This is a genomic window from Corynebacterium sp. HMSC073D01 (genome assembly GCF_001815555.1).
Classification (GTDB): domain Bacteria; phylum Actinomycetota; class Actinomycetes; order Mycobacteriales; family Mycobacteriaceae; genus Corynebacterium; species Corynebacterium glucuronolyticum.
Map to the genome: position 1 here is coordinate 55,723 of NZ_KV821069.1, position 56,995 is coordinate 112,717.

At 59.9% G+C, this 56,995-nt stretch carries 57 protein-coding genes; 24 read left to right on the forward strand and 33 right to left on the reverse strand.

The features are described from left to right. Positions 1-59 precede the first annotated feature (59 nt). Both HMPREF3044_RS09365 and HMPREF3044_RS13560 read right to left on the reverse strand, forming a co-directional pair. Positions 60-572, reverse strand: coding sequence for a hypothetical protein (locus HMPREF3044_RS09365; protein WP_050765599.1), 513 nt, complete (start codon positions 570-572; stop codon positions 60-62). 1 nt (position 573) lies between these two features. Beyond that, the gene (locus HMPREF3044_RS13560; protein WP_005390294.1) at positions 574-699 is read right to left on the reverse strand and encodes a hypothetical protein; all 126 of its coding nucleotides are present in this window, start codon (positions 697-699) and stop codon (positions 574-576) included. A gap of 171 nt (positions 700-870) precedes the next feature. Between HMPREF3044_RS13560 and HMPREF3044_RS09370 the strand changes: the two genes are divergently transcribed. From HMPREF3044_RS09370 to HMPREF3044_RS13655, 3 genes are all read left to right on the forward strand, one after another. Beyond that, positions 871-2,067 carry a diacylglycerol/lipid kinase family protein gene (locus HMPREF3044_RS09370; RefSeq protein WP_070741143.1) on the forward strand — a complete coding sequence of 399 codons (1,197 nt, stop codon included), beginning with the start codon at positions 871-873 and terminating at the stop codon, positions 2,065-2,067. Positions 2,068-2,785: 718 nt separating this feature from the next. Continuing rightward, complete coding sequence (locus HMPREF3044_RS09375; protein WP_034989373.1) at positions 2,786-3,043, forward strand: WhiB family transcriptional regulator; 258 nt, start codon at positions 2,786-2,788, stop codon at positions 3,041-3,043. A 155-nt stretch (positions 3,044-3,198) separates the two neighbouring features. Further along, a complete protein-coding gene (locus HMPREF3044_RS13655; protein WP_145493031.1) occupies positions 3,199-3,273 on the forward strand; it encodes a 50S ribosomal protein bL37 in 75 nt (24 codons plus the stop codon). A gap of 142 nt (positions 3,274-3,415) precedes the next feature. Here the strand turns inward: HMPREF3044_RS13655 and HMPREF3044_RS09380 are convergent, their stop codons facing one another. The 3 genes from HMPREF3044_RS09380 to HMPREF3044_RS09390 form a co-directional block, all read right to left on the reverse strand. Then, positions 3,416-3,709 carry a hypothetical protein gene (locus HMPREF3044_RS09380; RefSeq protein WP_070741146.1) on the reverse strand — a complete coding sequence of 98 codons (294 nt, stop codon included), beginning with the start codon at positions 3,707-3,709 and terminating at the stop codon, positions 3,416-3,418. Between the two features lie 772 nt (positions 3,710-4,481). Beyond that, entirely contained in the window at positions 4,482-4,790 is a 309-nt protein-coding gene (gene rsrA / locus HMPREF3044_RS09385) for a mycothiol system anti-sigma-R factor (protein ID WP_005390301.1), read from the reverse strand. Continuing rightward, positions 4,790-5,392 (reverse strand): sigma-70 family RNA polymerase sigma factor, encoded by a 603-nt coding sequence (locus HMPREF3044_RS09390; RefSeq protein ID WP_005390302.1) that lies wholly within the window; start codon positions 5,390-5,392, stop codon positions 4,790-4,792. The genes rsrA and HMPREF3044_RS09390 overlap by 1 nt, the downstream gene beginning before the upstream one ends. Before the next feature lie 84 nt (positions 5,393-5,476). Between HMPREF3044_RS09390 and ybaK the strand changes: the two genes are divergently transcribed. Further along, complete coding sequence (gene ybaK, locus HMPREF3044_RS09395; protein ID WP_005390304.1) at positions 5,477-5,956, forward strand: Cys-tRNA(Pro) deacylase; 480 nt, start codon at positions 5,477-5,479, stop codon at positions 5,954-5,956. 226 nt (positions 5,957-6,182) lie between these two features. Here ybaK and HMPREF3044_RS09400 read toward each other — a convergent pair whose 3' ends face one another. Continuing rightward, on the reverse strand, positions 6,183-6,932 hold the full coding sequence (locus HMPREF3044_RS09400) for an SOS response-associated peptidase (protein WP_070741148.1): 750 nt from the start codon (positions 6,930-6,932) through the stop codon (positions 6,183-6,185). A gap of 94 nt (positions 6,933-7,026) precedes the next feature. Between HMPREF3044_RS09400 and aroA the strand changes: the two genes are divergently transcribed. The 6 genes from aroA (at position 7,027) to HMPREF3044_RS09435 (ending at position 13,582) form a co-directional block, all read left to right on the forward strand. Further along, positions 7,027-8,229 (forward strand): 3-phosphoshikimate 1-carboxyvinyltransferase, encoded by a 1,203-nt coding sequence (aroA, locus tag HMPREF3044_RS09405; RefSeq protein WP_246821002.1) that lies wholly within the window; start codon positions 7,027-7,029, stop codon positions 8,227-8,229. Beyond that, the gene (gene rsgA / locus HMPREF3044_RS09410; RefSeq protein ID WP_005395080.1) at positions 8,219-9,220 is read left to right on the forward strand and encodes a ribosome small subunit-dependent GTPase A; all 1,002 of its coding nucleotides are present in this window, start codon (positions 8,219-8,221) and stop codon (positions 9,218-9,220) included. Before aroA ends, rsgA begins: the two co-directional genes overlap by 11 nt. 701 nt (positions 9,221-9,921) lie before the next feature. Next, complete coding sequence (locus tag HMPREF3044_RS09420; protein WP_005390309.1) at positions 9,922-10,863, forward strand: metal ABC transporter substrate-binding protein; 942 nt, start codon at positions 9,922-9,924, stop codon at positions 10,861-10,863. A 156-nt stretch (positions 10,864-11,019) separates the two neighbouring features. Further along, the gene (locus tag HMPREF3044_RS09425; protein ID WP_231286087.1) at positions 11,020-11,862 is read left to right on the forward strand and encodes a metal ABC transporter ATP-binding protein; all 843 of its coding nucleotides are present in this window, start codon (positions 11,020-11,022) and stop codon (positions 11,860-11,862) included. After that, entirely contained in the window at positions 11,859-12,737 is an 879-nt protein-coding gene (locus HMPREF3044_RS09430; RefSeq protein ID WP_005390311.1) for a metal ABC transporter permease, read from the forward strand. The genes HMPREF3044_RS09425 and HMPREF3044_RS09430 overlap by 4 nt, the downstream gene beginning before the upstream one ends. Then, entirely contained in the window at positions 12,734-13,582 is an 849-nt protein-coding gene (locus HMPREF3044_RS09435) for a metal ABC transporter permease (protein ID WP_005390312.1), read from the forward strand. Before HMPREF3044_RS09430 ends, HMPREF3044_RS09435 begins: the two co-directional genes overlap by 4 nt. Here HMPREF3044_RS09435 and HMPREF3044_RS09440 read toward each other — a convergent pair. The 11 genes from HMPREF3044_RS09440 to HMPREF3044_RS13565 form a co-directional block, all read right to left on the reverse strand. Continuing rightward, positions 13,557-14,063, reverse strand: a complete 507-nt coding sequence (locus tag HMPREF3044_RS09440) for a DUF6912 family protein (RefSeq protein ID WP_070741156.1) — start codon at positions 14,061-14,063, stop codon at positions 13,557-13,559. The two genes, HMPREF3044_RS09435 and HMPREF3044_RS09440, sit on opposite strands and share 26 nt — an antisense overlap. Further along, positions 14,063-14,473, reverse strand: a complete 411-nt coding sequence (locus tag HMPREF3044_RS09445) for an HAD family hydrolase (protein ID WP_034989323.1) — start codon at positions 14,471-14,473, stop codon at positions 14,063-14,065. The genes HMPREF3044_RS09440 and HMPREF3044_RS09445 overlap by 1 nt, the downstream gene beginning before the upstream one ends. Before the next feature lie 907 nt (positions 14,474-15,380). Continuing rightward, positions 15,381-17,972: a preprotein translocase subunit SecA gene (gene secA, locus HMPREF3044_RS09455; RefSeq protein ID WP_005395055.1), complete on the reverse strand. Its 2,592-nt coding sequence runs from the start codon at positions 17,970-17,972 to the stop codon at positions 15,381-15,383. A 236-nt stretch (positions 17,973-18,208) separates the two neighbouring features. Continuing rightward, positions 18,209-18,886 carry a ribosome hibernation-promoting factor, HPF/YfiA family gene (gene hpf / locus HMPREF3044_RS09460; protein WP_005390318.1) on the reverse strand — a complete coding sequence of 226 codons (678 nt, stop codon included), beginning with the start codon at positions 18,884-18,886 and terminating at the stop codon, positions 18,209-18,211. Positions 18,887-19,085: 199 nt separating this feature from the next. Continuing rightward, positions 19,086-19,484, reverse strand: a complete 399-nt coding sequence (locus HMPREF3044_RS09465; RefSeq protein ID WP_246820997.1) for a ComF family protein — start codon at positions 19,482-19,484, stop codon at positions 19,086-19,088. Between the two features lie 504 nt (positions 19,485-19,988). Further along, positions 19,989-21,692 carry an MtrAB system accessory lipoprotein LpqB gene (lpqB, locus tag HMPREF3044_RS09470; protein ID WP_070741161.1) on the reverse strand — a complete coding sequence of 568 codons (1,704 nt, stop codon included), beginning with the start codon at positions 21,690-21,692 and terminating at the stop codon, positions 19,989-19,991. After that, positions 21,685-23,490 (reverse strand): MtrAB system histidine kinase MtrB, encoded by a 1,806-nt coding sequence (gene mtrB, locus HMPREF3044_RS09475; protein WP_070741164.1) that lies wholly within the window; start codon positions 23,488-23,490, stop codon positions 21,685-21,687. Before mtrB ends, lpqB begins: the two co-directional genes overlap by 8 nt. Before the next feature lie 6 nt (positions 23,491-23,496). Next, positions 23,497-24,177, reverse strand: coding sequence for an MtrAB system response regulator MtrA (gene mtrA, locus HMPREF3044_RS09480; protein WP_070741167.1), 681 nt, complete (start codon positions 24,175-24,177; stop codon positions 23,497-23,499). Positions 24,178-24,943: 766 nt separating this feature from the next. Continuing rightward, positions 24,944-25,561, reverse strand: a complete 618-nt coding sequence (locus HMPREF3044_RS09485; RefSeq protein ID WP_005395044.1) for a dTMP kinase — start codon at positions 25,559-25,561, stop codon at positions 24,944-24,946. Between the two features lie 313 nt (positions 25,562-25,874). Further along, positions 25,875-26,240 carry a hypothetical protein gene (locus tag HMPREF3044_RS09490; RefSeq protein WP_005390325.1) on the reverse strand — a complete coding sequence of 122 codons (366 nt, stop codon included), beginning with the start codon at positions 26,238-26,240 and terminating at the stop codon, positions 25,875-25,877. Between the two features lie 122 nt (positions 26,241-26,362). Beyond that, positions 26,363-26,497 carry a hypothetical protein gene (locus HMPREF3044_RS13565; RefSeq protein ID WP_005390326.1) on the reverse strand — a complete coding sequence of 45 codons (135 nt, stop codon included), beginning with the start codon at positions 26,495-26,497 and terminating at the stop codon, positions 26,363-26,365. Positions 26,498-26,609: 112 nt separating this feature from the next. Here HMPREF3044_RS13565 and HMPREF3044_RS12970 point away from each other — a divergent pair, with 112 nt between their 5' ends. Beyond that, a complete protein-coding gene (locus HMPREF3044_RS12970; RefSeq protein ID WP_034989320.1) occupies positions 26,610-27,230 on the forward strand; it encodes a hypothetical protein in 621 nt (206 codons plus the stop codon). Positions 27,231-27,622: 392 nt separating this feature from the next. Here the strand turns inward: HMPREF3044_RS12970 and manA are convergent, their stop codons facing one another. From manA to HMPREF3044_RS09515, 4 genes are all read right to left on the reverse strand, one after another. After that, positions 27,623-28,765, reverse strand: a complete 1,143-nt coding sequence (gene manA / locus HMPREF3044_RS09500) for a mannose-6-phosphate isomerase, class I (protein ID WP_005390328.1) — start codon at positions 28,763-28,765, stop codon at positions 27,623-27,625. A gap of 3 nt (positions 28,766-28,768) precedes the next feature. Beyond that, positions 28,769-29,617, reverse strand: a complete 849-nt coding sequence (locus tag HMPREF3044_RS09505) for a hypothetical protein (RefSeq protein ID WP_070741172.1) — start codon at positions 29,615-29,617, stop codon at positions 28,769-28,771. Beyond that, positions 29,598-30,980 carry a phosphomannomutase/phosphoglucomutase gene (locus tag HMPREF3044_RS09510; protein WP_070741175.1) on the reverse strand — a complete coding sequence of 461 codons (1,383 nt, stop codon included), beginning with the start codon at positions 30,978-30,980 and terminating at the stop codon, positions 29,598-29,600. Before HMPREF3044_RS09510 ends, HMPREF3044_RS09505 begins: the two co-directional genes overlap by 20 nt. A gap of 96 nt (positions 30,981-31,076) precedes the next feature. Beyond that, entirely contained in the window at positions 31,077-31,571 is a 495-nt protein-coding gene (locus tag HMPREF3044_RS09515) for a DUF3499 domain-containing protein (RefSeq protein WP_081446527.1), read from the reverse strand. A 42-nt stretch (positions 31,572-31,613) separates the two neighbouring features. Here HMPREF3044_RS09515 and HMPREF3044_RS09520 point away from each other — a divergent pair, with 42 nt between their 5' ends. After that, a complete protein-coding gene (locus tag HMPREF3044_RS09520; RefSeq protein WP_210400547.1) occupies positions 31,614-32,063 on the forward strand; it encodes a metallopeptidase family protein in 450 nt (149 codons plus the stop codon). 78 nt (positions 32,064-32,141) lie between these two features. On the opposite strand, the gene HMPREF3044_RS09525 is transcribed toward HMPREF3044_RS09520, so the two are convergent. The 4 genes from HMPREF3044_RS09525 to HMPREF3044_RS09540 form a co-directional block, all read right to left on the reverse strand. Next, a complete protein-coding gene (locus tag HMPREF3044_RS09525; RefSeq protein ID WP_196793961.1) occupies positions 32,142-32,390 on the reverse strand; it encodes a WhiB family transcriptional regulator in 249 nt (82 codons plus the stop codon). A gap of 517 nt (positions 32,391-32,907) precedes the next feature. Beyond that, positions 32,908-33,996, reverse strand: a complete 1,089-nt coding sequence (locus HMPREF3044_RS09530) for a mannose-1-phosphate guanylyltransferase (RefSeq protein ID WP_070741183.1) — start codon at positions 33,994-33,996, stop codon at positions 32,908-32,910. A gap of 22 nt (positions 33,997-34,018) precedes the next feature. Next, complete coding sequence (locus HMPREF3044_RS09535) at positions 34,019-34,906, reverse strand: glycosyltransferase family 2 protein (protein ID WP_005390336.1); 888 nt, start codon at positions 34,904-34,906, stop codon at positions 34,019-34,021. Next, entirely contained in the window at positions 34,903-35,766 is an 864-nt protein-coding gene (locus HMPREF3044_RS09540) for an SDR family oxidoreductase (RefSeq protein ID WP_070741184.1), read from the reverse strand. The genes HMPREF3044_RS09535 and HMPREF3044_RS09540 overlap by 4 nt, the downstream gene beginning before the upstream one ends. Before the next feature lie 69 nt (positions 35,767-35,835). Here HMPREF3044_RS09540 and HMPREF3044_RS09545 point away from each other — a divergent pair, with 69 nt between their 5' ends. From HMPREF3044_RS09545 to HMPREF3044_RS09560, 4 genes are all read left to right on the forward strand, one after another. Next, positions 35,836-37,395, forward strand: a complete 1,560-nt coding sequence (locus HMPREF3044_RS09545) for an LCP family protein (protein ID WP_040428911.1) — start codon at positions 35,836-35,838, stop codon at positions 37,393-37,395. 5 nt (positions 37,396-37,400) lie between these two features. Beyond that, positions 37,401-38,000, forward strand: coding sequence for a TIGR03089 family protein (locus HMPREF3044_RS09550; protein WP_005390339.1), 600 nt, complete (start codon positions 37,401-37,403; stop codon positions 37,998-38,000). 9 nt (positions 38,001-38,009) lie between these two features. Beyond that, complete coding sequence (locus HMPREF3044_RS09555) at positions 38,010-39,053, forward strand: ABC transporter ATP-binding protein (RefSeq protein ID WP_070741186.1); 1,044 nt, start codon at positions 38,010-38,012, stop codon at positions 39,051-39,053. A 75-nt stretch (positions 39,054-39,128) separates the two neighbouring features. Continuing rightward, on the forward strand, positions 39,129-40,391 hold the full coding sequence (locus HMPREF3044_RS09560) for an ABC transporter substrate-binding protein (protein ID WP_070741188.1): 1,263 nt from the start codon (positions 39,129-39,131) through the stop codon (positions 40,389-40,391). Between the two features lie 42 nt (positions 40,392-40,433). Here the strand turns inward: HMPREF3044_RS09560 and HMPREF3044_RS09565 are convergent, their stop codons facing one another. Next, positions 40,434-41,297, reverse strand: a complete 864-nt coding sequence (locus HMPREF3044_RS09565) for a patatin-like phospholipase family protein (RefSeq protein WP_005395028.1) — start codon at positions 41,295-41,297, stop codon at positions 40,434-40,436. A gap of 59 nt (positions 41,298-41,356) precedes the next feature. On the opposite strand from HMPREF3044_RS09565, the gene HMPREF3044_RS09570 reads away from it, so the two are divergent. Next, complete coding sequence (locus HMPREF3044_RS09570; protein ID WP_005390343.1) at positions 41,357-42,385, forward strand: carbohydrate ABC transporter permease; 1,029 nt, start codon at positions 41,357-41,359, stop codon at positions 42,383-42,385. Further along, positions 42,382-43,203 (forward strand): carbohydrate ABC transporter permease, encoded by an 822-nt coding sequence (locus tag HMPREF3044_RS09575; protein ID WP_005390344.1) that lies wholly within the window; start codon positions 42,382-42,384, stop codon positions 43,201-43,203. Before HMPREF3044_RS09570 ends, HMPREF3044_RS09575 begins: the two co-directional genes overlap by 4 nt. Before the next feature lie 51 nt (positions 43,204-43,254). On the opposite strand, the gene HMPREF3044_RS09580 is transcribed toward HMPREF3044_RS09575, so the two are convergent. The 6 genes from HMPREF3044_RS09580 to HMPREF3044_RS09605 all read right to left on the reverse strand — a co-directional run bounded on the left by HMPREF3044_RS09580 (position 43,255) and on the right by HMPREF3044_RS09605 (position 47,844). Continuing rightward, a complete protein-coding gene (locus HMPREF3044_RS09580; RefSeq protein WP_005390345.1) occupies positions 43,255-44,409 on the reverse strand; it encodes an HNH endonuclease signature motif containing protein in 1,155 nt (384 codons plus the stop codon). Positions 44,410-44,487: 78 nt separating this feature from the next. Continuing rightward, positions 44,488-44,940 carry a YdcF family protein gene (locus tag HMPREF3044_RS09585; RefSeq protein ID WP_070741192.1) on the reverse strand — a complete coding sequence of 151 codons (453 nt, stop codon included), beginning with the start codon at positions 44,938-44,940 and terminating at the stop codon, positions 44,488-44,490. A gap of 1 nt (position 44,941) precedes the next feature. Further along, positions 44,942-45,439 (reverse strand): 5-(carboxyamino)imidazole ribonucleotide mutase, encoded by a 498-nt coding sequence (gene purE / locus HMPREF3044_RS09590; RefSeq protein WP_070741196.1) that lies wholly within the window; start codon positions 45,437-45,439, stop codon positions 44,942-44,944. Next, the gene (locus HMPREF3044_RS09595) at positions 45,432-46,580 is read right to left on the reverse strand and encodes a 5-(carboxyamino)imidazole ribonucleotide synthase (protein WP_256381092.1); all 1,149 of its coding nucleotides are present in this window, start codon (positions 46,578-46,580) and stop codon (positions 45,432-45,434) included. The genes purE and HMPREF3044_RS09595 overlap by 8 nt, the downstream gene beginning before the upstream one ends. A 10-nt stretch (positions 46,581-46,590) precedes the next feature. Then, positions 46,591-47,049 carry a hypothetical protein gene (locus tag HMPREF3044_RS09600; RefSeq protein ID WP_005390352.1) on the reverse strand — a complete coding sequence of 153 codons (459 nt, stop codon included), beginning with the start codon at positions 47,047-47,049 and terminating at the stop codon, positions 46,591-46,593. Positions 47,050-47,052: 3 nt separating this feature from the next. Continuing rightward, positions 47,053-47,844, reverse strand: a complete 792-nt coding sequence (locus tag HMPREF3044_RS09605) for a biotin--[acetyl-CoA-carboxylase] ligase (RefSeq protein ID WP_070741203.1) — start codon at positions 47,842-47,844, stop codon at positions 47,053-47,055. Between the two features lie 234 nt (positions 47,845-48,078). On the opposite strand from HMPREF3044_RS09605, the gene HMPREF3044_RS09610 reads away from it, so the two are divergent. The 5 genes from HMPREF3044_RS09610 (at position 48,079) to HMPREF3044_RS09630 (ending at position 53,431) form a co-directional block, all read left to right on the forward strand. After that, positions 48,079-49,707, forward strand: coding sequence for an acyl-CoA carboxylase subunit beta (locus HMPREF3044_RS09610; protein ID WP_005390354.1), 1,629 nt, complete (start codon positions 48,079-48,081; stop codon positions 49,705-49,707). A gap of 33 nt (positions 49,708-49,740) precedes the next feature. After that, positions 49,741-50,022: an acyl-CoA carboxylase subunit epsilon gene (locus tag HMPREF3044_RS09615; RefSeq protein WP_005390355.1), complete on the forward strand. Its 282-nt coding sequence runs from the start codon at positions 49,741-49,743 to the stop codon at positions 50,020-50,022. 284 nt (positions 50,023-50,306) lie between these two features. Further along, positions 50,307-52,331: an OPT family oligopeptide transporter gene (locus HMPREF3044_RS09620; RefSeq protein ID WP_005390356.1), complete on the forward strand. Its 2,025-nt coding sequence runs from the start codon at positions 50,307-50,309 to the stop codon at positions 52,329-52,331. A 76-nt stretch (positions 52,332-52,407) separates the two neighbouring features. Further along, on the forward strand, positions 52,408-53,022 hold the full coding sequence (locus HMPREF3044_RS09625) for a Maf family protein (RefSeq protein WP_034989308.1): 615 nt from the start codon (positions 52,408-52,410) through the stop codon (positions 53,020-53,022). 10 nt (positions 53,023-53,032) lie between these two features. Next, the gene (locus HMPREF3044_RS09630; RefSeq protein WP_070741205.1) at positions 53,033-53,431 is read left to right on the forward strand and encodes a DUF3151 domain-containing protein; all 399 of its coding nucleotides are present in this window, start codon (positions 53,033-53,035) and stop codon (positions 53,429-53,431) included. Positions 53,432-53,502: 71 nt separating this feature from the next. Here HMPREF3044_RS09630 and HMPREF3044_RS09635 read toward each other — a convergent pair whose 3' ends face one another. Then, on the reverse strand, positions 53,503-55,557 hold the full coding sequence (locus HMPREF3044_RS09635) for a bifunctional metallophosphatase/5'-nucleotidase (RefSeq protein WP_070741208.1): 2,055 nt from the start codon (positions 55,555-55,557) through the stop codon (positions 53,503-53,505). Between the two features lie 247 nt (positions 55,558-55,804). Here HMPREF3044_RS09635 and HMPREF3044_RS09640 point away from each other — a divergent pair, with 247 nt between their 5' ends. Continuing rightward, on the forward strand, positions 55,805-56,650 hold the full coding sequence (locus HMPREF3044_RS09640; protein WP_070741209.1) for a sulfurtransferase: 846 nt from the start codon (positions 55,805-55,807) through the stop codon (positions 56,648-56,650). Positions 56,651-56,995: the final 345 nt, after the last annotated feature.

Genomic DNA, 56,995 nt, shown 5'->3' on the forward strand with positions numbered 1-56,995 from the left:
GGCACAGCCACCGCGGACCCGAGCAGGCACAGTCACCGCGCACCCTGATAGCGCGCTTCCTAGTAGTTGTCCTGTGCCCAGCGAAGCGTGCGGGGGTGGAAGCTAAGCACCAGCGAGGCAATCGAAGCGCCGGCCAGCAGCACAATCCAGATGACCTTGCCCGCCGTGAAAGCGTAGTAAGCGCAGCCGAGCAGCAGGATGTTGATGAAGACGATGAGCCCTCTGCCCCATTGGCCACCGCGCAGAAGGTTAACCGACGCGGTGATGAGGCCACCGAAAAAGATGAGGAACATGATTGCGGTGCCGATGCCGACCAGGCCAGCACTCGAGCTTTCAGACACGATCGAGGTCTCCTCAACCCCCATGAGCTCCCTGACGATGAGGAAGATGCCGTACCCCACCCCGACAAGGCCCTCAACCAGAGCGATGTAGCATGCCACGGCGAGGGTGGTGGGCAGACCAGCGCGACCGTTCAGACGACCGGCGGCGGTAGCACTTCCACTTCCCTTCGTGCGACTCGGCTCAGGAGTTGTGGGCATAGCGTTATCCTTCGGTGCATTCACACACCGCATATTACCGGCCTGCCCGCACAGCGGTGCGAATACAACAGCGGATGGCGTGGGGGCCGGCAACGGAGAAGCCCTCCACCGCACAGAAGAAAATGCGCCACACGTCGTAATCCTCCTCTTGGGCACCCATTTTTATCTCAAGCGCGACCGCATTCCGGAATCCGGTGCCCGATGTACGGAAACTTCACCTGGGAAAATTCCACGCTGAAGAGTGCAGGATAGGGGACGAATTCACGTACGGTGACCTGCGTAGGCAAGCCCACAACTCGCATAAACCGACAAATTAGATAGGCTGTGTGTCATGAGGGTCCTTTTAATCTCCAACCCGAACTCAACCTCACTTAACGGCGAGGTTCCCCGCGAGGTAGTCCCGGCACTCATGGAGGCGACGGAACTCATCTCCTGCTTCACGGAGTACGCCGGCCACGCTGAGGATATCGCTCGCGGACTCACACGCGAGGACGCAGACGTGGTCATCATTATGGGTGGCGACGGATCCGTCAACGAGGTCATTAACGGCCTGCTTGGACCGGATGTGGAAAACCGCCCAGCACCCGAGGAACTGCCCCGTCTCGCCGTAATCCCCTCCGGTTCTGCCAATGTCTTCGCCCGCGCGCTAGGCTTCCCCAACGACCCGGGCGCAGCCGCTCGAAAGCTCGCTGGCCTCCTATCTTCTGGTACTACACGGCGACTCCCCGTTGGGCGCGTCGCCGGGCGGTGGTTCATCGTCAACGTCGGATTCGGGTTGGACGCGGCTGTAATCAAGGGCATGGAGAAACTCCGCGGTCGCGGAATTTCAGCCACCGCAGGTGTCTATGGTGTGATCGCCACGAAAGCCTGGCGACAGCTGCGCCGATTCCCACCGAATATCTCCATCACGATCCCTGGGGAAGCGCTCCACGCAACTGCACCCGAGGATCCCTCAACTGAAGACGTAGCGACAGAAGACACAGCCGAAGGCGAAGCTCCTTCGACCAGCTCGCGATCGGGCGCACACCGTTTCCCTGCCGCTGCGTACGAGGAAGAAGCGACACGCGGTTCCCACCTCTACCGTGGTGACGCCCCCCACGAGGGAGATGTCACACTGCCCGATATTCCGTTTACCGTTGTGACGAACACCAACCCGTGGACGTACGCCGGTGCGCTTCCGATTATCACCAACCCGGAGCAAAGCCTTGACAAAGCACTTTCCCTCTACGCGTTGCAGGATATTTCTGGGGTCGGTGGCTTGGGGGCGCTCCTGCACACCGTAGGTGTCGCACGGCGATACCTGCATGGGTTTGACTTTCACGATCGCGAATTCCGCCTCGACGATGTATCAACGATCCATCTCTCGAGCGTGGATCCCCTGCCTGTGCAGATCGACGGCGAGTCAGCCCCTGAAACGACTCACCTCACTGTAACCTCGATCCCGGATTGCCTCGATGTCATTGCCGATCCGTCAGACCCCTTCGACGACGTCATCGGCGAGGCTCTGGAAAACAGCCTTCCCCTGTAACACCGTGGTTCAGTGAGCAACTCGGCGAGACGGCGAGACGGATACAGGACGCACCCGACGGTACGCCAGACCCATGTTCACAACCCATCGCACTTTTACTTAGGAAAACTTAACCACGGCGTGACTTATCTGAGAATCGTCAAAGATTTTACTTTCCTTGGTAAAACTAGCCTTTTTGGGGCGTATTTCGCCCGATTTTGGGGGGTAAACGGCGTTCGAGTTAGGTCCACCTAAGAACTTTAGGGATAAAGATACGTAACCGCGCGACCAGGCACTTTCGAGATCGAAAAATACCTAAACCTCCGATTCGGTAGGTTAGATTGTTAAACAATCATGGCATGGAGCTAGGGGCATTAACCTGGCTGTTTAACGATTTGTTTACTCAAAGTATGGACGCATTTTGTGTGATTTCTATCACTTTTTGCAAATAACTCTAGCTTTCTAGCGACAGACGTGACAAGATAGCCGAGTACCGCAAAGCGGTGGATGTCAATTCGCCGTTACAGTCTGGAAACCAGATTGAGCATCGGTGGTCATCGTTGTCGCCCCAAAGCGGCGATGGATACGCTAGTGCGAACCACCAGACGCTGAGAACACGTTGATGTTTTCCTCCCTTAGCAGGGAGCATTCAGTGTGCCCGGATAAAAGAGCCGGGCTTGAAAAAGTAAGACTGGCTGCATGAGAAAAACCTAAGTAAAACCACAAAGGAGAAATGATTATGGATTGGCGCCACCAGGCAGTGTGCCGCGACGAGGACCCGGAGCTCTTCTTCCCGGTAGGTAACTCCGGCCCGGCTCTCGCACAGATTGCAAAGGCAAAGGTTGTGTGCAACCGGTGCCCCGTTACCTCCCAGTGCCTCAAGTGGGCTCTGGAGACCGGCCAGGATGCCGGCGTGTGGGGTGGCATGAGCGAGGAGGAGCGTCGTGCCCTCCGTCGCCGCAAGAACCGCGGTCGCCGTCGCGCCGCCGCCATCTAAGACATCACGTACTCCACCGGTTTTGGCCCCCTATTTGGGCGTAACGCCTGCCTTCCACTAGAGTAGGCAGGAGTTTCACCCGCGAGATGTTTGCCTTCGGACGCATCGGCCGGGCCTAGCAATGTTTACTCACGTTTTTTAAAAAGGAGACCACTATGAGCAAGCGTGGACGCAAGCGTCGCGATCGCCGTAAGAAGGGCGCAAACCACGGAAAGCGGCCAAACGCTTAAACCGTACGTCAGCGGGCACTCAGCAGATATCTGCCGAGTGCCCGTTTTTCATTGTGCCCGACCGACGTAGCCCGCTGAGCCCGCTAGCCTCAATGAGCCACCGAGGCCGACTATGCGCCAAGACGTGCTCACCGTACTTTCTCTAGTTCTTCTCCTTCTGCGTCTTCTGGCTCAGGTCTGTGCTTTTCGACGCTCTGCGGTGTCCCAGTACGAAAGGTGCGGCGGTGGCAAAGAAATTTAGGAGGAAGCACCACGGCACGGCGGTATGCGACAGCGCCCCGTCGGTCGGTGGCACACGCTGGAGCCAGATCACGAGCCCTACTGCGCCCACAGTAAATAGGGCGAGACATATTTGGGAGCTCCTGCGTTTGCGTAGCACCCCGCGTTCAGACAGGAAGAAGACAACCGGGGCAAGGATCGCGAATGCAGTCCACATATTTCAGGACTCCTTTTCTAGGGAACAAAGGCACATCGTGACAGGTCAGTACGCTGTCGGTGAGGCAGTTGGTTAATTTCAGCACTGGAAAAGAAAGTCGGTGCGCCGAGACAGCAGAAGCCCGAAGATCCAATGGCGCTGACGGCGAAAACCTACCCTCGCCAGGAGCTGGTGCCGACACCACCTCACAAGCGATACATTTTCATCCTAGCAACACATTCGCCCTTAGAATTCGCGCATGTCCGCCAGCTCCAACACGTGCCTTTTTCAACAAACGTACTCTACCTAGCAGGCTTTTCTTCCAGCCCTGCCACCCCTAGCGGACGTTCCAGCGGACGTTCCAGCGGACGTTCTAGCGGACGCGCTAACGAGCGCGGTGAAAATGGTGCTGTCCTCTTCTCCCTTCGTCTGAACTGCTACGACCGCTTGCGCTGCACGGGATACACGGGAACATCGAACGTGGCCCTTCGCGGGTTGCCGGACTGTGTGGCGGGATGTTCTTGCACCCCACGGCGGGGATAGAGGTGGTCAGCACAAAATGCCTTCACACCGACTGCAGGTGGTTTACAACCAATGTGGTTCTCATCCACCTAAAGCGGTATGGAGGCATGACAGTCCGGGGGGTACGGCGGCGTGGAGGTGTAGAGGTGCGGGTAGCCCAGCTGCATTTGGCTTCTTCCTCGTGACCTCTTGGCCCGCTACTTCGTGTAACTTTTCGGGCGCGTGTAGCCTCTGTCGGCTTAAAGCAGCACGGGAAGCGACGCGACAGTTGTTATCCCTCGGTGATCGTCCAGCTGACGTGAATGGATGTAACGATGCGCTCGCGAAGCGTAGAGGGCGCGGACTCGTGGCAACAAGAACGCAACAGGCGCCGAACTTCCTTTTCGATTCCCAGGATTCTAAAACACTCTGGGCACGCCTCGAGCTGGTGCTCAAGGAGCAGCCTTTTCTCCTCCGTGCACTCGTTATCTAAAATCTCGGCCAAAAGTGCGTACGAGTCTTCGCATGCACACCCCTCCGGGTTCGAGTGATCAACACAGCCGCACGGGAGTTTATTGCCGTGGATGAAATCCTCCGCCATTACTTCTTCGCCTTCCCTGTTGAAATACCCTGTTCCTTCGCTACTTCCTTTAACGCCTTTCGTAGTTGTTTTCTTCCCCTGTGAAGACGGGACATCACCGTGCCGATGGGTGTTCCCATGATTTCGGCGATCTCTTTGTAGGCGAGTCCTTCCACGTCAGCGTAGTAAACCACCATGCGATTATCCTCACTTAAGCCGTTGAGTGCCTCGGTGATTTTGGTATTCGGCATCCGCTTCAGTGCTTCCACCTCGGCCGACTGCAAGCCGGTGGAATCATGCTGGGAAGTAGACAGCAACTGGTAATCGGTCACGTCGTCGGCGCTCGTCTCCAGCGGGCGCCGCTGCTGCTTCCGGTACGTGTTGATGTAACTGTTGGTCATGATTCGGTACAACCACGCCTTCAGGTTCGTACCCGGCTTAAAAGAGTGGAAGTTTTTGAAGGCCTTCATGTACGTCTCTTGCACCAGATCCTCGGCATCTGTGGGATTCCGGGTGAGTCGAAGCGCACCACCGTAGAGTTGGTCAAGCAACGGGAGCGCCTCCTGCTCAAAGCGCTCTTCCAGCGCCTTTTTGTCCGTTGGGTCTGTTCTCGTCGTTGCCACGTTACGTGTTTCTGCCTTTCTTGCCTCTTCGTTGGCTGTGGGCTGTCTTTTATCAATTGTAGAGATGTGGAAAAATATGGGCTTATGTCAGGCCATAAAGCAGCGACAAAAGCACTGGAAGTTCTCCAAGACGCGAAGGTCGAGTTCACTCAGCACACCTTCCCTGCAGGCCAGGATCATTTTGGCGATAACGCCGCCGCGCAGCTTACCCACCTGGATGCCGACCAGATCATGAAGACGCTGGTTGTTGCCTCCGGTAAGGAGTTAGCCATCGCGGTTCTCCCGGTCTCCCACCACTTGAGTTTGAAGAAGGTGGCGAAAGCATGGGGCGTCAAGTCCGCGGAGATGGCGGATCCGCACAAGGCGCAGCTCGCAACCGGGTATATCCCCGGCGGGATCACCGCATTAGGGACGAAGAAGCCGATGACCGTTTTCCTCGATGAGACTGCCACCCTCTGGGACACCATTGCAGTCTCCGGTGGGCGCCGTGGCCTGGACGTTGAGCTTTCCCCCGCCGACTATATTTCCCTCACCAAGGCGACGGTAGCGGACGTTCTTCAGTAACCTCCCCTCATCCGCCTCCCCTTCAGTCGCCTCCCCGGTCAGCGATCTCTGCCATCATTGCGCGAGCCTTCTAGGTAGCTACCTCAGCTGGTCAGCCACTGTTTAGCAGGATCCTGCTTTAGCGGGATCCCGTTTTGACCGGATCCCGTTTTGACGGGATCCCGCACGCCTAGACCGAGGGGCGGGGAGCAGGTGAACAAACGGTGAGGACGGAGCGTCGACAAGCCTACAAAAGCCGACCCACGGGGGCGAGGAGCTCCGGAAAATCGTTTCTCACGTTGCCTACGCGGGTGTCCACCTCCGTAGTCACGAAGGTACGGCGAAGCTCCTCAGGGGTAGGCTCAAGGAGCTCCTGCGCCTCCTCCCCGTCGCCCTCCAGCCACATTTCTACCTCGTCTGCGGCAAGGAACCTCGGCATCCGGTGATGCAGCCAGTCGATCGGCTCGAGCGACGCGGTCGTGATGATCGTCGCGGAGACCTGACCCAACCCGTGGGAGTACAGCCCTGCGGCCCACATCAGTGGCCTGTATTCCCTTCCGCCCGCCGTTTGCGCGCCCGTTCCCTGCGTGGCAGCGGGGAGATGGACGAAATAGGGAGTCTTCGTTTTCCCCTGCGTGTGCCACTCGTAGTAGCCGTCCATGGGGATGATGCAGCGCGTCTTCTTGAAGGCATCGCGAAAGCTCGGCTTCTCAGCCACGGTCTCAGCACGCGCGTTGAAAAGAGTCGGCCCCGAATCATCCTTCTTCCAATACGGGAAGAGGCCCCAGCGCGCTGGCTCAAGCACCGCGGCGCCCTTGGGATCTGTGGTTTCCTCGGCCGTCGATGGGCGCACGATAACGACCTTCTGCGTCGGCGCGATGTTGTAGCGCTCCGTCGGCGTGCCATGCGGGGCGAGGAGTTCACCATAGGGGGTGATGTCTGCCGCTGCCTCAAGGAGGGCATCAGAGGTAGTGAAAAGCACGAATCGACCACACATACGTTTAAGATTAGTGGTTGTGAGCACTTCTTGGTCTGCCCCGTATCATCCGTCCCCCGTCGACGGCACCGTTACCGTCCCTGGATCCAAGTCGATGACCAACCGCGCGTTGATCATCGCCGCCGGTGCGACATCGCTGTCCGTCATCCGTGGCGCTCTCGCCTCCCGCGACAGCGACCTCATGGCCGACGCACTGCGCACCCTCGGCTGCGAGGTAGACGTCGACGGCTCGACGGTCACCGTCCGCCCCGGCCCCGTCACAGGAGGTGGACGGGTCGACTGCGGACTGGCAGGCACAGTCATGCGGTTTGTCCCGCCGGTTGCGGCTTTGTCCGCCACCCCCACGCTTATCGGCGGCGACCAGGCAGCACGTCGCCGTCCCATGTCCACGATGACCGATGCGCTGGTACAGCTCGGAGCACACGTCGAGGGCGAGACGCTGCCGATGACGGTCTCCGGCCCCATTACAGGCGGCACGGCCCGCATCGATTCCTCGGCCTCCTCGCAGTTCGTCTCCGGCTTGTTGCTTTCCGGCGCCCGCTTTCCTGCCGGTGTCACCGTCATCCACACGGGCGACTCCGTGCCCTCGCTGCCCCACATTGAGATGACCCTCGACATGCTGCGCACAGCCGGCGTGGAAAGCACGCAGCACCACGATGAGGAAACCGGCACGTATTCATGGACGGTACCTCACCAGGAGTACGCCGGCGGCGAAGTGACCATCGAGCCCGATCTCTCCAACGCGGCCGCCTTCCTGGCCGCAGCTGCCGTTACCGGCGGCCACGTGAGTGTGCCTGGCTGGCCTGCGACGACCACGCAGCCCGGCGACGATATCCGCCATATCTTCGACGCGATGGGGTGTACCCACGAACTTTCTAGCGACGGCACCCTCACTGTGTCCGGGCCCGCCGATGGCGTCCTCCACGGGATCGATGCCGACCTATCGGCTGTGGGGGAACTGACCCCCACCGTCGCCGCTGTGTGCGCCTTCGCCGATTCCCCGTCGAGGCTGACCGGCATCGCCCACCTGCGCGGACATGAGACCGACCGACTGCAGGCCCTCACTGCGGAACTGACAAACCTCGGCTGTGACTGCGAAGAACTAGCTGATGGCCTCGCAATCACGCCCGCCCCCAGGACGGGTGGACTGTGGCGCTCCTACGAGGACCACCGCATGGCCACTGCCGGTGCCATCGTTGGACTGAAAGTGAAGGACACGTTCGTGGAGAATATCGAAACAACCTCCAAGACGATGCCCGACTTTGCCCGAATGTGGGAGGCGCTCCTTGGCGCGTAGAAGCTACTCCAGCTACGACGAGTCGGATGTCAAAATTCGCCCGGGCAAGGGTTCCCGTCCGCGGACGAAGAAGCGCCCCAGCCACAAGGACGCGAAATTCGGCACGGTCATCACCAAGGATCGTGGCCGGTGGGGAGTCATCCTCGATGGCCAGGAGGCACCCGTCACCGCCATGCGTGCGCGCGAACTAGGGCGTACGACTATCGTCGTCGGCGACCGCGTGGGGCTCGTAGGCGACACGAGCGGTAAGAAGGACACCCTGGCGCGCATCGTCAAACTGGAGGACCGTACGTCCGTGCTCCGGCGCACTGCCGATGACACCGACCCGTACGAGCGGATCGTCGTTGCCAATGCGGAGCAACTGCTCATCGTCACTGCCGTCGCTGATCCCCCGCCGCGCGCGGGGTTTGTGGCGCGGGCGCTCATCGCGGCCTTCGTGGGAAACATCACGCCGATCCTGTGCCTGACTAAATCCGACCTCACGGATCCCACCCCGTTTGCGGAGGAGTTCGCCGATCTCGACGTGAAAGTGATTCTTGCCGGGGTGGAGGATGACCTTGCCGACGTAGAACGCGTGGTCGCTGGCCACACTACGGCGCTGATCGGCCACAGCGGTGTGGGCAAGTCCACCCTCGTCAACCGCCTCGTCCCCGATGCTGACCGGGTCACCGGCGAGGTCAGTGCGGTGGGCAAGGGTCGCCACACCTCCACGCAATCCGTCGCGCTACCGTTGCCGCAGGGTGGCTGGATCATTGATACCCCCGGCATTCGCTCGTTCGGGCTGGCGCACGTTGACGCAGATACTGTCGTGCAGGTGTTCCCCGATCTCGCATCTGCTGCAGAAGACTGCCCCCGTGGCTGTACACACATGGGCCCGCCCGCCGACCCCGAGTGCGCCCTCGATGCCCTGGAAGGTGCCTCCGCTCGTCGTGTCGTAGCCGTCCGTTCCCTTCTCGAGGCCCTGCGCAGCAACGTCGATTGGGAGATGTAGGCAGCCCCTCGATTCAAGCGTTCGTGGCAGGCAGTTGCCGGAGCCAATGGCGACGGTGCTTTCCTTCTTCCCCTTCGCGCGTTGCTTGCCATGCCCACGACCCACTCTCGGCGCCCGGTTCACTGGTCGCGGCCCGCAATAGCACTTCGGCCTCCCTAAAACCGATCTTTGTTTTCTTTTCCCGCTCCTGGCTTCGATCTTTTCTCTCTACGGTGGTTACCCTCAGGCCTCTGTCCCATCTTTTGCGTGCCCCTTTCCTATTCTCTGCGTGCCCCTGGCCCTTCCCCTTGTGCGCCAATTTCATATCCCCCTGTGTGCCACTTTCTCATTCGCTGCGTGCCCCTTTCGCAGCACTTGTGAGTCCTTCTCTGTGAGCCACACCCGTTGGCGGGGAGAGTGTGTTGGTGGCTTCTCCGGCGTCCTGGTCGCCACACGTCTGCCTGCACGGTCTCCGGATTCAACCCTCATTTAACAGGATTTATTTTCATTAAGGATCCGAAAATGGCTTTTAGAAATTTTTAGATAACGTCCACCTACCCACGCAGAAGACGCAAGAGTACCCCCTTAGGGGCAGTCCTTAATGAAAATGTACTCGCATTAGGAAGTTAGCCCACCCTACCCTATTCGGTGTATTGAACTTTCAGTTTCGCAACTTTTAACTCTGCTTTTCCCGGCAGAGCCTTCACCAGAGAGGTAGGGACATGTCACTCATTCACAAGCTGGTAGCCGCCGGTGTCGCCCTGGCAACCGTTGCCAACCTGACCGCGTGCAGCGTTGAAAGCACCGACACACAGGCACAGGCTTCCACCGATGCACTCACAGTCGTTGCATCCACTGGCTACCTCGCCGACGCAGTCCGCAACATCGCGCCCGAAGCACAGGTAACCACCCTCGTCAAACCTGGCGGCGATCCCCACACGCAAGCGCTGACAAGCACCGATGTTCAGAAAATCGAGAAGGCCGACCTCATGGTATGGACCAGCCACGATATGGAGCACAAGATGATGGACCAGTTCGACAAATTGGGGGCCCGATCCCTGCCTGCTGCGGAAGCAATTAGCGAGGAAAACCTCCTCCCCTGGGAGGAGGACGGAAAAATCGAAGGCCACGATCCGCACGTATGGAACTCCCCCGACAACTGGATCACCACGGTCAACGCAATCGCCGACAAGCTCGCAACCATCGATGCACCACACGCGGATGAATATGCCGCCAACGCCAAGACCTACACCGAGCAGATTGCCCAGCTTGAGCAGTACGGAAAGGAAAAGCTCAAGGACGTTCCCGCCGATAAGCGGTTCCTCATTACCGGGCACGATGCATTCAACTACCTCGGGGCCACCTTTAACCTAGAAGTTCTAGCCACAGATTTCGTCTCGTCTGAATCGGAAATGTCCGCGCAAGCGATGGACGAGCTCGCCCAAACGATCGTCGACCACAAGGTCAAAGTGGTCTTCCAGGACAACCTCAAGAACCCCGAGGTGATCCGCCACCTCCAGGATTCCGTCCGCGCAAAGGGTGGTGACGTCACAATCTCTGATGATGTTCTTTACGCGGACACCCTCGGCGAACAGGCACCGGTCGATACCTACATAGGAGCCTTCAGGCACAACATTGATGCCATAGCGTCCGCACTGTCCTAACAGCCCCACATTCTCCTCCCCCGTTCTACCCCTGCCCGGGTGCTATCTCCACCCGGGTGCTATCTCCACCCGGGTGGCTACCTCCGCCTCCAGAGAGGTAGCGACGTACAGCTTTGTGAGGAGAGGGGTTCGGAGGTTACGAAAAAGGAAAAGCACGTGAAATGCTCTAGCCAGCCTGCAGTTCAGGCAACCGCCGTCACCGCGACATACGGTCCCGTCCAGGCTCTCATCAACGCCGATATGAGCGTCCAATCGGGAGCCATCCATGCCATCATCGGACCGAACGGTTCCGGAAAATCAACACTTCTCAAGGCTCTCATGGGGCATGTTTCTGTGACGCAGGGCGAGATCCGATTCCTCGGCACGTCACTGTCAGCAGTCCGGGAATGCGTAGCATACATGCCCCAAGCGGCTGGAGTTGATTGGAATTTCCCAGCCCGCGTCAAAGATGTCGCCCTCATGGGCACCTACGGGCGCCTGGGATGGCTACGTCGCCCTGGCAAGAGGGAGAAGTCACGCGCCCAAGCGTGCCTTGCCACAGTTGGCCTATCCGACCTTTCTGACCGTCACATATCTGCACTATCCGGTGGCCAAAAGCAGCGCGTATTTGTCGCCCGGCTCCTCGCTGCGCAACCAACAGTTGCGCTCATGGATGAACCATTTGCCGGCGTAGATATCCACAGCGAGCAGATCATTCGGCAGGCGCTACAGAGCCTTGCTGCAGCCGGGACAACTGTCCTCGTCGTTCACCACGACCTCGCCTCCATTTCCTCGTTCTGCGACACAGCGACGCTGCTTTCTCAGGGGCATGTGATGTGTTCGGGCCCCATCGATGACGTTGTCACCGTCGACAATATTGCGCGCGCATACGCTCTGCGCGGCGATGCACTCGATGCGCCTTCGCTCCTGGCCGACACACACAGGCAGCCGGCCCAGTCGACCACTCCTCGAGCCTGCGAAATCCCCCTGGGAGTCGCCGATAAGGGGGTGCACCCGTGAGTATTCTTTCTCCCGGGGAATTCCTCGGCACGTACGGTTTTTTCACCACATTTACGGTTTGCGTACTCGTGGGTGGGCTGACAGGTGCATTCGGCTGCTTCCTCTACCTCCGCGGGCAGTCGCTTATCTCCGATGTGGTTGGGCATTCCTGCTTGCTTGGGATCGTGATTACCTTCGTCATAGTCGCAGTTTTCTCCGGCACGCCTGCTACCCCTCTCCTCATCGTAGGTGCCGCGATTTCCGGTGTCCTTGCTGTCGGTCTAACAGGCCTCATTACTCGCTCGACAAGGCTCGGCGGGGATGCAGCTATGGCGGTGACACTCTCCCTCTTCTACGGAGGAGCAATGGTGATCCTCAACCTCCTCAATTCCACTCCCCTGGCCGGCAGAGCATCTCTCGGGCAGTACATTCTGGGCAATGCAGCAACGGCGCGGATGTCAGATATCACCGTCATCGCGGTCATTGCGGGCATCCTTCTTGTCCTTGTGACGGCGCTGTGGAAGGAGTTTTCTCTCCTCATTTTCGACCCCGCAGCCGCCCGCGCAATGGGTTTCAGCCCTGCGCTCCTCGAGCCACTCTTGTTCGCCATCCCCGCTGTCGCCATTGTCAGTGGCATCAAGGCTGTAGGAATGATCCTGATGGTTGCTTTCACGATTCTTCCATCAGCAACGGTAGGGTGGTTCTCGCAGACGCTGTCCTCGATGGTCATCCGCTCTGCCCTCGTCGGAGCGGTCTCTGGCGCAGCCGGAGCCTACATTTCCATCTGTCTAGGCAAGGTGCCGACAGGACCCGTCGTCGTCCTCATCCTGTTCCTGTGCTTCCTCGCATCGCTGAGCGCCCGTGTGGCTCTCCGTCGGAGAGGGGCGCTGGCATGAGCTTCGCTGTTTCCCTTTTCCTGCTCAGTCTCGTCACTGCGGAGGCCTGCGCCATCCCCGGTGTCTTCATCGTGTTACGCGGCCAGTCCATGCTTATCGACGCTTTGTCACACGCCGTCCTCCCCGGAATCGTCATCGGTGTCGCGCTGACAGGCTCACTTCACAGCCCTGTCATGACACTCACGGCAACGGGACTCGGACTCATCGTTGTCTGGGTTTCTCACGAGCTCCGCTCTCGTGGATTTCTCCTCGGTGATGCCGATCAGGGCATCATCTTCCCCGCCATTTTTGCCATCGGTGTGCTCTTGTTATCCACTGTGTTTTCCGGAGTCGGGGTGTCTGGAGAAACGGTTCTCGCCGGCGATCTTAACTTGCTCGCCCTGAGCACCAACCATCTCATCATGCGGACAATCGACCTCGGGCCCTGTGACATGTGGATCCAGCTGGGGATGTTAGGAATTTTCTGTATTTTTCTCGCGGTTGCGGGCCGCATCCTCGCGGCGGCTACGTTTGACCGGGCTCACACCATGTCCATCGGTTTTCCCGTGCACCGGACGGAGATAGCGTTCATGGTGCTCATTGCAGCCACTGTCGTGACGGCGTTCTCAGTCGCAGGATCTATCCTCGTTGTCGCTTTTATGATCTGTCCGGCGGCCACGGCTATCCTTTTTGCGCCGACTCTTACCTCCACATTCACATGGACGGCTTTCATCGCAGCGCTGAACGCCACTATCGGATTTGCGCTGTCCTATCTCTGCGACCTTGCGACTGCACCCACGCTCGCCGTGGTGAGTGGTCTGGTGTTCGTCACCGTACTAGCTACAACAGCTGCGTTAAGGCGTTGAGTTCCGAGGGATCGTACCAAGCGAGGAAGTTATCTTCTGCGTCTCCCACAGCAAGCTCTGCGTCCTCGTCTCCTAGGTCGGCAGCGTCGATAAGCTCAACAGCCTTCGCGGTCGCCTCCTCGTTTGCCTCCGTATCCACATGTACAGCGGCAACCTGGTCGAGGCTCACCTGAGCGGGTGACAGTTTCACCACGGCTTCGCCATTGTCAGGTGTGGACGTCACCTGTTCATCCGGCAGGTCCACAGAGACGACAACACGCCGGTGCGGGAAACGCTCCTGATCACCGATGGTAAGAAGACGGATGGAGGCACGGGAAGCCTCAGTAAAGGCCACGTCCGCAATCTCTTCCTCGTCACCAGAGGTGAAAAATTCCGTCAAAGCCGGCGTGACAGCGAAGCCCCACCCCGCCCGCGCAGAGAGGACACCCGTCTCGGACAGGTTCTGCAGCATGGAGAAGGTTGCGGGGATATAGACGCGCATTAAAATTCACCGTCAATATCAAACAGCCCGGTGATCTCCACCACTGCGCGATCGAACTGCTGGTAGTACACACCAACCATGCCAGCTTCCACAGCACCGCGAACATTGATGATCGAATCATCGACAAGGACGCAATCATTGATCGGCAGATCAAGGGCATCTGCAGCAGCCTGGAATGCTTCCTGAGTCGGCTTCTCCGCGCCAACCTCGCCAGACAGGATAACGGCATCGACGATGCCCTTGTACTCCCACTCGCGGATAGCCTCCGCACCGGGGCCGCCCGGATCGTTCGACAGGATGCCGAGGGCTACGCCCTCCTTGCGCGCTGCCTCGAAGAGCTGGCGCCAGCGACGCTGGGTCTCAGCGTCCTCATCAAGAACGCCGACGTAGTCCACGATCATTCCACGCACGGTGCAATCATCTCTCTTTCACTGTGATTTATGTTGGTCCTATAAAAGTTACACGCCCGTAACGAGGCATCCGCCCCCATGGGGGTAGTTACCCAGCGAGGGCAGTTCCTTCGTGCGATAGTAGTTTACACATTCCTCGGGAGGGCAAACATGACACTAACACCAATGGCAGGGTACCGAATCCTACAAACCTACGCACGGGATCCTCAACCACGCCACCGTGAAGAAGCGAAAAAAACACAGGGTAACTGCGAAAAGGCAGCCCGTTTCTTTATCACACGGGGGATCCAAATCGCGCTAGAAAAATACGCATTGCCGCCTAGTAATGACAGCAAATTCTCAGCAGCAGCACGACGTTCGCTCGCCTCACTGCGCCAGTCGCTGCCACGGGCATACCACGTTTCAATAGATGCCCTTCACTTCACCGCAGGCCCACAGATCCCGTACACAGAAGAGGAATGGTGCGCTACCCGGATGGATGAACACGTTTTTGCCACCACACGAGCGACCCCGGAGGCACAGGATGCCTCACCTACGGGGAGTGCGTCCCTGCAGGTCCAAACAGCGGGAAGCACCTCCGCGGCCACATTGACGCACGCGCAACGCACAGCGCTATGCAGCACGGGTTTCGCCCACGGCAGCATCCGCGCTTCCGGGGTGAACTACAGCTTCATCGCAGCGGTGCGAGAGCTCATCCCGAACGGACCCTGCGAACTGCACACGTTCCGGCTTTTCTAAGGACAAACACCGGTTCTGCAGCGTAAATCGCAATCTCACCTTTATTGCTCGGCAATCTCCCCTTTATTGCTCGCTTTTCGCCCCCCACCCGCATCGAATCAGAGGCATGCAAGCCAAGTGAAAAAGTCCTCGTGGCATCAACCACGAGGACTTGTGTATTCAGCTAGAACTAGTCGGTGACCTGACCGTTAGCCTCTGACTGCTGTTGCTCTGCAGCGGCTGCGGCTTCCTGGGCTGCACGCACCTGCGGCATGATCTGCGCACGGAGCAGGAACAGCTGGCGGACGGTCTCCTCCTTGATGGCATCCTTCATGGCGCGGAACATGTCGCCACCTTCCTTCTGGTACTCCACCAGCGGGTCGCGCTGAGCCATAGCACGGAGTCCAATGCCTTCCTTGAGGTAGTCCATCTCATAGAGATGTTCACGCCACTTCTGGTCGATCACACCGAGGATAACCATGCGCTCAATGCTGCGCATCTGCTCTTCCCCACCGATGATGGAGACTGCTTCCTCAAGATTGTCGTACTGTGCGCTTGCGTCAGCGATAAGGGCTTTCTCCAAATCCTTCGCAGACAGCTCGCCTGGTGCACCGTACTCGGACCCCTCAACGAGATCCTTCCAGCTGAAAGTCGGCCCGTAGAGGCGAGAAAGGGCAGTCCACAGCTCGTCCAGATCCCAGTCTTCCAGGTAGCCTTCGCGGGTAGCGCCGTGGACGTACGCGGAGATGGTTTCGTTCATGAACTCGCGAATCTGCTCTTCCAGATCGCGGCCCTCAAGAATATCGCGGCGCTCGCGGTAGATCACCTTGCGCTGCTCGTTCATCACCTCGTCGTACTTGAGCACGTTCTTACGCATTTCGAAGTTCTGGGACTCCACCTGCGTCTGAGCGTTCTTGATCGAGCGGGTGACCATCTTATCCTCGATCGGAACATCGTCCGGAACGTTAAGACGGTTGAGGAGGTTCTCCAGGGTCGGGCCGACGAACCGCGTCATGAGGTCATCGCGCAAGGACAGGTAGAAACGGGTCTTGCCCGGGTCTCCCTGGCGAGCGGAACGACCACGAAGCTGGTTATCAATACGGCGGGAATCGTGGCGCTCGGTGCCCAGCACGTACAAGCCACCTGCGGCGCGAACCTTCTCCGCGTACTTCTCGGTGCGCTTCTTCATGCGCTCGATCTCGGGCTCCCAAGCGGCTTGGTACTCATCCGGGTTAGCAACCGGGTCAAAGCCACGGTTACGCAGGTTGATATCCGCAAGAATATCGGGGTTACCACCCAGCACGATATCGGTACCACGGCCGGCCATGTTGGTAGCTACAGTGATGTTCCCGGGCAGGCCTGCCTGAGCGACGATTTCGGCTTCCTTCTCGTGGTACTTAGCGTTCAGCACGTTGTGGCGGATGCCACGGGACTGCAGCAAGCGAGACAGATACTCCGAGCGCTCCACGGAGGTGGTACCGACAAGTACCGGCTGGCCACGTTGAACGCACTCTGCAATGTCATCGGCGACCGCAGCGAACTTCGCCTCTTGGGTCTTGTAAACGAGGTCGACAAGATCCTCACGCTGGTTCGGGCGGTTAGTCGGGATCGGCACCACGTTCAGCTTGTAAATCTGGTGCAGCTCAGCGGCCTCCGTCTCGGCGGTACCGGTCATGCCGGCGAGCTTGTCGTAGAGGCGGAAGTAGTTCTGCAGCGTAATTGTGGCGAGGGTCTGGTTTTCCTTCTTGATCTCCACGCCCTCTTTGGCCTCGATAGCCTGGTGCATGCCCTCGTTGTAACGACGGCCGTCCAGAACACGGCCGGTGAACTCATCCACGATCATGACCTCGCCATCGCGAACGATGTAGTCCTTATCGCGGGTGAACAGCTCCTTCGCCTTAATGGCGTTGTTCAGGTAGCCAACGAGCTGGGAGTGCTCTGGTGCGTACAGGTTGTCGACGCCGAGCTCGTCCTCAACAGCGGCGATGCCCTCTTCCTTCACACCGATGGTGCGCTTGCGATCGTCCACTTCGTAGTGGATGTCGCGCTTCAGCTTGGGGACGATCCTCGCGAATGCCGTGTACCACTCACTCGTGGCATCGACGGGACCGGAAATAATCAGAGGTGTACGCGCCTCATCAATGAGGATGGAGTCGACCTCATCGACGATGGCGTAGTGGTGGCCGCGTTGAACGAGGTCATCGAGGCTGCGTGCCATATTGTCACGCAGGTAGTCAAATCCGAGTTCGTTATTCGTGCCGTAAGTAATATCCGCCTGATAGGCCTTCTTACGCTCCGGGGGACGCATGTTGGACAAAATCACGTCCGTGGTAAGGCCGAGGAAACGGTGAACACGACCCATCCACTCGGAGTCTCGCTTGGCGAGGTAATCGTTCACCGTCACCACGTGGACGCCCTTACCTTCGAGGGCGTTGAGGTATGCGGGAAGCACACAGGTCAGGGTTTTACCTTCACCAGTTTTCATCTCCGCTACGTTGCCGTAATGGAGCGCCAGGCCACCCATAATCTGCACGTGGTAGTGCTTCTGACCAAGGACACGCCATGCGGCCTCACGGGCGGTGGCGAAAGCATCCAGGAGGATATCGTCTACCGTCTCCCCGTTGGCAATTCGCTCCTTGAATTCTTCCGTCTTGGCCTTGAGCTCATCGTCGGTGAGCTTGGCATATTCCGGCTCGAGGGCAACTACCTGGTCTGCCAGCTTGGAGAGTCGCTTTACAACCCGGCCTTCGCCGGCACGCAAGATTTTGGACAGTCCGAACACGTGCTCTTTATATCCTTTTCGCTAAAAATATCTAATGGTTCAAAGTTAGTACTCGTTGTGTATTGTACGCACACACCTACACGAACTTTTCACTACGACCGTTTTACGATCGTTTTCACGACCGCTTTGTACGGGGTACTGTACCGCCCTACACACAATACAGCCTTACAGATGGTGGGTAAACCAATACAAAGGCCCCGGAAAACCGGGGCCAAATGCATGAGAAAAGTATGTGACTACTTCTCTTCGTCGACAAGCGCAATGAGACCGTAATCAAAAGCGCGACGACGGTAGACAACAGAAGGACGACCAGTCTCTTCGTTGATGAACAGATAGAAGTCGTGCCCGACGAGCTCCATCTCACTGAGAGCATCATCGACACTCATCGGCTTGGCCGGGTGCTCCTTGCGGCGCACGATCTGGCCCGGCAGGACATCGTCGACAAGCCCCTCGTAGGGATCCGTGTCGTACTGCTCCTGCTTGCTCCGCGCCTCCTCGGCCTCCTGAACAAGCTTGGCGGCCTGCTGGCCGGCACCAAGCGGTGCGCGGTGCCCCTGGTGGCTGATGGACCGGCGAACCTTGACCTTGCGCAGGCTGCGCTCCATCTTTGCCAGGGCAACTTCCAGCGCAGCGTAGAAGGAATCCTCCTTCGCCTCCGCACGGGCGATGTGGCCCTTGCCTGTTGCCGTTATTTGGATCTTGTCAGCGCGATCGGCGCGCCGTGGGTTCGGCTCGTGCTTCAGCTCCACATGGAAGTAGTTGAGCGTCGGATCAAGAACCGAGATTTTGGCGAGCTTCGTGTTTACGCGCTCTTTGAAGTGTTCTGGAACCTCCACATTTCTACCAGTGATGACCACTTGGATGTCGGGGCGCAGTTCGTCGCGCTGGGTTTCGTTGTTTTCTGGCTTTGTCATGAGAAACCTCCCGGCCAAATTGGGGCACCGCCACCTCGTAGGTTAACGGTGACTAACAAAACGTACACCTTTAGTTTACATCCGGTCATAACCATTGGGTAGAGTTTTTCTTATTTTTCGAAACGCTGTGAGCGAACGCGCCTGAAGTCGGACGCAGGTTCAACCAACTTTTCCCAGGTCACCCCGACCGTCGACAAGCCTAGGCGGCAGCGAGGGTGAGTGCTCCCACAACCGTCCCCCCACGGGCGGTGAGAGCCAGCGCGGTGGCCTCGATTGTTGAACCGGTGGTGACGATGTCGTCGACAAGCAATATCGGGCCTGCCGGAACCGCCTCAACCACGACTTTTCCCACAAGATTGCGGTGGCGCTCATGGGGATCCAACCCCACCGAATCCCGCACACCGGACCCGTGGTGGACGCAGGAGAGCCAGGGCACCCCCGATGTCCGACAGATCGCGGTGACTGGGTCGCCCCCGCGACGCCTCGCCGAAGACGGGCGAGTGGGGGCAGGTACCAGCGTGAGCTCCTCGGAAAGCTCCCCCACCGCCTGTAGATACCGTGTCGCGGCTCCCACCACCGCACCGAGAAGGGGCAGCACATCCCTCCGGCCCCGTTCTTTCGCATGGATGAGCGTGCGCCTGCGACACCCCGAATAGGGGCCAAGTGCCCACACTGGGCGTTCTCCGAACTGCGGTGACACCTGGTAGGGAACGCGCTCCCATTCGCACCGGCATGCCTCGCACAGACTTTCCCCCCGGCGCGTTGCACCCCGCGCAACGGCGCGGTAGGAGAAGCTCAAACAGCATGTACAGACAGTCCCACACTCCGCTCCATCTCGCCACTCGAACGGAGAGGTAGTGCGCCCAACTGGGAAAGACCTCGTGGCAGTCACCACCCACGAAGCCGACTAAAACGGAGCCTCAGCACACGACGAAGACTTCTGCTCACGACAGTGGGTCGCTCACCATAAGGGCACCCCACCAAGGAGGGCCATTCACATACGAAGAGGGCGATTCACAAAGGAGAGTCATGCACCAAGGCGAGTCTCTTATTCACTACTACGGTTCGCGAATCCTCGCAGTGCTCACCGCGTGGGGCCCCCTTATTCGGGAATGATCGGGGCAGCGCGCCGAGATTGAAGTCCCGGCACTTCGCGCCAGAACGAACTACTACCGCTGTTGTTCGGCAGCTGACGCATGGAGCGAGCATCCGTAACAAACATGGTGGAGCTGGTGGAAGCCACGGCGACCACAGGGGCAGTGAGGTTAACCGACGGCTCGATCTTGACCGCAGCCCCATCTGGCTCAACGCGAACCACCGGACTGTCCGGCGAATTCGTGCCCACGAGCAGACTCCCATCGTGCTGCCAATCGAGGCTCAGCGCGGCACCACTAATTCCCGGGGCAATTTCCCGCATGTTGGCAATGCGCCGCTCTCCCGGCGTCGGGCGCGCAACTGTGCCCACATAGACGTGGTTGTCCACGATAGCAGCGACACGAACACCCGAGGTAGAGATGCGGAGAACGGAAATTGGTTTATCCAGCTCGTCGAACGGCGCGGCCTGAACGATCGCCTGAGAGAGTTCGCCCGAATCAGACGAACGGGTGACTCGAACGATCTGCTTTCCGTCAACGACGGTCCACATCGCGGAGCCACCGTACTCAAAGCTCGGGCGTGAGAGCGTCTTGGCCTCCAGCACCTTAGAGAAGGGGCCGTCAAGGGGTCCCATGCGCAGCACAGACTTGTCTTCCTGTTCCTTTGTCACAGCAGCAATGACACCGGAAGACGTGGCGATGGAGGCGGATTCAATACCCGTCAAACCGTTGTTCACGGGTGTCGCGGAATCAGCGGTGACGAGGTGCAACTTCCCATCAGTGAGTGCATAGAGGCTGTTGACGGATCCGAGCGATCCCTGTGGGTTGTACTCCATGAAATCTTCCGTCGTCAGCCCTGAGCCGTCCCCTTCGAGTGTGACCCCATCGATTTCCAGTTTGTAGGGGCCCTGGACTTTGGCCGACTCCAGCGTCCACACGACCTGGGCCGCGATGCGGTTGAGCTGCTTATCATCAACGGCATCCACACCGGTGAACACGTGCACTCCATCGCGTGTTCCCGAATATACGGTCTCCGGCTTCAGATCTGTAATGACACCCGGCTTTAATGCCTCTCGTGGGCCGTCATTAAGCATCCGGATGAGGGTGGTGTCGACAGCCGTCTGCTGGTTGTACACCCAACGTCTGTCGCCCACAAGCATCCGCCCTGTAGGCTCAAAGAAATACAAGTCATAGGGCTGGTAACTGTTGCGGAATGTCGCCCGCTCCAGAACAACGCCGGGGGGAAGCTGCTCGATCCGCCACTCGCCGTCCACCTTCGTCATCTTGTATTCCTCTTCGAAGTGGCCCTCTTCGAGCTCATACACCCCGCCACCGGTGAGTCTGCCAACCTTCTCGCCACGCACGGTGAAAATGATCCGGTTGGGGTCATTGGAGACAGTGGAGGAGATATCTTCGATGGAGCGGAGAATCGTCGTTCCCTGCGAGTCATCCCATGCCGCTGCCGCCTCGGGGGCAAGGTACATGCGCGCGGCTTGGTGCGTCTGGGTGGGATTGGCGGATTGGGCAAAAAAACTCTTCAACAGGAGATCCGCCTCCTGACCTTTCTCAGGCCCAACGGGATTTTCTGCTACCCGCGATCGCTCGTATTGGCGCAACACCTGTGGCTCTGAATCCCCGGGAAGTGTCGCACATCCGGAGACGATGAGGGCGGTGACGCTGAGTACGCCGAGGACCCGCACGCGTTTATTCATCAGACTCTCCTTTGTCCTCGAGGCCTTTATCCACCAGCTCTTGTTTCGCCTGCTCCTTTTCCATCTGCTCCTGATCCCTGGCATGCAGCATCACGGAAGGAATCGGGCCTCCCGCTGGTAGCTCCTCTGAGCTTTTCGACGGAAGTGGCGCGGTCTCATCTGACTCGTCCTCGTACGGTTCAGGCTCGTTTTCCACCACCGCAAAGTCATCATCCTGGGTTACTCCACGAAGAACCAGGTCATTGTCCTGTGATGTGTGCGGCGGGTGCTTGGGTATGGTGACAGTGAAGGTGGACCCCTCTCCGATTTCGCCTTCAGCGGTGATCGTGCCACCGTGGAGCAGCGCATCCTCGCGAGAGATAGCCAAGCCGAGTCCGGTACCGCCGGAGTGCCGTTTACGGGAGGGGTCGGCTCGCCAGAAGCGGTTGAACACGAGTTCTTCCTGTCCTGGCTTAAGACCTACGCCATGGTCGCGCACCGCGATAGTGAAGTGGTCATCGGATTCCGTCAGCGTCAAGGTGATGGGGTTAGACTCCGAATGGTCGATCGCGTTCGCAAGGAGGTTGCGCAAGATTCGCTCGATACGGCGGGCGTCAACGTGGGCAAACACCGGCTCGTCTGGCACCTCCAAGGTGACTGGCGCGCCGACTTCCTCCGATAGGTGCTCCACCTGACTCCATGCGGAGTTGATAATCGAGCGAACGTCGATGCGTTCCTCCGAAAGCTCAGCAACACCAGCATCATGCCGAGAGATTTCCAGCAGGTCATTGAGGAGTGCTTCAAAGCGGTCAAGCTCCCTCACCATGAGCTCTGCGGCTCGCTTGGTGTAGGCATCCAAAGAATCAGAATGATCGTAGATCATGTCCGCAGCCATTCGCACCGTAGTGAGTGGTGTCCGCAGCTCATGCGACACATCGGAGGTAAACTGCCGCTGCAAACTTCCGTATTCCTGCAGCTGGTAGATCTGCTTCGAGAGAGATTCCGCCATCGAGTTGAAGCTATTGGCGAGTCGTGCCATCTCGTCCTCACCTTCGACGACCATGCGTTCACGCAGGTGACCGGAGGCGAACCGCTCGGCGATCCGACTCGCGGATCGTACCGGCATGGTGACCTGCTGCGTCAGAAGCCACATGATACCGACGAGGAGGACAACGAGCACCACTCCGCCAAATGCGGCGATACCACGCATGAGGGCCAGAGTGGACTCCTCCGCTGTCAGTGGCATGACGAGGTACAGTTCCACCCCCTGCAGGTCGGTATCTGTGGGGGTACCAATGACGAGGGCTTTGTAGGAGCTGTCATCGCTACGGCGGAACGTGTCATACTCATAGGCGACGTTCCCCTGCCCATCACGCACCATGGCCTGCAAAGAATCGGAAATTTCCGGACCATTCACTTCGGGGGCCGATACCATCGACCCGTCGGGATTCGGCGCTAGCAGCACCACATCATAGACACCCGACTTGTCCCCGCCGGAGCTCTCGCTGTTGTTCTGGCCAGATGAGCGCGCCGAATTCACCGAGGCACGCGCGGAGTTCAAGCGCGTCTGGATCGAGCTAGAGGCATCCGTAGCCGAAATCTGAGTTTCTACCGTCGCTGCAGCTTGGGTGATCTCGTTGGAAGCCGCCGCTACTTTGGCGGCTAGCAAACGATCGGCCACAACCGTTGTCATTCCGAAAGCGAGGAGAGCGACAACGAGAATGGACATCACGAGGATGGATCCCACCACTCGGACCTGCAGGGACGTGCGCCATTTCTTGGCTAGGGTATCCCGGATAGCGAGGAGCTTCGTACGCACAGGTGGCTACAGCTCCGTGGATACTTTGTAGCCCACTCCTCGTACGGTGAGGACGATTGTCGGATTTTCTGGATCCGTTTCGATTTTGGAGCGCAGCCGCTGCACGTGCACATTGACGAGACGCGTGTCCGAGGCGTGCTTGTAGCCCCACACTTTCTCCAGCAGCTCTTCGCGGGTGAATACCTGACCGGGCTTCCGCCCCAGCTCCACAAGCAGATCAAACTCGAGGGGGGTCAACTGCAGTTCTTCATTACCGCGGCGAACTGTGTGGCTGGGCACGTCGATGGTGAGATTCGAGATTTGCATGACCTCGTTGTCATCGGAGGAAGACCTGCGTAGGCGCGCTCGGACGCGTGCAACAAGTTCCTTCGGCTTAAAGGGCTTGGTGACATAATCATCAGCGCCCGACTCGAGGCCAAGGACGATATCGATTGTGTCCGTCTTGGCGGTTAGCATGACGATCGGAACTGGAGAACTCCGCCGTATCGTCTTGCAGATATCGATTCCGTTCATGCCGGGGAGCATGAGGTCAAGCAGGATGAGATCTGGTTGTTCACGCTCAAAAGTGGCAACGGCCTCTGCGCCGTCAGTCACAACCACTGTGTCAAACCCCTCGGCCTCCAAGACGATGGAAAGCATCTCAGAGATCGCGGGATCATCATCAACCACTAAAATTTTCGCCTTCATACCTCTCCATATTTCCACACTCCGCGCGAGCGCATTAAAACGCCCGCCGTACCCTCCCCCCAAAAACGCCCGCTCTGCGCACCCTGTCTTGCGCGAATCTGTTCCGCCCCGCCTACCACGCACGCTTTCCACCCCACGGCTGCCTGGTGCCAATTCCGATACTGTGCCCTCCGCACTACTAGTCACAGCCACCGCAGTAACAATGACACTCACCGCAGCAGCAGTGACAATCACCGCAGCTTTTCTCCAATCACGCACGTTAAAAGTTGGTGAAAGAAAGACCCCAGACATACCAAAACATCCCTGCGATCAAGTGATCAATGTGCCCCGTCCGTAGGACGTGGGGCTGGAATTACTGTGGGTCACTCCGCCGGGGATGTTTGGTTATAACCAGATGGTACATCATCACCTGTCACACACGCAACCCTTTTCACTATCTCCCCCCAAATGTGGAAAACACCTGTATATCCCCTGCTCAGACATCTCCACTGAGGGATATATACATCCGAGCCCTGTCGTCACTCGCCCGCAAAAGGCCACAGGAACTCTTCGCACCATATATGTGAGCAACTACGGGTGACTAGCGTTGAGTAGCCAAGGTTTGCCACCGTTCCAAAGAAAACGTCTGGAAGAAAGGATCTTGACCAAATGATCTTCGCGAAAATAGAGGTGCGAAAACAGAGGCGCAAAATCTTGCACCTGACCGGCAGCGATAAATGGATGAGCCTGGCTGCCGTGCACAAAGTCATGGCAACGCCCCACTAGGCTAAAGCAACCGGTTAAGGATCTCCTCGGTAGCCTCCTGCGGAGTCGTCGTATGCGGGACGATGAGCCAGGGCGATGCCCACTGACCACGGGCGAGCCTCCGATAGGCCACAGATGTCCGCACCTGCAGGCTACTATCCTGCTCATACGTATCTTTCGCCCGATCACGCTCCGCGCGGGCGCGCGACTCTGCTCGCTCCTGTGCCACCGAGGCGGGAGTTTCAAGAAGGATTTGCAGCGCTGGTTTAGGAAGCCCCAACTCCCCATATTCCAGGTCGTATACCCATTGCGCAGCATCCATGTCTTCCAAGCGTGCAGCCGTATATGCAGCATTTGACGCTACATACCTGTCAAGGATCAAGATGGAATCTTGCGAAGCTGCATATTTTTGTAGATATTCCCGTGCCCCCGCACGATCCAGAGCAAAAAGGGCTGCCATGGCATATGGAGACTCGGTCATGTCCCCCATTCGGCCATAGAGAGCCTTCCGCGCAAGTTTGGCGGCATCTGATGTGGAGTACCGAGGGAAGGAGAGGGTTTCTGCGTCGATATTCTTCAAAAGGTCTCTGACGAGAGTGTTTTTCCCTGCCCCGTCAATTCCCTCTACAGCCAGGATCATGTGTCACCGTTTCCATCTAGGTTGTCCTTGTGGCTCCGGGGCCAACCATTACGGCTTCATCCCGTTGCCGATGCACCGGGTGAAAGGCACATTTCTGTGCCACCGGCACACCGTTCCATGGTACAGCTCGCTAACAGTTTTGGCCGTGCTTCATCTTCCCAGTGGCAGACTTCACAGGAGCTGCCACTGGGCACTCCCCCAGCTTCCCACCCCAGGAAGCACTTTCTCCGCACGAGTACACATGCGCGCCCAGCGCCACAGGGATCCCGCCAGGGCACTGCACAAAGAGTCGGCTGCGCGTGCGACCGTGACGCTAGTTCAGCGCCTCGATGTAGACCTCAAGATCCTGCTCAGTATCGGCATTTTCCAGAATGTCGGCGGCTGGCTCAGCAATGGATTCGAACACGGCCTCCGTGACATCGGTATCAGGATCGACGATGAAGGGATAGGTGTCGATAGCGTCAGAGGCGGAGTAAGGCGCACCTGCCCAAATCGAGGCGATTGTTGCCGCGCAAATTCCGTTAGCCTCCTCCTCATCGGAGGTGGCATTACCCTTGGCCACCAGCATGATGGCGTCAACGACGCCCTCCACCAGATCCTCGCCTTCGAGAGAACTGAGTTCGTCGAGAAAATCCTCGTTGATATCAGCATTTAGAACTTCAGCATCCCATGCACCCATTGGTCTTTTCCTTCTCTTTCAAATGGGAAACAAACTTCAAGCACTTCCCGCACCCTACCTCTTGTGTTAAGGTAGGCGCGAGGTTATGAAATTGTTATAAACCAGGTTTAGCGAATTGGAGGTCAAAGGGCAATGAGAAACTCAACGCGCAGCCTTGGCCTCTTCGTGGCTACTGGCATGGTGGTCGCCTCTGGTCTCGGCTTCGGCGTATGGCGTTTGTCGATGCCATCGTCGACCACAACTACTGATACTGCCATTAGCAGTAGCCTAGTTTCCACTGAGGATCCTGTTCCATCGCAAACCACCACGTCGGAGCGTTTTTTTGAAGACGAATCCACTGCACCCCAACTCCCGGTAAAGGCTCCCACAGTGGCCGTTTCGCCCAGGGATCCCTTCCTGGCGCCGAACTCCGGTCCTGGCATTGGAGGAACACGGCCCGGCTCGGAACGCGCTCAGGTGCCGAAATCCGGCACCCAGCGTGCACCGACCACTGCGCACGAGGGCGCAGAGGAGGGTGGCGTGCCGCAGCAGGAACCCAATCAACCGCTCGAGGAAAAGGGCGATCCTGTTCCGCAGACCAAACCGTCGGATTCACGACATAGTGAGTCGAACTCGCGTCCGTCGCGAACCGAGGAGATGCCCGACGATACTTCTACTCAACCGGCGCCAAGCACGACCCCACAGGTCGAGCCTACGACACCACCAACTCCCGCCCCGGCGACCACAACAATCGAGGAACCATCGCTGCAGCCAGCGGATCCGCCACTCGTCGATCCCTCGGCAGAGGGTAAGCCCGTGCCCACAGACGGCAAGGAATCCGCATCACCGGAGCCCACGCCGAACACCATGGCTATCGAAAAGGGACCCACCGATCCTGCTCACCGCGGTTCGGGCAATTCTCCCGTCACACCGTTGTCACCAGGAGTGCAGGAGATCGCCCGGTCTCACTCCCCTGCAGAGGATTCCTCCGGGGTCCTCCAGGATTCGTAGCTGGCACCCTCCCTACACAGTGGGACGCGTCCTCTAGACGTCCCACGTGCGACGCGCCCTCTAAACGTCCCGCTTGCGACGTTGCCCATGCCCATCGTGATCTGAGTGCAGGCCACTATTCCCTGTGAGCACCGTCCCCCGTGGGCACTGTCCCCCGCGAGCACCTTCCGCCGTGGGTACTGTCCCCCGCGAGCACCGTCCCCCATGAGCCCCCTTCCACGAGCGTCGTTGCCCTTGCGAAGCGCCACGCCCCCACAGCTGCGAACCACACTGAGCCCGGCCTTCCGCCCGCGCCGCCTGTGGCTCGCTCCTCACGCCTGGTAGGAAAAGGGCGTGCCGTCCCATGCCCCTGTCAGCACACCAGTGCCGGGAAGGAAGACCGGGCTCCGCTCTCAGGAGACGATCATCGCCTTCCCAGACACGGTGAGCTGTGTGTCGGGGTCGCCGGCAGCGATCCACCCAGCCTCACCGGGGGCAAGCGTCGTCCCATCGCTGGCATCCACCGTCCCACTGACGCACACGACGATACGAGGGGTGCCGTGGGCAAGGTTGAGATCCGTGTCAGCGACGTGGCGAACGCCGAATTCGTCCACGGGCACGCTGTAGCGCCCATCCGCGTCAGCGTGGACACGGGGATCGTCAAGTGAGGTAAACGACAGTACGTGGACGAGCTCCGGAACGTCAACGTGCTTAGAGGTGAGGCCACCGCGGAGCACATTGTCCGAATTCGCTTGCACTTCCACCGCTAAGCCACCGAGGTAGGAGTGCAGCTGCCCGGCATCCAGGTAGAGGGCTTCGCCCGGGGCGAGCTCCACGAGATTGAGCAGGAGCGCGACGAGGACACCGACATCGAATGGGTAGCGCTCCTGGAGAGCTTTTATCTCCTCGCCCACGGCCACGATCCATTCTTTCGTGTCTGCACGTGCGATGTAACCGTCAATGGACTCAACAAGCTCGCCGATGAGTGTCTCCCGTGCCGTACGGGGAATAGATACCCACGTAGTCAGGAGAGCTCGCAGCCCCTCTCCCTCATCTTCGCAATCCACCATGAGACGGTAGCGATCGAGGGTGGGGCAGGAAAAGGCGGCGAACAGCTCCGCGGTCAAAGCCAGCGGTCGAAACCCGGCGAGCGCCCTGAAGGGGCTGAGCGCGATGAGGAGTTCCGGCTTGTGATTATCGTCCCGGTAGTTGCGTTCCGGGGCGGAGATGTCAATGCCTTCCTCGTTTTCGCGGGCGAATCCCTTTACTGCCTGCTCCTTGGTCGGGTGTGCCTGGAGGCTCAGTGGCTCACCTGCGGCGAGGATCTTAACCAAAAACGGCAGGCTCGTGCTGTTGGAGCCGAGTTGTCCCTCCGGGTCCTCGGCGATAATCTCCGTCAGCGGGCGATCGCCGATCAGCGATGATCCACCCGGATGCGCCCCGAACCATAGCTCAGCTTCGGGAGCGGGCGAAGGTGACGTTGTTCCGCGCAAATCTGCCAGCAGAGTGTGCGAACCCCATGGGTATGTGCGCAGCGCACCGGTAAGTTTCTCCACGTTTTACAACACTTCCATTACAGTTGCCGCCGCGACGCGGGTCGCGCATCGCAGCGTTGTCACTATGTCCACAGCCGGGGAGCCTGCTGCCGGCAGATCCTCTGCCTCCGGGCCGTTGCCCGTGTCTCCATCCGACCAATCAACGATGCTTAAGGCTACATCATTAGTTTGAAAGGCCGACGCTTGACGTGCGGTGGCTGACAGTGCCGGCACACCGCGGGCGATGCTGATTTCCGCCAGCAGCCGGGTTAGCCGTGCTGGACCGACGTGCACGGGAATACCCTGGGTACAGGTGCGCGCCAACGTCCGCGCGGGGTTGGTCACTTCCTCGCGATCTGGGTGGCAGGCGACGACCTCTTCGTCGACAAGCGTGGATAAAACCGTAAGTTCCTCAGCCACCGTGGCCACCGGAGAGGTAACCGCGACGAGAGTCGCGAGCGTCCGAGCGACGGACATATCCTCCGCAAACGGGATGTGTGGCGGCACCATCGTGGTACGCGCATGCTCGCTCACCAGCGGCGAGTCCGGGGCAGCGATGACAGTGACGGCGCACCCGCGCTGCTGGGCAGCAAACATGATCTCCAGCGCGCGCGGATCGTCCCCAATGATCGTGACCTGGTCCAGCGCACCGGCACTGGTAGGCAGGTGGTCCGTCACCACACATTCGCCGGCAACGGCTTCAGCAATCGCCCTACTGACCTCGTTCCACGTCACCACGATGTGAGCGCGGGGGCGGAAGCCGGAGAGCTGGCGTGTGCCTCCGTCGCGCACCCAACCAGCTACGGAACGAACCTCCGCCCCTTCGTTGGCGATGGGGAAAAAACGGGCGAGCTCACTGGTCGTTCCGGACAATGGAGAGAACCTCCTCGACGATGGCATCCACTTCCTCCGCAGTCGGGGCCTCGACATTGAGGCGCAGAAGCGGCTCAGTGTTGGATGCGCGGAGATTGAACCACGCGGGGGTGTCCTTCAGCTGGACGGTGACTCCGTCGAGGTCGTCCGTGGACTCCGTGCGAGAGGCGAAGGCATCGAGCACGGCCTGGGTCTTTTCGGCCTGCTCCTGCGTGCCGGAAAGCCGCGTGTTGATCTCACCCGAAGCGGCATAGCGGGAGTACTCCGCCATGAGCTCAGACAGTGGCTTATCGGCCTCTCCCAGCGCGGCCAGCACGTGCAGGGCAGTGAGGAGGCCCGAGTCTGCGTTGAAGAATTCCTGGAAGTAGTAGTGGGCCGAGTGCTCACCGCCGAAGACAGCCTTCTTCTCCGCCATGAGAGCTTTGATGAAGCTGTGGCCGACGCGGCTGCGCACCGGGTGACCACCGTGCTCGGTGATCATTTCCGGCACGGTCTTCGAAGTAATGAGGTTGTGAATGATCGTGGCGCCGGGGAACTGCTCCAGGTAGCGCGTGGCTACGAGCGCGCAGATCGCAGACGGGCTCACGGGATCGCCGTTCTCATCCACGACGAACAGGCGATCGGCATCTCCGTCGAAGGCGAGCCCTATATCCGCCTTCTTTTCCGGGGTGAACTTCTGCAGATCAACAAGGTTCTTCGGGTCAAGCGGGTTCGCCTCGTGGTTGGGGAAAGTGCCGTCGAGCTCAAAGTAGAGAGGCTCCAGCGTGATCGGTAGCCCTTCGAAGGCTGCGGGGACGGTGTGCCCGGCCATACCGTTGCCGGCGTCCACGGCAACGGTCAGCGGGCGCATGCCGGAGAGATCCACGAGCCCGCGCAGGTGGGAAACGTAGCCACCGAGCACATCTCTTTCCTCGTAGCTACCCTGTGGGCCGTCATAGGCGGGAATCTGACCGCACACCATGTCCGCGATCTCCCCGAGCCCCGTGTCGCGGCTCACCGGCCGGGCACCGGGCCGACACAGCTTGATGCCGTTGTACTTGGCCGGGTTGTGGCTCGCTGTGAACATTGCGCCGGAGGTGTTCAGGGCTCCGGCAGCGTAGTACAGCTCATCGGTGGAGCTCAGGCCGATGTACGTGACATCGATACCCTGGGACCGCGCGCCGTCGCTAAAAGCACGGGCGAGCTCCGGCCCGCTATCACGCATGTCGTGGGCGATGGCGATCGTGTGCTCCCCGCCCCGGCGGATGAGGATAGCGAACGCCGCGCCAATATCGTGTGCGAGCTCCGCGTCGAGTGTTTCTCCTACCACGCCTCGGACGTCGTAGGCCTTGATCACACTGTCAATCAGTTCTCGGCTGCGCATGATTTACTCCTTTTGAAGTGTTCCTTGCCCTCTCAACGTTTCACGCGTGCAAAAAGTGCCCATAGGTATTCCTACAGGCTCGGGCGGTGGAGGACGTTAATCGGTAGCGTCCGGTACAACACGCAGGTGACCGCGCCGTGTCGGTCCCTTTTTCGCTTGTCGACGCTCCGGTGGACCGCTTGTCGGTTTCTCCCGCACCACAGTGGGCGGGGTGTTCTCGGGGGCTGCGAACGTGAGGTTGTGCTTCGAGGGATGCCGAAAATGATCGTCATCCTCTTGCTTACGGTGTTTTCCTACCGAGTGATCGACAAGCCCCGTGTTGGTCCGCCCCGCCTCTCGCACGGCTTCGGCCAGCGCGGTGAGATCATCATCTTCCTCGTAGTCGAATCCGAGGTCCTCATATTTGAGGAGTTCCCAGCCGACGGGCGGGCGAATAGATTCGGCGTGCTTCTCACAAAGATCCCACATGTGCGGGTTCGGCGTGGGCGCCAGGGGTCCCAGGTACGCGGTGGATTCCGAGTACGCGTAAGACAGCGTGGCGACAGCAGGCCTTCCGCATCCGGGGCGACAGCAGCGTCGAAAAGTATTCACGGTTTATCAGTGTAGACCACGGTGCAACTAGACTTGGGGACCATGGTGGCGAAATCACGACACGGACGACACGGACGCGGGCCACGCGGCCCCATCCTCCCCCACGACGTGCCCCGCGCACGCACACGGAGCCAGCTTTTCGACGCCAACGTTGTCGAAGCATATGCCCCATTCCTCCACGCCTACTACGACCAGCTATCCACTGTCGATGTCGCCGTGGACACCGTCCCCCGCATGCAGCTCAACCCCGACGCCGCAGCCCTCGACGGTGACATCGTCGCCGACGGCCCCGTGCCCCTCGGCCGCATCGTTCCTACTGGGCTCGACGCGGCGGGGCACCCCACACGGCCCCGTATCGTCATCTTCCGTGGCCCCGTGCAGGAACGTGCCACGGGGATGCTCGAGGAACAAGAACTCATTACCTCCATACTCACCGACCTTGTTGCAAGCTACTTGGGACTGGACCCGGAGGACATCAACCCCGGTTCATGACACCGGCCTGCAGGGTACACAGATACACATAGAGCCACGCGGAAACCGCGTGGCTCTATCGCTAACGTTTTGAAAGGTCTAGCCCATCTTCTTCTTGAGGCGACGGCGTTCACGCTCGGAGAGGCCACCCCAAATGCCGAAGCGCTCATCGTGCTCGAGCGCATACTCAAGGCATTCATCGCGAACCGAGCAGGCCTTGCAAATGCGCTTCGCTTCTCGGGTAGATCCACCCTTTTCTGGGAAGAACGCGTCCGGATCTGTCTGGGCACACAGTGCCTGATCCTGCCATTCCTGTTCCACAGCGGTGAACAGGTTGTCAAAGCTCAGCCCTTCTACAAAGGCATCCCGCTGGCGATCATCGTCACGCGACGTATCTACTCCGCGAGGTAAGGAGGAGTCTTCCACGGGTTCTACCTTTCTATTCTCGGTGGGCTACTGACATCGAACGGTAAGCACCACACCCTATTCCAGGGTGGCACTCGCGTGTGAACCGAGGTGATGAAACCTTACAGCTACCCTACTCGTTTCCGCGACATCACGTCGCGCGGTGACCGGATGTGGCCATCGGCCCGAACGGGGGGACACCTGTATCCATGCATCTCTGTTACACGTCTGTAATTATTCCGCGAATCACAAAATGTAGTCAACCCGCCGCCCGGGATTTTTTCCTCCAAGAATCGAAACCCCTGGACTTTAACCCCACAAGTCACACCAGTCACAACTAGAGCACCTCAGGGGTAAATACCGGGGGTAGCACATATTGTGGTAGTCCTTCGCCAGCGACACACATCGGAACGCCAGGGCGTGTCGCTAAAACGAAAACCTCACCAAGCGTGTTATATCGCTAGGCGTCAGAAGAAAAGCGCACGCCGTTATCCGGGATTTCCACCCCAGGCCACACGCGCATCCCCTGCCGCAGCTCACAGCGCGCACCGATGCGCACGCCATCGCCGATGATGCAGCCACTAATCCGCGCGTTCGCGCCGATATGAACGCCCTCACCGATGATTGAATCTTCGATTGTCGCTCCCGCCTCGATCTGCGCTCCGTCAAATACCGCAGTGGAGTCGAGACGACACCCTGCGGCAATTTCCACGCCGCGCCCGACAACCGTGCCTCCGAGGAGCAGCACGCCATCTTTGACGCCCGCCGTAGGATCGACGATCGCCTCGCCGTGTCGCCCGTCGAGAAGCGGAGAGGGGGCGATACCACGAACCAAGTCGGACGAACCGCGAACGAAGTCCTGGGGCGTCCCCATATCACGCCAGTAGGCGTGATCCACATGCCCGTAGACGCGTTTACCTGCAGACAGCAAGCCAGGGAACGTCTCACGCTCAACAGATACCGGGCGTCCAGCAGGAATCGCCTCGATAACCTCACGTTTGAACACGTAACAACCCGCGTTGATCTGGTTGGTCGGCGGATCCTCCGTCTTTTCCAAAAAGGCGATTACCCGGCCGTCAGCATCCGTCGGCACACACCCGAACGCGCTCGGATCCGCCACCCGAACGAGATGCAGAGTGACATCGGCATCGTGCATGCGGTGTGTGTTCACGATCCCAGTCAGATCCGAACCGCTGAGCACGTCCCCGTTGAAGACCATGACCGTGTCGTTTTTCAGCTTGGAGAATACGTTGCGGATTCCGCCACCAGTGCCCAGCGGCTCCTCCTCCACCACGTAGTCAATCTCCAACCCGAACTCCTCCCCCGAGCCGAAGTATTCCTCAAAGACCTCCGCTTTAAACGATGTCCCCAACACGACGTGGTCGATTCCCGCAGCTTTTACGCGTGCAAGCAGATGGCTCAGAAACGGCACACCCGCCGTGGGCAGCATCGGCTTCGGAGTGTTTACCGTCAGCGGGCGCAGGCGGGTGCCCTTGCCTCCGACGAGGATCACAGCATCGACGCCCTGCATCGGATTGTTGTCAGTCATGATCTTTTCCTTTACGTCCTTCTTATTTCCGCTTCAGGCGCGAACACGCCACAGCAACCGCCGAGCGAACCTTGAGTCCAAGCCACAGACCAACCCGCAGAGGCAGCGCAGCCACCCCGGGATGACGATCCGCTTGGAACCGGTACGCCGAGTCATGGTGAGCAGGCAGCATCTTCTCCGGATGTTTGCCTGCCGCGTGCCCAACCGCGTGGCTAATCTTTGCCTCGGGGCACAGTACGTTCTTATAACCCGCGCGAGTGAACCGGTCACCCAGATCCACATCCTCCATGTACATGAAGTAGCGCTCGTCAAACCCACCGATGGCCTCGAATGCATCCCAACGAACCAGCAGACATGACCCGGACAGCCAGCCAGCTGGACGTTCCGTCGACATATCGGAAGCATGGCGGTAGGCGGTCGTCCACGGGTTGGAAGGCCATATTGCACTGAAGAGTGCGTGCCCAATGCCATTGGTAATCGTCGGTACTGCGCGGGCCGACGGGTACGGGCTGCCGTCGGCCTCCAAGATGAGCGGGCCGACGCAGGCTGCATCGGGCCAGCGCGACGCGCACTCGATGAGCGTATCGATGGACCCCTCGCCAAACTCTACGTCCGGATTGGAGATGATGAAATATTCGTCGTCGACCTCACCTTTTTCCCGCTTATCTACCAAGCAGGTGACGGCAATATTAATGGCGGTTCCATAACCCACATTTCCACCGGTAGGGAGGAATTCCACTGCCGGATGGGTTGCTGCGGTGTCCTCCGGGACCCCGTCTGTCGAGCCGTTATCCGCAAGCACGGTGTACGTCCCGCGTGTGGTTGCGCGCGCCAACGAATCAACAAACCTCCCAAGGTACTCGCCTGGGGAGTAGGTAACAGTAATGACGGCAATTGGCTTCACGGTCACAGAATCCTACCTGTTACCGCCCGCTCGACACCGCTTCGCCACTCCGGAAATGGCGTAAACCCAGCTAGTTCCCAGGATGAGGTATCCAAGACGCTCCACGACGGCCGCCTGGCAACCTGCGGAAATTCCTCGCTCGTACAGGGCTGAACAAGGTCCGGATCCGCCCCGGCCGCTTGGTAGGTGGCGCAGGCTACCTCGTACCACGTCGCCTGCCCCCGCCCCACCGCGTGCACGATGCCCGTCGCCTCCGAATTCACGGCTTCCCACAGCCCTGTAGCCAGGTCAAAGGCAAAGGTGGGGCTCCCCGCCTGGTCGTCGACAACACGCGCGGGTTTCCCCGCCCGCGCAAGCCGCAGCATCGTAGAGACGAAGTCTTTTTTGCTTGGTAGGCGGTCGCCACTAAACAGCCACGCCGTCCGCGCAATCAGCGTATCTTCCCTGCCGATGAGCTCCTTTTCTCCTGCCAGTTTACTGGCACCATAGACGGTGTCTGGATCGGTGGCATCAGCGGGAGTCAGTGGTCGGCGGGGCGCCCCCGAACCGAAGACGTAGTCGGTGGAAACGTGAATGAAACGGGCGCGGGTGAGTTCCGCCAGCCGCGCCACCCCACGGTGGTTGACGGCATCTGCCCCCTCGGGATCGGTTTCTTGCTTGTCCACGTCCGTTCGTGCCGCACAGTTCACCACGCACCCAATCCCGCTCACGGCGTCTTTCGCGGCGCGGGTAGCTGCGCGGTCACCTGCGGCAAGCTGGACGAGGTCCACATCTCGCCTACCAAGCTTGCGGAGGGTGAAACCAGGGTTGGTGAGCTGCATCGCGGTGCCTAACTGGCCACCCTCACCCAGGACTGCAATTTCCATGAGACCTTTCCCGTTGTAAAATTTAGGTTCTACTATTACTGCCCACTTTATTGGAGGTTCGCGAAGGCCGTGTCTAATCGCTCCCGACTGGTCCGAAATATCCAGCCCGCGCCACGGTCGACCCCCCGCACGCAGCAGAAAGGTTCCCGTCTGGTGAAGGGCGTCGTCGCCGGCGTGAGCGCACTCGCCCTAACATTTTCCGGATTGGGATACGCCTCCGTGGGCAGGATCGGCGCAGAGGTTACAGGAACCGGCAACCTGGAGCTCGGCGGTGGCGGAGGAATTAAGCACGGCGATGCCAAGGACGGCGCGACGGATATCCTCCTGGTCGGATCCGACTCCCGCTCCGATGCGCAGGGCAACCGGCTGACACCGGAGGAGATCGACATGCTCCACGCCGGTGACGAAGAAAACGACAACACGGACACGATCATGCTCATCCGTGTCCCCAACGACGGATCCTCTGCCACGGCAATCTCCTTGCCTCGCGATACGTACATCCACGATCCCGAACACGGGAATATGAAGATCAATGGCGTGTACAAGGCGCACAAGGACGAGCGAGAGATGGAGCTGCGCGGGGAGGGTCGTACCGATGAAACATACATCGAATCGGAGGGCAAAGACGCTGGGCGTCGCGGGCTGATCCAGGCGGTGTCCAACCTTACGGGGATCACCGTCGATCACTATGCAGAGATCGGCCTGTTGGGCTTCGTCCTGTTCACCGATGCCGTCGGCGGCGTCGACGTGTGCCTCAACGAGGCCACCTACGACGAGTACTCCGGGGCTGATTTCACCGCTGGGTACCAAACTCTCGGTGGCCCACAGGCCCTCGCTTTCGTTCGCCAGCGCCACGGACTGCCCCGCGGTGACCTCGACCGAATTGTGCGCCAGCAGGCGTTCATGGCCTCTCTCGTGCAGAAGGTTCTCTCCTCCAACACGCTGACCAATCCGTCGAAGCTGACGGAACTTGCGGAGGCCGCTCGTCGCTCGGTGATCATCGATAAGGACTGGGACATCATCAGCTTCGCCACCCAGTTGCAAAACCTCGCTGGCGGCAACGTTCGCTTCGATACGATTCCCGTCACCTCCGTCGACGGTGTCGGCGACTACGGCGAATCCATCATCACGGTGGATCCGGATGAGGTGAAGCGGTTCTTCGAATCCCTTCTCGGTACGAAGGACAACCCGAACCCGCACGCCGGGGAAAACGCCGCCCCCGTGACCTCCGATGTGAACGTAACTGTCCTCAATGCCTCCCAGGTCGCCGGGCTTGCCGGCGCCGTCGGCGGGTGGCTTCGCGACGAAAACTACCACGTCACTACAGTCACCAACGCGCAAGAAGGCTTGTACTTTACGTCGCAGGTTGTCGCTCCTACTGCCGACGATCCGGCAGCCAAGGAGATCGCCGAAAAGCTGGGCAACCTGCCGATTACGACCTCCCCCACCCTCGATGCAGGCTCCGTCGTCGTTGTCACCGCAGGTGATTACGTCGGCCCGCAGTCAACCAATGCTTTCGAGGAACAGGACACGGGTACCGACGTTGTGGGCCAACCTGGTGAAGCCGTCGAGGATTCCTTATCACCGACAATCACCGCGGAGGGCAACCGTCCGCAGTGCGTAAACTAGCGCCAATGGAGTTACTTTCTCACCTCACCCCGACCGAGCCCCGCGTCACCGTCTACAACGAGGCGCGTGGTAGTCGAGTGGAGTTTTCTGCCGTTACCCTCTCCAACTGGGCCGCGAAAGTGGCCGGGATGCTCCGCGACGAATGCGACCTTGCCCCCGGCGATGCCATCGCCCTCGATGTTCCCCACGACTGGCAGGAAATTGTCATCGCACTCGGCGCCATCGCCGCCGGCATCACCTACGGTGAGCCCCGCGGAGACGAGGAGGTCGCGCTCCTGGGCGTCGACAAGCAATCAGATGCCCCCACCCAGATCATCGTGGGAGACGACCCGCTGGGAGCCCCGCTCCCCGATTCTGCCCTGCCACCCGGCGCGCTCGACTTCGCCACCACCGTGCGCATGTACCCTGACGATTTCCCCGAGCCAACGCCTTCGCTGACCCGCGAGGGCTCCCCTACCAAGCGCATCGTCCGGGCATCGGAGAACAGCTGCGCGCAGGCGCTCGAACAGCTGGCCACCGGCGGTTCCATCGTCATCGTCCGCGGCGAGGCAAGCGAGGAACGATTCGCCCACATTGCGGACGTGGAACGCGCCACCGCTTGGTAGGGTAAACGTGTGGCTGACGTAGTTTTCGATCATGTATGCATCCGCTATCCCGGCACCGAGAAGCCGACGGTAGCCGACCTCAACCTCCACATTTCCGACGGCGAGTTCCTCGTCCTCGTCGGCCCGTCCGGCTGCGGTAAATCCACCACCCTGCGGGCGCTTGCCGGCCTGGAAAAGGTCGCCTCGGGCACCATCACCATCGGCGGCACCGATGTCACCGATGCCGAGCCCGCCGACCGCGACGTGGCAATGGTCTTCCAGAACTACGCCCTCTACCCGCACATGACCGTGGCCAAGAACATGGGGTTTGCCCTCTCACTCGCGAAACTTCCACAGAAGGACATCGACCGAAAAGTCGCCGAGGCCGCAGAGCTTCTGGACCTCACCGAGTTCCTCAACCGCAAGCCGAAGGACCTGTCCGGTGGCCAGCGACAGCGCGTGGCCATGGGCCGCGCGATCGTCCGCGAACCGCACGTCTTCCTCATGGACGAGCCACTCAGTAACCTCGACGCGAAACTGCGCGTCCAGACCCGCACCCAGCTGGCCAACCTCCAGCACCGCCTCGGCACCACCACCGTCTACGTCACCCACGACCAGGTCGAGGCCATGACGATGGGCGATCGGGTGGCGGTACTCAAGGACGGTGCGCTCCAACAGGTCGCTCCCCCGCGTGAGCTTTACGACGCCCCGGCCAATGCGTTCGTCGCCGGTTTCATCGGGTCTCCCGCCATGAATCTCATCCCCGCCGACATTGCCGGGATGGGTGCGGTCACCTTCGGGATCCGCCCGGAACACCTCCACTGCACCCCCGCCACCGCCGGCACCTCCTCCGGTTTCTCCATCCCCGCCACCGTGTCCTTGGTAGAGGAACTGGGTTCAACGTCCTACGTTTACGCGCACCGCGACGACGACCCCTCGACCCCGCTCGTCGCCAGACTCGGCGGCGGGACCACCCCATTTAGAGGGGACCGTGTGCTTCTCATCCCCGAGATGGACCGGGCCCACTATTTTGACCGGGAGACGGGTAACCGCGTCACTCTCCCCCGAAATTAGGGCAACTTCCTGTATTTTCGGTTGCTGGTAGTTAATCTGGTTCTAACCAGTTGTTAATCAAAAAGGAAGGTTCACGTGACTACCAAGCGTTTGACCGTCATCGGTGCTGTGTGCACCGCAGCAGCACTGGCACTAGCAGGCTGCTCTTCCGAAACATCGACACCCTCCAGTGCCGACAGTTCGTCGACGAGCGAAGCAACCGCAGGTGCCGCCGACCGCGGGCCGATCACCTTCGCGATGGGCAAGAATGACACCGACAAGCTCCAGCCTGTCATCGAAAAGTGGAACGCAGACCACCCCGATGAGCAGGTAACGCTCAAGGAACTCGCCGGCGAGGCCGACGCCCAGCGCGAAACCCTCGTCCAATCCCTCCAAGCAGGCTCCAGCGACTACGACGTCATGGCCCTCGACGTCATCTGGACGGCCGACTTCGCCGCCAACCAGTACCTCGCGCCCCTGGAAGGTGACCTCGCCGTCGACACCAGCGGCCTCCTGCCCGCCACCGTCGAATCCGCCACCTACCAAGGAACCCTCTACGCCCTGCCACAAAACACCAACGGCCAGCTCCTTTTCCGCAACACCGACCTCGTCACCGATGCACCGGCCAACTGGAAAGAACTCGCCGAAAGTTGCCAGGGACTGTCCGAAGACTGCCTCACCCTCCAACTCAAGCAGTACGAGGGTCTCACCGTAAACACCACCAACTTCATTAACGGCTGGGGTGGCAGCGTCCTCGACGACTCCGAAGCACCCGCCGTCGAAACCGACCAAGCCAAGGAAGGCATCCAGGCACTCGTCGACGGCTACGCCGACGGCACCATCGCCAAGGGCTCCACCTCCGCCACCGAGGAAGAAACCAACCTCGCCTTCACCGAAGGCAAGACCGCCTACGCCGTCAACTGGCCCTACATGTACACCAACGCCAAGGAAGCCGGCATCAACTTCGAAGTCACCCCCTTGGTAGCCAAGGACGGCACCGGCGTATCCACCCTCGGCGGATACAACAACGGCATCAACGTCAACTCCAAGCACAAGGCAACCGCCCGCGACTTCATCGAATTCATCATCAACGAAGACAACCAGGCCTCCTTCGCCGACAACTCCTTCCCACCCGTCCTCGCATCCATCTACGAAGACGCCACACTCGTGGAGAAGTACCCCTACCTCCCCGCACTGAAGGAATCCCTCGAAAACGCCAAGCCGCGACCCGTCAGCCCCTTCTACACCGCCATCTCTAAGGCCATCCAGGACAACACCTACGCAGCCATCACCGCAGGCAAGTCCGTCGATGACACCACCAAGGACATGGCAGCCGCAATTTCGCAGGCTGCGAAGTAAGGCGAACTAAAAATACCGCTGCCTACCAAGCAGCGGTATTTTTTAGCTATAAAAGAAATCGAGCCATTCCGGCCACTCCCGATCGACCTGCTCCCGACCCGCTTGGTAGGAGGCCATGATCTTCGCACCATCGCGCTCCTTATTACTCACCAACGGCCCCTCGGGATAAAAAACCTTCGCCTTCCCCTCTTGCTCAAGCTTGTCGACGAGCTCTAGCGACGCGTTGTACCGCTCATGCCGCGTCATCATCAAATCCACCACCGCCGGATACTTCCGCAACAACGCCCGCAACACCTCCGGGTGCTCGGGAGGCGTGCGACGGAAGCCACGGGGGCGGGTGAGGACGATGGCAAACCTTCCCCTACCAAGCGCCGGCTCAATAGGAATGCCACCGGTATCGCCGACAGCACCGTCGACATAGGGAATTCCATCGATGAACGGAATCTTCATCACACCAGGCATTGTCGCCGAAGCACGGGCTGCGAGCATGACCGAATGCTTGGTAGACAGATCGGCGCGATTCCACGTCACCGTCTCCCCGGTATCCGCGCGCACCGCCTGGATGCACACCTCGGCGGGGTGGGCGAAAAAGGCCTCGAAGTCGAAGGGGAGGGCGCCGTCGGGCTGGGCGATGTCTTGGTAGATGTACTGGCCGTCGAAAAGCCCCCTACCACGCAGGAGGGGAGACAGACCACCGACGCGACGGGAGGAAAGGAGCGTCGAAAAGCTCACACGAGCGCGGAACTCGTCGCCCGAGAGATAGTTGAGAACCTGGGACGCACCAGCAGAAATGCCGCCAGCCCAGCCCACCTCAATGCCACTGGAAATGAGACGCTCGAAAAAGCGGGCCGTGTAACTCGCCCGCATGCCACCACCTTCAACAACAAGAGCTACAGACTTGCACATACCCACAACCGTAGTCCCCTAAACTAACAACCAAACCCCTACCAAGGAAAGGGAAACGCGTGCAACAAGCCAAACAAACCCGGACAGCGTGGGCGCTCATCGCTCCCACCCTCATCGTCCTCGGCATCGTCATCGGCTACCCCATCCTCCGGGCCATCTACCTGTCCTTCCAACAAGACAAGCACCTCGACCCCGAGACCGGACTCTTCGTCGAAGGCGGCTTCGCCGGCGCCGATCACTACCTTTACTGGCTCCAACAACGATGCATGTCGCCTTCCGGCGTCGTGACAACATGCCCACCAGGCACCATCGCCACCGACTTCTGGCCCGCCGTCCGCATCACCCTCTTCTTCGCCGTCGTCACCGTCGCCCTCGAAACCCTCCTCGGACTATGGATGGCGACCGTCATGAACAAAGAATTCCCCGGCCGCGGCCTCCTCCGTGCCGCCGTGCTCGTCCCCTGGGCCATCCCCACCGCCGTCACCGCCAAACTCTGGCAATTCCTCTTCTCCGACAACGGCCTCATCAACTCCCTGCTTGGTAGGGAAACATCATGGACCACCGACCCCTGGGCTGCCCGCACCGCCGTCATCATCGCCGACGTCTGGAAAACAACCCCTTTCATGGCACTCCTCATCCTCGCCGGCCTACAAATGATCGACAAAGAAATCTACGAAGCCGCACGCGTCGACGGAGCCGGACGCTTCCAAATCTTCACCAACATCACCCTCCCACTGGTCAAACCCGCGCTCATGGTCGCCATCCTCTTCCGCACCCTCGACGCACTACGCATGTACGACCTACCAGTCATCATGATCTCCTCCAGTTCCAACTCCCCCACCGCCACCATCTCACAACTCGTCGTCGAAGACCTCCGACAGGGCCACTTCAACTCAGCAAGCGCCCTATCCACACTCATCTTCCTGCTCATCTTCGCCGTCGCCTTTATCATGATTCGGTTCTTGGGGGCGGATGTGGCGCCGAAGAGGGAAAAGACAACCCCCCTACCAAGCAGTGATAAGCCCGTGCCTGGTAAACCGATTCATATCGATGCGAACATGATCACTACCAAGGAGACCCAACGATGAAAGCAGCACGCACTTATTTCGGATTTGCCGTCATCATATTGTGGACTCTGGCACCGTTTTATTGGATGGTTGTCACCGCGTTTCGCGACTCCAAGCACACATTCGACACAACGCCATTCTTCACTCACGTCACGCTAGAGAATTTTCAAGATGCTCTGGCAACGGACAAGGGGAATAACTTCCTTCGAGCCATCGGCAACTCGCTCTTGATTTCCCTCGCCACCACTGCGTTAGCAGTCTTGGTAGGGGTGTTGGCTGGCTACGCACTTGCCCGACTGAATTTTAGGGGCAAGGGAATCGTTACGGCCATCATTCTGGCGGCCTCGATGTTCCCTGGTATCGCTCTTGTGACACCGCTGTTTCAGCTGTTTTCAAACATTGGGTGGATTGGCACCTACCAGGCGCTCATTGTGCCGAATATTTCGTTTGCGCTGCCACTGACGGTGTATACGTTAATTAGCTTCTTTAAGCAGCTTCCGTGGGAGTTGGAGGAGGCGGCTCGTGTGGACGGTGCGAGCCGCTTTACGGCCTTCCGGAAAGTGCTGCTGCCTTTGGCTGCACCAGCGCTATTTACCACGGCTATCTTGGCGTTCATTGCGACGTGGAATGAGTTCATGTTGGCGAAGCAGTTATCGACAACAGCGACGGAACCTGTGACGGTGGCGATCGCCAGGTTCTCGGGTCCGAGCGCCTTTGAGTACCCCTACGCCGCCGTGATGGCTGCTGGCACGTTGGTGACGGTCCCCTTGGTAGTGATGGTGCTCGTCTTCCAGCGTCGCATCGTGGCGGGACTGACCGCAGGCGGTGTGAAGGGCTGACTGAGGCACGTCGAATAGCCCATCAGGAGTGCTCCTGGTGGGCTTTTCGGTTTAGTGCTCGCGGAAGATACCGCGTTGGCGGATGTTGATGCCGCGGCCGCAGCGGTCGCGGAGTTCACTGCGGTTGAAGTGGAGTTCGTCGGATCCGGGTGGTTTGAATCCGGCCTCGCCGGTGACGGGGTCGCGCTCGTGGCGGCCGTTTTTGGGTTTTCCGGGGTCATCGTCGTTTCGCCCGTTGTGGTACTTACACAGGGGCAGGAGGGTGATCGCGTCGGTGAGTCCGCCGAGGTAGTGGGCCTTGCTGTGGTGCATTTGGCTGTAGACTGCCGGCCGGTAGCAGCCGGGGTGTGCACAGAAGATCTGGTCGCAGGCGAGGGCGGAGCGGAGCTCTTTGCTGGCGAAGCGCTCGTTTTCTAGTTGGTAGTGGACACCGATGTTGCCGTTCTTGTCGTAGATCGAGACGAAGCCGAAGGGTGCGAGCCGGGAGTTAGCGAGGTCATCGCCATCGATGAGGTTACCGTCGGTGGTCGCGAACTTGCCGTCTCCTTGGTAGGTGGCGTCGTCGGCGTTGATGATGAAGCAGGGGGTAAGGGTGCGGTCCCAGATGCGGGTGAGGGTGACGTCGTCGTAGGTGCCTTCCTTCCACAACGCAACGAGCTTGCGGAGGCCCTGCGCCCACCGAGCAGACGTCGACATCGACGAATCGTCGGGCGCGAGGTAGTTGCAGACGCTGATGAATTCGTCCATTTGCTGGGCTTTGAGCGCAAGTCGGGCGTGCTTGAGACCGGTTGCGTCCGCACGCGGGCCGACGGTCAGTGACGGCTGGGTGTTGCGTGGTAGGTGGGCGCGCCCCCGCTCCGCGCACGCGTTTTTCATCTCGAGCACGTTTGGTTGCTTGTCGACGGCGTAGCTGAGCATTTCCTTGCGGTAAGTTTCCCGCTCTTCCGGTTCCAGGTTGTTCATCCCCTTGGAGATGAGAATGAGGTACTCGGTGGGGAGCTCGTTGGGGCGTGGGTCGGCGACAAGGTCGTAGTCGACCCAGTTGGTGGCACCGTTACAGAGCCGGCGAGCGAAAGAAGGGGAAAGATGATAATCGTCGACAAGCTTCTCGACCCGTTGGGCGACCGACGAGCCGAGAGCCAGGGCCTCCATGAGGATGCCCGGGCCCGTCAGCGCGGAGGCGAGGGAGTCGAGTGCGTGTGTCATGCCTCGAACTCTAACTACCACGCGCACGCTCCGCGCATGGTAGGCGCACGATCTGTGGATAACTCAGCAGCAGGTTAGCTACGGCCTGTGGATTCTGCGCCACAGGATTCGGAGCGCCGAGTGCGGAATCGCAGCTAGCTCGCGTAGGTAGATAAACAAACGCTGATCGGCAGGGGTCGGCGCAGTGATGACACTCACATCGAACTGGTGGTGCCAGGCCCACATGCGGACGCGGGGTGCATGGAAGTCACTTGTCACCACGTCGAAACGCGTAGCCCTACCAAGCGCATGGTAGGCGTTCTCCAAATTTTCGTTGGTGGAACGGGCTTCAGGTTCCACGATGATGTGGGACGCGTCGACACCGTGGGCTACGAGCCAATCGCGCATGGCCTCGGCTTCGCCGTTGTGGCCGGTGACGACAACGGTGGTGGCGGGGGTGATGTGCTCACGGGCAGCTACCAGGCGGCGGGTGAGGGTGGTGCCTGGTAGGCCGTCGATAAGCCTGGAGCCGAGGACGACGAGCGGGCGCACGCTAGGAGAGACGCTCCTGGAGCCGGCGGTCCTTCTCCTCCACCTCGGCAGCCATCTGCGCTTGGTAGGCGGACATCTTTTCGACGAGTTGTGGGTCACCGATCCCCAGCATCCGCACGGCGAGCAGACCAGCATTCTTGGCCCCGCCGATGGAAACGGTGGCGGTGGGGACACCGGAGGGCATCTGGACGATCGAGAGGAGCGAATCCAGGCCGTCGAGATCCTTCAGCGCACGGGGAATGCCGATGACAGGGAGCGGCGTAGCAGCGGCCGTCATGCCCGGCAGGTGGGCGGCACCTCCAGCGCAGGCGATGATCGCCTTGATGCCACGGGTGTGGGCCGTGCGGGCGTAGTCGAGCATCTTGTCGGGGGTGCGGTGGGCCGAGACGACGCCTACTTCGTACGCGACATTGAACTCGTCAAGTATGTCGGCGGCGGGTTTGACGGTATCCCAGTCGGAGTCGGACCCCATGATGATTCCTACCAAGCAGTTATTCATGGCTCCCCACTATAATCCGGGCGGCGGCGCGGGCGCGGTCACGTACGGTGTCGGCATCGGCACCGGAGACGTTGACGTGGCCGAGTTTCCGGCCGGCGCGGTAGGACTTGCCGTACCAGTGGACCTTGGCCTCGGGGTAGTCTTTCCACACCTGCGCCATGGCGGCGGGAATGTCCTGCCCGGACTCGCCTCCGAGGGTGTTAACCATGCAGGTGGCGGGAGCGGTGAGGGCTGTGGAGCCGAGGGGGAGGTCGAGGACGGCGCGGAGGTGCTGCTCAAATTGGCTGGTGACCGAGCCGTCTTGCGTCCAGTGGCCGGTGTTGTGGGGGCGCATGGCGAGCTCGTTGATGAGGATCTCTCCGTCGGTGGTCTCGAACAATTCGACGGCGAGGACACCGGTGACACCGAGCTTTTCTGCGACGGTGCGTCCAATGTGGCGAATCGTCTCTGCCTGTTCTTCCGTGAGCCCCGGCGCGGGGGCGAGGGCCTCCACGCAGATGCCGTCGGTCTGGATGGTTTCGGTGATGTCCCACTGGGCGATGTCCCCGGAGGGGCGGCGGGCGGAGAGGATCGATAGTTCGCGCTTGAGCTCTACCTTGTCCTCTGCCATGAGGCTGACACCCTTGTCCATCAGCTCGGCGGCGAGGGTGGGGGCATCGTCGGTGAACCAGACACCGTGGCCGTCGTAGCCGCCGCGGATCGCCTTCAGGCAGATCGGTTTTCCGCTTGGTAGGCGGGAGGGGTCGGTGACATCCGTGAACCACGGCACCGGCAGCCCCAATTCCTGCATCTTCTTGCGCATTTCCAGTTTGTCCTGGGCGTAGAGGAGGGCGTCGGGCTGGGGTTGGACGTTGATGCCGGCGTCGATGAGCGTGTGGAGGATGTCGCCTGGGACGTGCTCGTGGTCGAAGGTGACGGCATCGGCGCCTGTGGTTACGGCCTGGACGTCCTCAAGGACGGTATAGTCGCCGATGGTAACGTCGGGGGTGACCTGGGCCGCTGAGGAGTCGGTGGCACCTGCCAGGAGCCGTATTGTAAGGCCGAGTTCTGTTGCTTCTGTTTGCATCATGCGGGCGAGCTGACCGTCGCCGATTACGGTGACGATCGGCATGCCTGGTGCGTGGGGATCGTTAGTGCTCACCCATTTAAGCCTAGTAGGTGTCCTCGATGAGCTGGACAAGCTGCTTGGTTTTGGGCACGTTGTCGATGACGACGGGGCGTCGGGATGTGTAGGTGGAAATGACGAGGGAGGAGGAGCGGCGGTGGATGGCGTCGATTTCCTCGTAGAAGATCGACTGCGGGCGAACGAAGAGCCCCGGCTTGCGGGTGATGATCCGCTTGGTAGTGATTGTCGTGCGGGCGGTCCGCGACATAAGCACGGGCCACACAAATCCAATGAGCACCCACACCGCCCAGATGGCGAGGACGAGTGACCGCCACTCGGGTGGGAGGGCAACACCGGCGAGTTCTGCGCCTGCAGGACGGTCGAAAACTCCCACTCCGATGGAACACACGCCGGTGGCCAGCAGCAGCCGGATGGCTGGCATGGTGAGGTGTCGGAAGGTGGTGGTGACGTCGGCGAGGATCAGCTCGTTGGGCTCCAGCTGCACGGATTACTCCAGTGGGCGGACGTGGTGGACCTCGCCGGCAGACAGTTCGTGGCGCTCGCCGGAGCGATCGCGGACGACGAGGAAGCCTTCATCGGTGACGTCTTCTCCTCTACCAAGCAGATCGTCGGTGCCGGGGCGCATGACGCGGATGTCCTTGCCGATGGTGGAACAGACGGCGCGGTAGTCGTCCATGTGGACATCACCGGTGGCCCAGGCGCCGAGCCGGTTGCGCATGGCGGTGAGGACGGAGATGGTCAGTTCGGTGCGGTCGACATCGATGTCTTCCAGCGCGAGGGAGGTGGCGTTGTCGCCGGGCAGTTCCTCGCGCGTCAGCGAATGGTTCAGCCCACAACCGAGGACAACCTCGGGGTGGTTGGTGGCAAGCGCTTGTGCTTCGCCGAGGATGCCACAGATCTTGTTGCCACTGACGAGGACGTCGTTCGGCCACTTGAGGGCGACACGAGAGCCGAGCAGTGGCGACAGAGCGTCGATAAGCGCAAGCCCAGCCATAAGAGACAGTGAGCCGAAGTGGTCGAGGGTGCGCGGACGAACGAGAACGGAGAAGGTGACCTGGGAATGGGCAGGTGTGACCCAGGCGCGGCCACGGCGACCGCGGCCGGCGTCCTGGAACTCGGCGATCTCTGCGGTGAAGGTGGGGGCACCGTCCGCAGCGGCTTGGAGGAGGTCGGCGTTGGTGGAGCCGGTGTGATCCAAGACGGTGAGCTGCTGGTACAAGTTCGTGTCTACCAAGCGCCGCTGGAGTTCGTCGCGGTTGAGGGGCTCGCGGTTAGTCATGGCAGAAATCTTAATCGCCCTCCCGCCGTCTACCCCCTATGGGTGTAGCAATCGGACGCAAATCGGACATCATACATCGAACCGGACATAGTGACCATCACCCCTTGTCGCTGCGGTTTTTGCCTTAACCACAGGAAATGGTGACACCAAAGACAAGGGGCGCGGAGCAAACCCGCGAAAATTCGAAGTGGGAAACATCACTTTTGCGTTTCACGTACACGCTAGACTGGCGATATGACAGCTTCAATTAAAACCACCGACGAGAAGCCGGACCTCACAACGACGGCCGGCAAGCTTGCGGATCTGCGTAACAGGATCGCGGAAGCACGCTTCCCCATGGGCGAGGCCCGCGTAGAGAAAGTACACGCCAAGGGCAAGAAGACGGCGCGTGAACGCGTCGAGTATCTTCTCGACGAAGGGTCGTTCGTGGAGATCGATGCGCTCGCCCGTCACCGTTCCACCAACTTCGGTCTCGATGCCAAGCGTCCCGTCACCGACGGTGTTGTCACCGGTTACGGCACAGTCGACGGCCGCAAGGTGTGCGTATTCTCCCAGGACGCGACCGTCTTCGGTGGCGCGCTCGGCGAGGTGTACGGCGAGAAGATCGTCAAGATCATGGACATGGCCATCAAAACGGGGTGCCCCATTATTGGCATCAACGAGGGTGCCGGCGCCCGCATCCAGGAGGGCGTGGTCTCCCTGGGCCTGTACTCCCAGATCTTCCTCCGCAACACGCAGGCCAGTGGCGTTATCCCGCAGATTTCCCTCATTATGGGTGCCTGCGCCGGTGGCCACGTGTACTCCCCGGCTCTGACAGACTTCATCGTCATGGTGGATAAAACCTCCAAGATGTTCATCACCGGACCGGCCGTGATCAAGACGGTGACCGGCGAAGAAGTTACCCAGGAGGAACTCGGCGGTGCCGAGACCCACATGACCATGTCGGGCACCTCCCACTACACCGCCGCTGACGATGCCGATGCCCTTGACTTCGTCCGCGACCTCTTGAGCTACCTGCCATCCAACAACCGCGCAGAAACGCCACGTGTGCAGACGGCCATTATGGAGGGGTCGATCCAGGACAACCTCACCGAGGATGACCTGACCCTGGACACCATCATCCCGGATTCCACCAACTCCCCGTACGACATGAAGGAGGTCATCTCCGCCATCGTCGATGACGGCGAGTTCTTGGAGATTCAGGAGGCATACGCCGAAAACCTCATCGTGGGCTTCGCCCGCATCGAGGGTCGCGCCGTGGGCATTGTCGCAAACCAGCCGATGCAGTTCGCAGGCTGCCTCGACATCAAGTCCGCAGAGAAGGGGGCGCGCTTCGTCCGTACGTGCGACGCGTTCAACATTCCGATCGTGGAGTTCGTCGACGTGCCCGGCTTCCTCCCCGGCACCAACCAGGAATACGAGGGCATCATTCGCCGTGGCGCGAAGCTCCTCTACGCCTATTGTGAGGCGACCGTGGGCAAGATTACGGTCATCACTCGCAAGGCCTACGGTGGCGCATACTGCGTCATGGGCGGCAAGGAAATGGGCGCGGACCTCGTCTACGCATGGCCCACGGCAGAGATCGCCGTCATGGGTGCTTCCGGAGCTGTCGGCTTCATCTACCGCAAGGAGCTGAAGAAGGCAGCCGAGGACCCGAATCAGGACATGCAGAAGCTGATGAAGGAATACGAAGCCGAATACGAGCGCACTCTGGTGAACCCCTACATGGCAGCAGAGCGGGGCTTCGTGGACGCGGTCATCCCGCCGAGCGAGACTCGTGGCCACCTCATTGAGGGTCTGCGCCTCCTCGACCGTAAGGTGGTTAATGTTCCTGCTAAGAAGCACGGCAACATTCCGCTGTAACAAAACGAACTGCGTGATCCGATAGGGGTAAATATGAGTGAAAAACAAACGGAACTCACCGTCATTGACGGCGAGGGAACCGACGATTCCGGTCGCACCAAGGACAAGCCCCTCTTCCACGTAGTTGGTGGCAACCCGACGGAGGAGGAACTGGGTGCGCTTACGGCGGTGCTGTCTACGCTGGAAGCAGAGGCCCAGAAGGCCGCTACGGATGAGCGGTACAAGCCCGTCAACAATTGGGGTAACCTCGGCGATCGGCTCGACCGGCCGCAGACGTACAACCCGAACGCCTTTCGCAATAGCCGTTACTTCTAACACGGCACAACGATAAGCCTTGACTAGGCGCTATGCCCGGCTAGACGCGAGATGCCTTCCCCCTGCACCGACAACGGTGCGGGGGTTTTTGCGTGCCATGGGGGTCAACGTCCGATATCTGAATCCTGTCAGTATGTTGTGCAAACATACCGCATAGTGGAACAATAATATGCACAGGGCACGTGCGATAATCATCAGACCACTGGGGCCTTGTGCATCACGACGCGCGCATAATTGCGAGCGCTCACATAATCACATATTTTTGAAAAGAGTTCCAACCTCCCATGACTACCTCAACACCCGCCGCCGGCGAGCGGACGGAGTCGAGCCCCATCAAGGAGCTGACGATCCGCGCCGTCATCATCGGTGGACTCATTACTTTGGTATTCACGGCGGCGAACGTCTACCTCGGCCTCAAAGTGGGTTTGACCTTTGCCACCTCTATTCCTGCAGCTGTTATCTCGATGGCTATTTTGCGCCGTTTCGCTGACCACACAGTGCAGGAAAACAACATTGTTCAGACGATTGCATCGGCCGCAGGCACACTCTCGGCCATCATCTTCGTCCTCCCTGGCCTCGTCATGATCGGCTGGTGGACAGGCTTCTCCTACTGGGAGACGGCCTGCGTTGTCGCCGTCGGTGGCATCCTCGGCGTGACATATTCCATCCCGTTGCGACGCGCCCTGGTAACGGGGTCCGACCTCCCGTACCCTGAGGGCGTCGCTGCCGCAGAGGTGCTGAAAGTGGGCGACACCCACGGTTCAGCAGAAGAAAACAAGCGGGGTCTCAAGGTCATCATCGTCGGCGGCTTGGTATCCGCCGGTATGTCCCTGCTGACCGCAATGAAGGTGGCCGCAGGTTCTCTGAAGAGCTTCTTCCACATCGGCGGTGGCGGCTCCATGTTCGGCTTCTCCATCTCCATGGCCCTCGTCGGTGTCGGCCACCTCGTCGGTGTGGGCGTGTCCATCGCCATGCTCGTCGGCGTGGCAATCTCCCACGGCGTGTTGCTCCCCATCATTTCTTCCGGCCTGGAGCCAGAGGAAGGCGATACCTTCTCCGAGTTCGTGCAGTCCACCTTCAACGGAGACGTGCGTATGGCCGGTGCCGGCGCAATGACCGTCGCCGCCCTGTGGACGCTGCTGAAAATCATCGGCCCCATCGTCCGCGGCATCAAGGATTCGCTTGCATCGTCCCGCCACCGCAAGGCCGGCGACGTGCTGCCCATCACTGAGCGTGATATGCCCATGAGCGTGGTCGTCATTGTCACCTTGGCTTCCATGCTGCCCATCGGCCTACTGCTGTGGCTGTTTGTGAAGGACACGGACATTTCCCACCACGTGGGTTCCCTCATCACCGTGTCCATCATCTTCACGCTCCTCATCGGACTGGTTGTGGCCGGCATCTGTGGCTACATGGCAGGACTTATCGGTGCCAGCAACTCGCCGATTTCCGGTGTCGGCGTGATCATCGTCATCACCGCCGCGCTGCTCATCAAGGTGGTCGCGACCGGCGATGCCAGCCAGACGGACGACCTCGTTGCGTACACGCTGTTCACGGCATCGATCGTCTTCGGCATCGCTACGATTTCGAACGACAACCTGCAGGATTTGAAGACAGGCCAGCTCGTTGCCGCAACCCCGTGGCGCCAGCAGGTCGCGCTCATCATCGGCGTGATCTTCGGTGCTGCTGTCATCCCGCCGGTGCTGCAGCTCATGCTGACCGGCTTCGGTTTCGCCGGCATGGAGGGCGCAGGCCCCGATGCCCTCGCTGCTCCGCAGGCGGCCCTCATGACATCGTTGGCCACCGGTATCTTTGGTGGTTCCCTCGATTGGGGTCTCATCGGCACCGGCGCGCTGATCGGCTGCGCTATTGTCGCCATCGACGAGCTGCTTGGCCGCTCTACCAAGGGCAAGTTCCACCTTCCGCCGCTCGCTGTCGGCATGGGCATGTACCTGCCTATCACCGTGACCTGCACCGTCCCGATCGGTGCATTCATCGGCTACTTCTACGATAAGTGGGCAGATAAGCACGGCTCGATTGCGGGCCAGATGAAGCGCCTCGGCGTGCTCATGGCTACGGGCCTCATCGTCGGCGAGTCCCTGTTCGGTGTGCTGAACGCCGGCATCATCGCGGGGTCTGGCGTGTCCAGCCCGCTGCAAGTTGTGCCGGATTCCTTCGAGGGTGCGGCCAACTGGGTCGGACTCACCGTCTTCGTTGCCCTGCTGTACGGCTCCTACAAGTGGGTCTTCAACATGGGCAAGGCGGCGAAAGCCACTACTACCCCGGACACCAAAGAGGTAACGGAATAATTCCTCTCGCCCTACCGTCCCGCGCGTCCGTGAACCGGTCGCAACCGGGGCGGTTTTCTATGCGATAATGGCGGGCATGCGCTTGGTTTTGGCTTCCGGTTCTGCTTCCCGTCTCATGCTGCTCCACAACGCGGGGGTGGAACCTATTGTCCATCCCGCCGATGTGGATGAGGAGACGATCCTCGCCCGGTTGGAGACCGCTCCGCCACGCGAGCGGGTGGCGGCGTTGGCTCAGGCGAAGTGCGAGACAGTGGCTCCGGTTTACCCCGCAGACGTGACGGTCGGCTGCGATTCAATGCTGCTTATCGACGGCCAGTTGACCGGCAAGCCCCACACGCAAGCGGAGGCTATCCGCCGGTGGGAGAACCAGAGCGGCAAGGTAGGCACGCTTCTCACCGCCCACTACATCACGGGTCCCCAATGCGATGGTTCCCCCTCACGCAAGACTTTTGCCGACGTCTCCGAGACACGGGTCTACTTCGCCTCCCCCACCCGGCGCGACATCGAGGCATATGCGGCCAGTGGCGAACCGCTCCCCTGCGCCGGCGCGTTCACACTGGAGGCGCTGGGGAGTTGGTTCATCGACCGGATCGAGGGGGATCCCAGCGGAGTTATTGGCTTGTCTATTCCCACGCTGCGCCGGGCACTGTATTCACTGGGGATCGACGCATCGAGCCTGTGGAATCGCTAGTCTGGGTGCCATGGAGAAGAAAGATTTACTAGCACCACCGCCCATCATGCTCCCGGCAGAGCCCGACCTCACCGCCGCCACCCCGGAGGATGCCGCCGTCGCGCACCCAGCCTCTCCCACTGTATGGGCGGAACTTGCCGAGCTTGCTCTCGAGCGCCACGACGCCCCCACCATCGCCTATGCGTACGCGCGCACAGGCTACCACCGAGGTCTCGATCTGCTGCGCAAGAACGGCTGGAAGGGGTGGGGTCCCGTGCCGTTTTCACACGAGCCGAACCGTGGGGTTCTGCGCGCTATCGCCGCGCTAGCCAATGCTGCCAAGCTCATCGGCGAGAATGACGAGTACGACCGCTTGCAGAAGATGCTTGAGGATGCCGATCCGACCGTTGTCCAGGACCTGCTTTCCTAAGTCGCGAGCATGACGTAGCACACATGCTTATGCCCTCCTCACCTGCGTGAGGAGGGCATTATCATCTGGCGTTATTGATTGAAGATAGTCTGCAGGCCGATAGCCGCAGCGATCGCTGCGATGAGGCCCATGATGGCACCGCTGAGGCCGATGAGAACATCGGCAAGATCGGAGCTGCCGGTTGCATCAGCGTGGCTATCATCACCGGAGCCAGCGTTGTTATCGTCACCGGCACTGATAGTCACGGGGATGGTCGCCTCCGTACCAGCATCGGTGGTGATGGTGATGTGCTGGTCGCCGCTGAGTCCCTCGGGAACGGTGAGGGTGAGCTTCGCGGTGCCGAAGGTGTCTTGGCCAGGTTCCGGCTTGGTGGTCTTGTCAATCTGTGCCTCGGCGCTGACATCTCCCAGCGTTGCCTTCACGGTCGTCGCAGTGCCGCCCACCGTGTAGTCGAGGGAGCTGAGATCAAGGGTGATAGTTTCGCCCGGCTTGACCTTTCCGCTGATCGATGCCCCAACGCCAATCTGTGCGGGGTTAGCAGTGGTCTCCTTGTCCTTGAGGCCGTAGATGAAAGCATCGAGATCCATGAGTCCAAGAGTCTTGACCTCACCGGTGGTGAATCCCTTGAAGTTGTCGCCGCCTGCTAGAAGGAAGGTGTTACCGGCGATGGTGTAAGTCTTGTTGAGGTCAACGGGTGCACCGTTGATGCTCATCGAGGTGATCTTTTCACCGCGCGGCTTAGCGGGATCGTAGGTGTAGCTGAAATTCTTGGACCAGCCGAGCATGAGCACGGCCCGGGAGGAACCGTCAGCCTGCCACTGCTGTTCCAGCACGTCCTTGAGAGCAGCGCCGGTGATTTCGACGTAACCGATCTCGTTGCCGAAGGGCTGAACGAGGAAGGCTTCAGAATAGGTAACATCGCCGCCCTCAATGTCTGCACGGATTCCGCCGGCGTTGATAACACCGAGATCTGGCTTAACGGGAGAGTTGGCTGCGAGGTAATTCTTGGAAGCCTCGCCGATGAAGTTGCCCAGGACTGATTCGCTGCCACGGGAGGATCCGGCGCCGGCAGCGGTGAGGTCATCAGAGGCGCGCCGCATCTCGGGCGCGTTTTGGGCGACGATTTCCTGACCGAGTACCTCGGACTTATTGTGGGCCTTCTTCACCAATGCGGTGAGTTCTGCATCTGGGTTGGTGACGCAGTCGGTGTCCTTGGCAATCTCATCGACGGTCTGGACGGATCCCGTGATGGATGTGAGGGCGCGCTTGGTAGTGTCGTACTCGATGTCGATGTCTCCGACAGCGGTGCCATAGTTTTCTGCCTGCACAATGACGAGTGGGAGTGCCCCCTCGCGCTCTACGGTCTTCTGTGCGAACTGGTGAGAGTGCCCGCCAACGACGGCTGCGACGTTATCGGAGAAGGAACCGAGAACGCTATCGGATTGCAGTGCAACATCCTCGTGCATGAGGGCAATGACGATATCCGCCTCGCCATCCTTGACCAGGCGATCGGCCTCTGCGTTGATGGCAGGGATGGGGGCGGTGGCGGTGATTCCCTCGATTCCGGAGGGGCTGACGAGCGAGGGAAGCTTATCTGTGATGGCACCGACGAAACCGACTTTTACGCCGTTGACCTCCTCGACATAGGAGGGGGCAAGCTCCGGAGTCTCACCCTCAACGTTGACACCAAGGTGCGTGTACTTTGCGAGCTTGTCACCGTTGATTCCGATGCGCTCCGAGAGATCTTTCCAGCCTTGGTCGAATTCGTGGTTGCCGACGGCGGACGCGACGAAGCCCATGGCGTTGAGTGCCTCAATCGTCGGCACGTCCTTGTCTACAGAAGACACGAAGGTGGAACCGCCGATGTTGTCTCCTGCGGAGACGCGGATCTGTGCGGCGCCTTCGTCGGCAAGCTTCGGCATGTGACAGGCGAGGATGGCGGCACCGGGTTCCTTGAGTGATCCGTCCTTGTTGGTCACGGTCTCGATGTGGCCGTGAAAGTCGGTGATGGCGGCGATATTGATTTTGGAAATAGTGGCTTCCTGCGCGAATGCAGGGCTGGTGAGGGTGGCAGCGCTGACGGTAGCTGCGGTGATACAGGCAATGGCACGTGTGATGTTTGACATGATCTTGCTCCTGAAATATGTGGATTAGTACACACCGTCATCTCGCGCTCAGGGGAGTGCGTCCAGGGTGTGTGTATTATTTGTAACCCGGATCAACAAGGTTCGCAGTGCAACTACCCCTGGGGCTGGATCGGCCAGCATAAATGCCGTCCGCAATGTGATTTAATGCATACCCTAACGCACAATATGACCGACACCTCTAGAATGGTCTGCAAGTGTTTGTTTGTAGTCCAGAAAGAGGAAGACCGTGGCTTTGGAGATCGACCCGGATACACACCAACAGGAGTACGCGCACCCCGAGCACGTTGTGAGCGCCTCATGGCTTGCCGCACACGCAGGAATGCGTGGGCTCGTTATTGTGGAAAGCGATGCAGACGGGTATCAGTACGATCTTGGACACATTCCCACCGCGATCCGCATTCACCCGCAGGCAGAGTTATCTGACCCCCTCCGCCGGGATATTCTCAGCGCCGAGCCCTTCGCACAACTCATGGAGGACAAGGGGATTTCGCCCTCCGATACGGTGGTGATTTACGGCGATTCCGCCAACGCGTGGGCCTGCTACACAGCGTGGATCATGCGCCAGTACGGGCACGAGGATGTCCGTATTCTTGACGGTGGCCGCGATGCGTGGGCAGGCGAGGAGCGCGAGCTCGTCTTTTCGTTCCCCATCCCCGCGCGGGTGTCCTACCCTACTCCCGAGGTCACGTCTCTATCCTCCCGGATGCTCGTCGGTGAACTTCACGATCGCCTTGGGTCCCTGCAGCTAGTCGACGTCCGGTCTCCCGGTCTTTTCGACGGCTCGGAGGCCTCTGGCGCAGCGCGCGACGGGCACATCCCCGGCGCCCACAACATCCCCTGGAAGTCCACATTGCAGCCTTCGGGGCGCTTCTCCGACGCGGAAACCACCCGGCAACCCTATGCCAACCTCGACCCGCACGCGCCGACTGTGGTGTATTGCAACGGCGGAGCGCAAGCATCCCACACCGCCTTCATTCTCGAAAGCCTCCTCGGCTTCACCGACGTAACCGTCTACGACGGGTCATGGACCGAATGGGGCAACATGATTGGCATGCCCATCGACCGTGCCTAAGGGGCAAACCCCCTCCCTACGTAGGCAACTTCTGGCAACCAGGGTCTGTTCACTTTCGGTTAATAATCCACCGACAAAGACCACAGAACCGGACTTAATTGCTCCTTACACCCCCTAAATGGACCCTCTTCGCCTCGGAAGTTTGCTCTGAAAAGCTGGTCAATCCTATTGTTTTGCGACAGAAACTGTGTCCGGTTAGGGTAATTTTTACCCCCACACGAAGGTCTTATGACATCACATCTATGCCTTAAAAAGGGGGTACTAGACGACGCATTTACCCCATTGCTTGGCCAATTTTCCACCGCGGAGGGTGAAAGCTGTGCCACAATTGAAACAAAATCACAT

What these genes read in the sequence shown, in the direction of transcription:
- HMPREF3044_RS09365 (WP_050765599.1), bottom strand. Translation starts at nt 572, where the DNA reads ATGCGGTGTGTGAATGCACCGAAGGATAACGCTATGCCCACAACTCCT.
- HMPREF3044_RS13560 (WP_005390294.1), bottom strand. Translation starts at nt 699, where the DNA reads ATGGGTGCCCAAGAGGAGGATTACGACGTGTGGCGCATTTTCTTCTGT.
- HMPREF3044_RS09370 (WP_070741143.1), top strand. Translation starts at nt 871, where the DNA reads ATGAGGGTCCTTTTAATCTCCAACCCGAACTCAACCTCACTTAACGGC.
- HMPREF3044_RS09375 (WP_034989373.1), top strand. Translation starts at nt 2,786, where the DNA reads ATGGATTGGCGCCACCAGGCAGTGTGCCGCGACGAGGACCCGGAGCTC.
- HMPREF3044_RS09380 (WP_070741146.1), bottom strand. Translation starts at nt 3,709, where the DNA reads ATGTGGACTGCATTCGCGATCCTTGCCCCGGTTGTCTTCTTCCTGTCT.
- rsrA (WP_005390301.1), bottom strand. Translation starts at nt 4,790, where the DNA reads ATGGCGGAGGATTTCATCCACGGCAATAAACTCCCGTGCGGCTGTGTT.
- ybaK (WP_005390304.1), top strand. Translation starts at nt 5,477, where the DNA reads ATGTCAGGCCATAAAGCAGCGACAAAAGCACTGGAAGTTCTCCAAGAC.
- HMPREF3044_RS09400 (WP_070741148.1), bottom strand. Translation starts at nt 6,932, where the DNA reads ATGTGTGGTCGATTCGTGCTTTTCACTACCTCTGATGCCCTCCTTGAG.
- aroA (WP_246821002.1), top strand. Translation starts at nt 7,027, where the DNA reads ATGACCAACCGCGCGTTGATCATCGCCGCCGGTGCGACATCGCTGTCC.
- HMPREF3044_RS09420 (WP_005390309.1), top strand. Translation starts at nt 9,922, where the DNA reads ATGTCACTCATTCACAAGCTGGTAGCCGCCGGTGTCGCCCTGGCAACC.
- HMPREF3044_RS09435 (WP_005390312.1), top strand. Translation starts at nt 12,734, where the DNA reads ATGAGCTTCGCTGTTTCCCTTTTCCTGCTCAGTCTCGTCACTGCGGAG.
- HMPREF3044_RS09440 (WP_070741156.1), bottom strand. Translation starts at nt 14,063, where the DNA reads ATGCGCGTCTATATCCCCGCAACCTTCTCCATGCTGCAGAACCTGTCC.
- hpf (WP_005390318.1), bottom strand. Translation starts at nt 18,886, where the DNA reads ATGACAAAGCCAGAAAACAACGAAACCCAGCGCGACGAACTGCGCCCC.
- lpqB (WP_070741161.1), bottom strand. Translation starts at nt 21,692, where the DNA reads ATGAATAAACGCGTGCGGGTCCTCGGCGTACTCAGCGTCACCGCCCTC.
- mtrA (WP_070741167.1), bottom strand. Translation starts at nt 24,177, where the DNA reads ATGAAGGCGAAAATTTTAGTGGTTGATGATGATCCCGCGATCTCTGAG.
- HMPREF3044_RS09485 (WP_005395044.1), bottom strand. Translation starts at nt 25,561, where the DNA reads ATGATCCTGGCTGTAGAGGGAATTGACGGGGCAGGGAAAAACACTCTC.
- HMPREF3044_RS09490 (WP_005390325.1), bottom strand. Translation starts at nt 26,240, where the DNA reads ATGGGTGCATGGGATGCTGAAGTTCTAAATGCTGATATCAACGAGGAT.
- HMPREF3044_RS13565 (WP_005390326.1), bottom strand. Translation starts at nt 26,497, where the DNA reads ATGGCAGTATCAGTAGTTGTGGTCGACGATGGCATCGACAAACGCCAT.
- HMPREF3044_RS09510 (WP_070741175.1), bottom strand. Translation starts at nt 30,980, where the DNA reads ATGCGCAGCCGAGAACTGATTGACAGTGTGATCAAGGCCTACGACGTC.
- HMPREF3044_RS09520 (WP_210400547.1), top strand. Translation starts at nt 31,614, where the DNA reads ATGGTGGCGAAATCACGACACGGACGACACGGACGCGGGCCACGCGGC.
- HMPREF3044_RS09530 (WP_070741183.1), bottom strand. Translation starts at nt 33,996, where the DNA reads ATGACTGACAACAATCCGATGCAGGGCGTCGATGCTGTGATCCTCGTC.
- HMPREF3044_RS09540 (WP_070741184.1), bottom strand. Translation starts at nt 35,766, where the DNA reads ATGGAAATTGCAGTCCTGGGTGAGGGTGGCCAGTTAGGCACCGCGATG.
- HMPREF3044_RS09550 (WP_005390339.1), top strand. Translation starts at nt 37,401, where the DNA reads ATGGAGTTACTTTCTCACCTCACCCCGACCGAGCCCCGCGTCACCGTC.
- HMPREF3044_RS09565 (WP_005395028.1), bottom strand. Translation starts at nt 41,297, where the DNA reads ATGTGCAAGTCTGTAGCTCTTGTTGTTGAAGGTGGTGGCATGCGGGCG.
- HMPREF3044_RS09575 (WP_005390344.1), top strand. Translation starts at nt 42,382, where the DNA reads ATGAAAGCAGCACGCACTTATTTCGGATTTGCCGTCATCATATTGTGG.
- HMPREF3044_RS09580 (WP_005390345.1), bottom strand. Translation starts at nt 44,409, where the DNA reads ATGACACACGCACTCGACTCCCTCGCCTCCGCGCTGACGGGCCCGGGC.
- purE (WP_070741196.1), bottom strand. Translation starts at nt 45,439, where the DNA reads ATGAATAACTGCTTGGTAGGAATCATCATGGGGTCCGACTCCGACTGG.
- HMPREF3044_RS09605 (WP_070741203.1), bottom strand. Translation starts at nt 47,844, where the DNA reads ATGACTAACCGCGAGCCCCTCAACCGCGACGAACTCCAGCGGCGCTTG.
- HMPREF3044_RS09610 (WP_005390354.1), top strand. Translation starts at nt 48,079, where the DNA reads ATGACAGCTTCAATTAAAACCACCGACGAGAAGCCGGACCTCACAACG.
- HMPREF3044_RS09615 (WP_005390355.1), top strand. Translation starts at nt 49,741, where the DNA reads ATGAGTGAAAAACAAACGGAACTCACCGTCATTGACGGCGAGGGAACC.
- HMPREF3044_RS09620 (WP_005390356.1), top strand. Translation starts at nt 50,307, where the DNA reads ATGACTACCTCAACACCCGCCGCCGGCGAGCGGACGGAGTCGAGCCCC.
- HMPREF3044_RS09625 (WP_034989308.1), top strand. Translation starts at nt 52,408, where the DNA reads ATGCGCTTGGTTTTGGCTTCCGGTTCTGCTTCCCGTCTCATGCTGCTC.
- HMPREF3044_RS09630 (WP_070741205.1), top strand. Translation starts at nt 53,033, where the DNA reads ATGGAGAAGAAAGATTTACTAGCACCACCGCCCATCATGCTCCCGGCA.
- HMPREF3044_RS09635 (WP_070741208.1), bottom strand. Translation starts at nt 55,557, where the DNA reads ATGTCAAACATCACACGTGCCATTGCCTGTATCACCGCAGCTACCGTC.